57 protein-coding genes (2 of these 57 running past the window's edge) are annotated in these 55,300 nt (G+C 70.7%); 24 read left to right on the top strand and 33 right to left on the bottom strand.

The window, feature by feature from the left end; genetic code table 11:
• The 3 genes in view from AC4D12_RS03725 to AC4D12_RS03715 are tightly spaced (at most 58 nt apart) and all read right to left on the bottom strand, a layout consistent with a single transcriptional unit that may run on beyond the window.
• Window positions 1–26: the 5' portion of a mannitol-1-phosphate 5-dehydrogenase gene (locus AC4D12_RS03725; RefSeq protein ID WP_490948506.1), read on the bottom strand. The gene continues 1,120 nt to the left of window position 1, outside the view; the window shows 26 of its 1,146 coding nt (coding positions 1–26); it begins with the start codon at window positions 24–26; the stop codon falls past the left edge of the window.
• Complete coding sequence (locus AC4D12_RS03720; protein ID WP_490948504.1) at window positions 26–2,020, bottom strand: PTS mannitol transporter subunit IICBA; 1,995 nt, start codon at window positions 2,018–2,020, stop codon at window positions 26–28. Before AC4D12_RS03720 ends, AC4D12_RS03725 begins: the two co-directional genes overlap by 1 nt.
• 58 nt (window positions 2,021–2,078) lie before the next feature.
• Window positions 2,079–2,807, bottom strand: coding sequence for a TetR/AcrR family transcriptional regulator (locus AC4D12_RS03715; RefSeq protein ID WP_490948502.1), 729 nt, complete (start codon window positions 2,805–2,807; stop codon window positions 2,079–2,081).
• 119 nt (window positions 2,808–2,926) lie between these two features.
• Here AC4D12_RS03715 and ptsP point away from each other — a divergent pair, with 119 nt between their 5' ends.
• Window positions 2,927–4,612 carry a phosphoenolpyruvate--protein phosphotransferase gene (gene ptsP, locus AC4D12_RS03710; RefSeq protein ID WP_490948500.1) on the top strand — a complete coding sequence of 562 codons (1,686 nt, stop codon included), beginning with the start codon at window positions 2,927–2,929 and terminating at the stop codon, window positions 4,610–4,612.
• Between the two features lie 58 nt (window positions 4,613–4,670).
• Here ptsP and AC4D12_RS03705 read toward each other — a convergent pair whose 3' ends face one another.
• Window positions 4,671–5,072 (bottom strand): nuclear transport factor 2 family protein, encoded by a 402-nt coding sequence (locus AC4D12_RS03705; RefSeq protein ID WP_490948498.1) that lies wholly within the window; start codon window positions 5,070–5,072, stop codon window positions 4,671–4,673.
• Between the two features lie 230 nt (window positions 5,073–5,302).
• Here AC4D12_RS03705 and AC4D12_RS03700 point away from each other — a divergent pair, with 230 nt between their 5' ends.
• From AC4D12_RS03700 to AC4D12_RS03690, 3 genes are all read left to right on the top strand, one after another.
• Complete coding sequence (locus tag AC4D12_RS03700) at window positions 5,303–6,514, top strand: MFS transporter (RefSeq protein ID WP_490948496.1); 1,212 nt, start codon at window positions 5,303–5,305, stop codon at window positions 6,512–6,514.
• 113 nt (window positions 6,515–6,627) lie between these two features.
• Entirely contained in the window at window positions 6,628–7,584 is a 957-nt protein-coding gene (locus tag AC4D12_RS03695; protein WP_490948494.1) for a LysR family transcriptional regulator, read from the top strand.
• Window positions 7,585–7,655: 71 nt separating this feature from the next.
• Window positions 7,656–8,432, top strand: a complete 777-nt coding sequence (locus AC4D12_RS03690; RefSeq protein ID WP_490948492.1) for an SDR family NAD(P)-dependent oxidoreductase — start codon at window positions 7,656–7,658, stop codon at window positions 8,430–8,432.
• Between the two features lie 2 nt (window positions 8,433–8,434).
• On the opposite strand, the gene AC4D12_RS03685 is transcribed toward AC4D12_RS03690, so the two are convergent.
• The 7 genes from AC4D12_RS03685 to AC4D12_RS03655 form a co-directional block, all read right to left on the bottom strand.
• Window positions 8,435–9,424, bottom strand: a complete 990-nt coding sequence (locus AC4D12_RS03685; protein WP_490948490.1) for a fumarylacetoacetate hydrolase family protein — start codon at window positions 9,422–9,424, stop codon at window positions 8,435–8,437.
• A 5-nt stretch (window positions 9,425–9,429) separates the two neighbouring features.
• Window positions 9,430–10,494, bottom strand: coding sequence for an amidohydrolase family protein (locus tag AC4D12_RS03680; protein ID WP_490948488.1), 1,065 nt, complete (start codon window positions 10,492–10,494; stop codon window positions 9,430–9,432).
• On the bottom strand, window positions 10,491–11,612 hold the full coding sequence (locus tag AC4D12_RS03675; RefSeq protein WP_490948486.1) for an FAD-dependent monooxygenase: 1,122 nt from the start codon (window positions 11,610–11,612) through the stop codon (window positions 10,491–10,493). Before AC4D12_RS03675 ends, AC4D12_RS03680 begins: the two co-directional genes overlap by 4 nt.
• Window positions 11,613–11,694: 82 nt before the next feature.
• On the bottom strand, window positions 11,695–12,690 hold the full coding sequence (locus tag AC4D12_RS03670; RefSeq protein WP_490948484.1) for a cyclase family protein: 996 nt from the start codon (window positions 12,688–12,690) through the stop codon (window positions 11,695–11,697).
• Window positions 12,687–13,688 carry a fumarylacetoacetate hydrolase family protein gene (locus tag AC4D12_RS03665; RefSeq protein WP_490948482.1) on the bottom strand — a complete coding sequence of 334 codons (1,002 nt, stop codon included), beginning with the start codon at window positions 13,686–13,688 and terminating at the stop codon, window positions 12,687–12,689. Before AC4D12_RS03665 ends, AC4D12_RS03670 begins: the two co-directional genes overlap by 4 nt.
• A gap of 1 nt (window position 13,689) precedes the next feature.
• The gene (locus AC4D12_RS03660) at window positions 13,690–14,709 is read right to left on the bottom strand and encodes a VOC family protein (protein WP_490948480.1); all 1,020 of its coding nucleotides are present in this window, start codon (window positions 14,707–14,709) and stop codon (window positions 13,690–13,692) included.
• Window positions 14,710–14,895: 186 nt separating this feature from the next.
• A complete protein-coding gene (locus AC4D12_RS03655; RefSeq protein ID WP_490948478.1) occupies window positions 14,896–15,117 on the bottom strand; it encodes a hypothetical protein in 222 nt (73 codons plus the stop codon).
• Window positions 15,118–15,409: 292 nt separating this feature from the next.
• Here AC4D12_RS03655 and AC4D12_RS03650 point away from each other — a divergent pair, with 292 nt between their 5' ends.
• Together AC4D12_RS03650 and AC4D12_RS03645 are read left to right on the top strand one after the other, a co-directional pair.
• Complete coding sequence (locus tag AC4D12_RS03650; RefSeq protein WP_490948476.1) at window positions 15,410–15,706, top strand: hypothetical protein; 297 nt, start codon at window positions 15,410–15,412, stop codon at window positions 15,704–15,706.
• Window positions 15,707–15,782: 76 nt separating this feature from the next.
• Window positions 15,783–16,067 carry a hypothetical protein gene (locus AC4D12_RS03645; RefSeq protein WP_490948474.1) on the top strand — a complete coding sequence of 95 codons (285 nt, stop codon included), beginning with the start codon at window positions 15,783–15,785 and terminating at the stop codon, window positions 16,065–16,067.
• Window positions 16,068–16,069: 2 nt separating this feature from the next.
• Here the strand turns inward: AC4D12_RS03645 and AC4D12_RS03640 are convergent, their stop codons facing one another.
• A complete protein-coding gene (locus tag AC4D12_RS03640) occupies window positions 16,070–16,222 on the bottom strand; it encodes a hypothetical protein (RefSeq protein ID WP_490948472.1) in 153 nt (50 codons plus the stop codon).
• Here AC4D12_RS03640 and AC4D12_RS03635 point away from each other — a divergent pair.
• The 4 genes from AC4D12_RS03635 (at window position 16,215) to AC4D12_RS03620 (ending at window position 18,751) form a co-directional block, all read left to right on the top strand.
• Entirely contained in the window at window positions 16,215–17,069 is an 855-nt protein-coding gene (locus AC4D12_RS03635; RefSeq protein ID WP_490948470.1) for a sugar phosphate isomerase/epimerase family protein, read from the top strand. The two genes, AC4D12_RS03640 and AC4D12_RS03635, sit on opposite strands and share 8 nt — an antisense overlap.
• Window positions 17,070–17,078: 9 nt before the next feature.
• Window positions 17,079–17,468: a nuclear transport factor 2 family protein gene (locus AC4D12_RS03630; RefSeq protein WP_490948468.1), complete on the top strand. Its 390-nt coding sequence runs from the start codon at window positions 17,079–17,081 to the stop codon at window positions 17,466–17,468.
• A gap of 10 nt (window positions 17,469–17,478) precedes the next feature.
• The gene (locus AC4D12_RS03625) at window positions 17,479–17,805 is read left to right on the top strand and encodes a hypothetical protein (RefSeq protein ID WP_490948466.1); all 327 of its coding nucleotides are present in this window, start codon (window positions 17,479–17,481) and stop codon (window positions 17,803–17,805) included.
• 91 nt (window positions 17,806–17,896) lie between these two features.
• On the top strand, window positions 17,897–18,751 hold the full coding sequence (locus AC4D12_RS03620; protein WP_490948464.1) for an SRPBCC family protein: 855 nt from the start codon (window positions 17,897–17,899) through the stop codon (window positions 18,749–18,751).
• Window positions 18,752–18,867: 116 nt separating this feature from the next.
• Here AC4D12_RS03620 and tsaD read toward each other — a convergent pair whose 3' ends face one another.
• From tsaD to alr, 5 genes are read right to left on the bottom strand one after another with little or no spacing between them, the layout of a single operon-like run.
• On the bottom strand, window positions 18,868–19,953 hold the full coding sequence (tsaD, locus tag AC4D12_RS03615) for a tRNA (adenosine(37)-N6)-threonylcarbamoyltransferase complex transferase subunit TsaD (RefSeq protein ID WP_490948462.1): 1,086 nt from the start codon (window positions 19,951–19,953) through the stop codon (window positions 18,868–18,870).
• On the bottom strand, window positions 19,950–20,420 hold the full coding sequence (rimI, locus tag AC4D12_RS03610) for a ribosomal protein S18-alanine N-acetyltransferase (RefSeq protein ID WP_490948460.1): 471 nt from the start codon (window positions 20,418–20,420) through the stop codon (window positions 19,950–19,952). The genes tsaD and rimI overlap by 4 nt, the downstream gene beginning before the upstream one ends.
• Window positions 20,417–21,130: a tRNA (adenosine(37)-N6)-threonylcarbamoyltransferase complex dimerization subunit type 1 TsaB gene (gene tsaB / locus AC4D12_RS03605; RefSeq protein WP_490948458.1), complete on the bottom strand. Its 714-nt coding sequence runs from the start codon at window positions 21,128–21,130 to the stop codon at window positions 20,417–20,419. Before tsaB ends, rimI begins: the two co-directional genes overlap by 4 nt.
• A gap of 9 nt (window positions 21,131–21,139) precedes the next feature.
• A complete protein-coding gene (gene tsaE / locus AC4D12_RS03600) occupies window positions 21,140–21,691 on the bottom strand; it encodes a tRNA (adenosine(37)-N6)-threonylcarbamoyltransferase complex ATPase subunit type 1 TsaE (protein ID WP_490948456.1) in 552 nt (183 codons plus the stop codon).
• Window positions 21,675–22,841, bottom strand: a complete 1,167-nt coding sequence (alr, locus tag AC4D12_RS03595; RefSeq protein WP_490948454.1) for an alanine racemase — start codon at window positions 22,839–22,841, stop codon at window positions 21,675–21,677. Before alr ends, tsaE begins: the two co-directional genes overlap by 17 nt.
• Before the next feature lie 70 nt (window positions 22,842–22,911).
• On the opposite strand from alr, the gene AC4D12_RS03590 reads away from it, so the two are divergent.
• The 5 genes from AC4D12_RS03590 (at window position 22,912) to AC4D12_RS03570 (ending at window position 25,862) form a co-directional block, all read left to right on the top strand.
• A complete protein-coding gene (locus AC4D12_RS03590; RefSeq protein ID WP_490948453.1) occupies window positions 22,912–23,493 on the top strand; it encodes a GIY-YIG nuclease family protein in 582 nt (193 codons plus the stop codon).
• A gap of 61 nt (window positions 23,494–23,554) precedes the next feature.
• On the top strand, window positions 23,555–24,202 hold the full coding sequence (locus AC4D12_RS03585) for a sigma-70 family RNA polymerase sigma factor (RefSeq protein WP_490948451.1): 648 nt from the start codon (window positions 23,555–23,557) through the stop codon (window positions 24,200–24,202).
• Between the two features lie 56 nt (window positions 24,203–24,258).
• The gene (locus AC4D12_RS03580) at window positions 24,259–24,516 is read left to right on the top strand and encodes a hypothetical protein (RefSeq protein ID WP_490948449.1); all 258 of its coding nucleotides are present in this window, start codon (window positions 24,259–24,261) and stop codon (window positions 24,514–24,516) included.
• Between the two features lie 24 nt (window positions 24,517–24,540).
• Complete coding sequence (locus tag AC4D12_RS03575) at window positions 24,541–25,245, top strand: class I SAM-dependent DNA methyltransferase (RefSeq protein ID WP_490948447.1); 705 nt, start codon at window positions 24,541–24,543, stop codon at window positions 25,243–25,245.
• Window positions 25,242–25,862, top strand: coding sequence for a hypothetical protein (locus AC4D12_RS03570; RefSeq protein WP_490948445.1), 621 nt, complete (start codon window positions 25,242–25,244; stop codon window positions 25,860–25,862). Before AC4D12_RS03575 ends, AC4D12_RS03570 begins: the two co-directional genes overlap by 4 nt.
• A 34-nt stretch (window positions 25,863–25,896) precedes the next feature.
• Here the strand turns inward: AC4D12_RS03570 and AC4D12_RS03565 are convergent, their stop codons facing one another.
• Window positions 25,897–26,496, bottom strand: a complete 600-nt coding sequence (locus AC4D12_RS03565; protein ID WP_490948443.1) for a DUF1349 domain-containing protein — start codon at window positions 26,494–26,496, stop codon at window positions 25,897–25,899.
• The gene (locus AC4D12_RS03560) at window positions 26,493–27,647 is read right to left on the bottom strand and encodes a PfkB family carbohydrate kinase (RefSeq protein ID WP_490948441.1); all 1,155 of its coding nucleotides are present in this window, start codon (window positions 27,645–27,647) and stop codon (window positions 26,493–26,495) included. The genes AC4D12_RS03565 and AC4D12_RS03560 overlap by 4 nt, the downstream gene beginning before the upstream one ends.
• Before the next feature lie 84 nt (window positions 27,648–27,731).
• Here AC4D12_RS03560 and AC4D12_RS03555 point away from each other — a divergent pair, with 84 nt between their 5' ends.
• Entirely contained in the window at window positions 27,732–29,126 is a 1,395-nt protein-coding gene (locus AC4D12_RS03555) for a family 4 glycosyl hydrolase (RefSeq protein ID WP_490948439.1), read from the top strand.
• Here AC4D12_RS03555 and AC4D12_RS03550 read toward each other — a convergent pair.
• The 10 genes from AC4D12_RS03550 to glmS all read right to left on the bottom strand — a co-directional run bounded on the left by AC4D12_RS03550 (window position 29,081) and on the right by glmS (window position 43,396).
• Window positions 29,081–29,866 (bottom strand): HpcH/HpaI aldolase family protein, encoded by a 786-nt coding sequence (locus tag AC4D12_RS03550; RefSeq protein WP_490948437.1) that lies wholly within the window; start codon window positions 29,864–29,866, stop codon window positions 29,081–29,083. The two genes, AC4D12_RS03555 and AC4D12_RS03550, sit on opposite strands and share 46 nt — an antisense overlap.
• Window positions 29,863–30,417: a GNAT family N-acetyltransferase gene (locus AC4D12_RS03545; protein ID WP_490948435.1), complete on the bottom strand. Its 555-nt coding sequence runs from the start codon at window positions 30,415–30,417 to the stop codon at window positions 29,863–29,865. The genes AC4D12_RS03550 and AC4D12_RS03545 overlap by 4 nt, the downstream gene beginning before the upstream one ends.
• Window positions 30,417–31,463 (bottom strand): L-glyceraldehyde 3-phosphate reductase, encoded by a 1,047-nt coding sequence (gene mgrA, locus AC4D12_RS03540; RefSeq protein WP_490948433.1) that lies wholly within the window; start codon window positions 31,461–31,463, stop codon window positions 30,417–30,419. Before mgrA ends, AC4D12_RS03545 begins: the two co-directional genes overlap by 1 nt.
• Before the next feature lie 85 nt (window positions 31,464–31,548).
• On the bottom strand, window positions 31,549–32,724 hold the full coding sequence (locus tag AC4D12_RS03535) for a GGDEF domain-containing protein (protein ID WP_490948431.1): 1,176 nt from the start codon (window positions 32,722–32,724) through the stop codon (window positions 31,549–31,551).
• A 173-nt stretch (window positions 32,725–32,897) separates the two neighbouring features.
• The gene (gene treZ, locus AC4D12_RS03530) at window positions 32,898–34,652 is read right to left on the bottom strand and encodes a malto-oligosyltrehalose trehalohydrolase (RefSeq protein WP_490948429.1); all 1,755 of its coding nucleotides are present in this window, start codon (window positions 34,650–34,652) and stop codon (window positions 32,898–32,900) included.
• Window positions 34,649–36,961 carry a malto-oligosyltrehalose synthase gene (treY, locus tag AC4D12_RS03525; protein ID WP_490948427.1) on the bottom strand — a complete coding sequence of 771 codons (2,313 nt, stop codon included), beginning with the start codon at window positions 36,959–36,961 and terminating at the stop codon, window positions 34,649–34,651. The genes treZ and treY overlap by 4 nt, the downstream gene beginning before the upstream one ends.
• Before the next feature lie 141 nt (window positions 36,962–37,102).
• A complete protein-coding gene (glgX, locus tag AC4D12_RS03520; protein WP_490948425.1) occupies window positions 37,103–39,289 on the bottom strand; it encodes a glycogen debranching protein GlgX in 2,187 nt (728 codons plus the stop codon).
• A gap of 160 nt (window positions 39,290–39,449) precedes the next feature.
• Entirely contained in the window at window positions 39,450–41,009 is a 1,560-nt protein-coding gene (locus AC4D12_RS03515) for an NAD(P)H-hydrate epimerase (protein WP_490948423.1), read from the bottom strand.
• A 44-nt stretch (window positions 41,010–41,053) separates the two neighbouring features.
• Window positions 41,054–41,425, bottom strand: coding sequence for a holo-ACP synthase (locus tag AC4D12_RS03510; RefSeq protein ID WP_490948421.1), 372 nt, complete (start codon window positions 41,423–41,425; stop codon window positions 41,054–41,056).
• Window positions 41,426–41,455: 30 nt separating this feature from the next.
• Window positions 41,456–43,396 carry a glutamine--fructose-6-phosphate transaminase (isomerizing) gene (gene glmS, locus AC4D12_RS03505; protein ID WP_490948419.1) on the bottom strand — a complete coding sequence of 647 codons (1,941 nt, stop codon included), beginning with the start codon at window positions 43,394–43,396 and terminating at the stop codon, window positions 41,456–41,458.
• Window positions 43,397–43,457: 61 nt separating this feature from the next.
• On the opposite strand from glmS, the gene coaA reads away from it, so the two are divergent.
• Together coaA and AC4D12_RS03495 are read left to right on the top strand one after the other, a co-directional pair.
• Entirely contained in the window at window positions 43,458–44,435 is a 978-nt protein-coding gene (gene coaA / locus AC4D12_RS03500) for a type I pantothenate kinase (RefSeq protein ID WP_490948417.1), read from the top strand.
• Between the two features lie 2 nt (window positions 44,436–44,437).
• Entirely contained in the window at window positions 44,438–45,367 is a 930-nt protein-coding gene (locus tag AC4D12_RS03495) for a M15 family metallopeptidase (RefSeq protein WP_490948415.1), read from the top strand.
• Between the two features lie 57 nt (window positions 45,368–45,424).
• Here the strand turns inward: AC4D12_RS03495 and AC4D12_RS03490 are convergent, their stop codons facing one another.
• Complete coding sequence (locus tag AC4D12_RS03490) at window positions 45,425–46,051, bottom strand: GNAT family N-acetyltransferase (protein WP_490948413.1); 627 nt, start codon at window positions 46,049–46,051, stop codon at window positions 45,425–45,427.
• A gap of 174 nt (window positions 46,052–46,225) precedes the next feature.
• On the opposite strand from AC4D12_RS03490, the gene AC4D12_RS03485 reads away from it, so the two are divergent.
• Window positions 46,226–47,533: an Nramp family divalent metal transporter gene (locus AC4D12_RS03485; RefSeq protein WP_490948411.1), complete on the top strand. Its 1,308-nt coding sequence runs from the start codon at window positions 46,226–46,228 to the stop codon at window positions 47,531–47,533.
• 44 nt (window positions 47,534–47,577) lie between these two features.
• Here AC4D12_RS03485 and glmM read toward each other — a convergent pair whose 3' ends face one another.
• The 3 genes from glmM to rplM all read right to left on the bottom strand — a co-directional run bounded on the left by glmM (window position 47,578) and on the right by rplM (window position 50,054).
• The gene (glmM, locus tag AC4D12_RS03480) at window positions 47,578–48,936 is read right to left on the bottom strand and encodes a phosphoglucosamine mutase (protein ID WP_490948409.1); all 1,359 of its coding nucleotides are present in this window, start codon (window positions 48,934–48,936) and stop codon (window positions 47,578–47,580) included.
• 136 nt (window positions 48,937–49,072) lie between these two features.
• Entirely contained in the window at window positions 49,073–49,570 is a 498-nt protein-coding gene (gene rpsI, locus AC4D12_RS03475; RefSeq protein WP_490948407.1) for a 30S ribosomal protein S9, read from the bottom strand.
• 40 nt (window positions 49,571–49,610) lie between these two features.
• Window positions 49,611–50,054, bottom strand: a complete 444-nt coding sequence (rplM, locus tag AC4D12_RS03470) for a 50S ribosomal protein L13 (protein WP_490948405.1) — start codon at window positions 50,052–50,054, stop codon at window positions 49,611–49,613.
• A 315-nt stretch (window positions 50,055–50,369) separates the two neighbouring features.
• On the opposite strand from rplM, the gene AC4D12_RS03465 reads away from it, so the two are divergent.
• The 5 genes from AC4D12_RS03465 to AC4D12_RS03445 form a co-directional block, all read left to right on the top strand.
• Window positions 50,370–53,132 (top strand): hypothetical protein, encoded by a 2,763-nt coding sequence (locus AC4D12_RS03465; protein ID WP_490948402.1) that lies wholly within the window; start codon window positions 50,370–50,372, stop codon window positions 53,130–53,132.
• Entirely contained in the window at window positions 53,125–53,817 is a 693-nt protein-coding gene (locus AC4D12_RS03460) for a P-loop NTPase family protein (protein WP_490948400.1), read from the top strand. Before AC4D12_RS03465 ends, AC4D12_RS03460 begins: the two co-directional genes overlap by 8 nt.
• A gap of 158 nt (window positions 53,818–53,975) precedes the next feature.
• On the top strand, window positions 53,976–54,215 hold the full coding sequence (locus tag AC4D12_RS03455; RefSeq protein ID WP_490948397.1) for a Flp family type IVb pilin: 240 nt from the start codon (window positions 53,976–53,978) through the stop codon (window positions 54,213–54,215).
• An 82-nt stretch (window positions 54,216–54,297) separates the two neighbouring features.
• A complete protein-coding gene (locus AC4D12_RS03450; protein ID WP_490948395.1) occupies window positions 54,298–54,684 on the top strand; it encodes a TadE/TadG family type IV pilus assembly protein in 387 nt (128 codons plus the stop codon).
• Window positions 54,672–55,300 carry the 5' portion of a pilus assembly protein TadG-related protein gene (locus tag AC4D12_RS03445; protein ID WP_490948393.1) on the top strand. The gene runs 412 nt beyond the window's last position, so 629 of the gene's 1,041 nt are visible here — the first part of the coding sequence; it begins with the start codon at window positions 54,672–54,674; its stop codon lies beyond the right edge, outside the window. The genes AC4D12_RS03450 and AC4D12_RS03445 overlap by 13 nt, the downstream gene beginning before the upstream one ends.

Raw genomic sequence — 55,300 nt, 5'->3', positions numbered from 1 at the left:
CCCGCACCGAAATGCACTGCTTTCACTAGGCGTTGACCTTCCCGAAGAGCGCCAGGACCTCGTCGACCGTCGTCGCCTCGTCGAGCGTGGCCACCTGGGCCTTGTCCGAGAAGACCCGGGCGATCGCGGACAGGATGGACAGGTGCTCGTTGTTGACGCCTGCGACGCCGACCACGAACTTGACCTGCTTGCCGTTCCAGTCGATTCCCTCGGGGTAGCGGACGATCGAGACGGCGGACCGCTTGATGAGGTCCTTCGCCGCGTTGGTACCGTGCGGGATCGCCAGGAAGTTGCCCATGTACGTGGGGACCGAGCGCTCGCGCTCGTGCATGGCCGCCACGTAGCTGACATCGACGGCGCCGCGGTCCACGAGCAGCCGCCCCGCCTCGTCGATGGCGTCCTGCTGCGTGATCGCCGAACCGTTCAGCACCACGCTCTCGTGAGCGAGGACGTCGTGCCCGCCGGTCGTCGACTCGGTCGAGGCGTTGTCCGCCTCCGCCGCGGCGGCTGCAGGCATCGGGTTCTTCGGGTCCACGCCCGTCTCCGCCGAGGCGCTGGCGCGCACCAGCTCGACGATCTCGTCGTAGCGCGGGCTGTTCATGAAGTTGTCCACGGACACGTGCGTGGCGCTCCGCGTCAGGGGCTCGGCGCGCGCGGCGAGATCCTGGTGCGTCACGACGACGTCGAAGTCGTCCTTCAGGTTGGCGATCGCGGAGTTGGTGACCTTGACGTCACCGAAACCGGCGGCCTTGATCTTGTTGCGGAGCACCGAGGCACCCATAGCGGAGGAGCCCATACCGGCGTCGCAGGCGAAGACGATGGAGCGGATGGGTCCGTCGGTGGCCGACGAGGACGCGAAGTTTCCGGTGACGGAACTCTTCTTGCCCTTCAGACCCTCCATCTTGCTGGCTGCACCCGCGATGTCGTCATCCGTGGACTTCGAGGTCTTCAGGATGACGGACCCGATCAGGAAGGAGACGGCCGCAGCCATGATGACCGAGAGCGTGACGCCGATGAAGCTGTCCGACGCCGTGGCGGCGTAGACCGCGATGATGCTGCCCGGAGCGGCGGGAGAGCGCAAGCCGGCCCCCGTGAGGACGAGCGTGAAGATACCGGCCATGCCGCCACCGATGACCGCGAGGACCATGAGGGGCTTCATGAGCACGTAGGGGAAGTAGATCTCGTGGATGCCGCCGAGGAACTGGATGATGATGGCGCCGGGAGCCGAGGACTTCGCCATACCGCGACCGAAGATCGCGTAGGCGAGGAGCAGTCCGAGGCCCGGGCCGGGGTTCGCCTCGAGCAGGAACAGCAGTGACTTCCCGGTCTCGGTGGCCTCCTGCGTCGCAAGCGGTGTGAGCACGCCGTAGTTGATGGCGTTGTTGAGGAAGAGGATCTTGGCGGGCTCGATCAGGATGCTGGTGAAGGGCAACAGGCCGTTGGAGACGAGGAAGTCGACTCCCCTGCCCGCGGCGTCGCTGAACAGCGTGACCACCGGACCGACGGCGAGAAGACCGAAGACCGCCATGATGGCGGCGAAGATGCCGGCGGAGAAGTTGTTGACGAGCATCTCGAAGCCTGGGCGGATCTTGCCGTCCCAGATCGAATCGATCTTCTTCATGAGGTAGGCGGTCAGCGGGCCCATGATCATGGCGCCGATGAACATGGGGATGCTCGTACCGACGATCACGCCCATGGTGGCTGCTGCTCCCACGACGCCGCCGCGGGTGTCGTAGACCATCTTGCCGCCGGTGTAGCCGATCAGCAGCGGCAGCAGGTAGGTGATCATGGGGCCCACGAGCCCGACGTTCGGGTCACCGGCCGCGTTGGTGCCGAAGCCACCGAGGACTGGATTGGGGAAGTACCCGGCCTCGATGAACAGGGCCGTGATGATGCCCCAGGCGATGAACGCGCCGATGTTGGGCATGATCATGCCGGACAGGAACGTTCCGAACTTCTGCACGCGGACCCGAGCGCTGGAGCTGGGCCTCGCGTCCGTCTGTGCTACGTGTGTTGCCACATTCTTTCCTTACCGTTGTCCCCGCTACATCGCGGGGAGAGATGGACAGCCGGGAGCGTCAGCTCCCGGACCTGCTGGAGATGCGTTGGAGCCATTCGAGGAAGAGTTTGAGTTCCGAACTGGTGAGCTGGTCGGGGTGGGAGGACTGCAGGGCCGCGTTCAGGGCGATCGCGGCGACGACGACGGATGGCGAACCCTCCGTGGCGGTGGTCGGATCACCCTCGGAGTCGGTGGCGATCGCGGAGATCACCGCCTCGCGGGTCATGGAGGACAGCTCGAGGTTCCGCTTCCCGGCGGGCTCCGCGATGAGCATGAGCGTCACCCCGATGTTGGCGGCGAGCATGCTCCGAGCGGCCTCGTGCGGCGTGACCATCAGGCGCGCCGCAGCGGCCGCTCGAGCCAGGACCTCCTCGAGGAAGGCCTCCGCGCTCGCCACCATGGAAGGTCTGCGCTCCGGCCGGATGTTGCCGAACATCACCACGTAGAGGTGCGGGTGGTCGAGCCCGAACTGCACGTGGTTGTCCCAGTGCATCCGCAGGTCCTCGATGGGCTGGCCGGACGCCGGGATGCGCCGCTCCGCCTCGAGGTACTCCGAGAAGCCCTCCGCGACGACGGCGTCGAACAAGCCTTCCTTGTCACCGAAGTGGTGATAGAGGGTGGGGGCGGTGACCCTGGCGGCCTTCGTGATCTGTCGGGTGGAGACGGGCTCGCCGTTGGACTCGGCGAGCAGCGCCGCCGCGGCTCTCAGGAGCCGGATCTTGGGTGCGGACTCGCCACCGGGTGTCATGCCCGCTACGGTAACACCTATAGCACCGTTATATGAAGCACGTCACAGGAGTCTTTTGCACGGCACCGCGAAAGGGTGCTAGACCGGGAGAACCCACAGGCTAGAGATGAGGACATTCAATGGAGAAGTTCGCAGGCGTCGGTGTCAGCCCGGGACGCGTGATCGGCCCCGTTCTCCACATGCCCCACCCTGTCGGTGAGCCCCCGGCCGGCGAGCGCCTCGACCCGGCGGACGCTCCCGAGCAGGCCGTGGCCGCCCTCAAGACCGCGAGCAAGGCCGTGCAGGAGGAACTCAAGCGCCGTGCCGCGGCCGCCAAGGGTGATGCGCAGGCGGTCCTCCAGGCGACGTCGCTCATGGCCGCGGACCCCATGCTCCTGAAATCCGCGACGAAACTCATCAATGGCGGGTCCTCGCCGTCCCGTGCGATCTGGGAGGCCGGTGCGTCCGTGGCCGAGATGCTCCACAACCTCGGCGGGTACATGGCGGAGCGGACCGCGGACGTCCTCGACGTCCGCGCGCGCATCGTCGCCGAACTCCAGGGCCTCCCCGCCCCGGGCATCCCGGCGTCGGACGCGCCCTTCGTCCTGGTGGCCGAGGATCTCGCCCCCGCGGACACCGCGACCCTCGATCCGTCGATGGTCCTCGCGTTGGTGACCTCCGGAGGCGGACCGCAGTCCCACACCGCGATCATCGCGCGCTCGCTCGGCCTCCCCGCCGTCGTCGCGGCCACGGGCGTGGACGACATCCCGGGCGGTACGGCCGTGTTCGTGGACGGCGCGGCCGGCACCGTGTCCCTCGATCCGGGCGCGGACGAGCAGGCCGCTGCCGAGGCGTACGCCGCGGCCGCCGAGGCGCTCACCGTGTTCGACGGCGCCGGCGTCACCGCCGACGGCCACGAGGTGGCCCTGCTGGCCAACGTGGGAGGCGCGAAGGACGCCGTGAAGGCCGCCGCTGCCAACGCCCAGGGCGTGGGCCTGCTCCGCACCGAGTTCTGCTTCCTCGGACGGGACACGGAGCCCAGCACCGAGGACCAGGTGGAGGCCTACAAGGGCGTCTTCGACGCCTTCCCGGGCAAGAAGGTGGTGGTCAGGACGCTCGACGCCGGCGCCGACAAGCCCCTGCCGTTCCTCACCGACACGAGCGAGCCGAACCCGGCGCTCGGTGTCCGTGGGTACCGCACCGATCTCACCTCCCCCGGCGTCCTCACCCGACAGCTCGCCGCGATCGCGACCGCCACCGGGCAGTCCTCGGCCGACGTCTGGGTCATGGCTCCCATGATCTCCACCGCCGAGGAGGCCGCCGACTTCGCGCGGATGTGCTCAGAGGCGGGCCTGCGGACGCCGGGCGTGATGGTCGAGGTGCCTTCCGCCGCCGTGATGGCCGCATCCATCCTCGGAGAGGTGTCCTTCGCGAGCCTCGGAACCAACGACCTCACGCAGTACACGATGGCGGCCGACCGCCAGCTGGGTTCCCTGGCCTCGCTGAACAACTCGTGGCAACCGGCCGTGCTGCGCATGGTGCAGCTCACCGTCGAGGGCTCCGTGGCGGAGGGTTCCGGCAAGCCCGTCGGCGTCTGCGGTGAGGCCGCGGCGGATCCCGCCCTCGCCGTCGTGCTCGTGGGCCTCGGTGTGGCAACGCTCTCGATGACCCCGCGCGCGCTCGCGGGCGTCGGTGCTGTCCTCGCGAGCGTGACGCGCGCCGAGGCGGAACGCATCGCGGCGATCGCGCTCGCTGCGCCCACGGCCCTCGAGGCGAAGGCGCGTGCGCGTGCCGAGCTCCCCGTCCTGGAGTCGCTCGGCCTCTGACAGCAGGCCGTGACCCGGCCCGACGCGGACCGGTGGAGGCGACGCCCGACGAGGGTCGTCAGAACATCGGGTGCGGGTTCTCGGCGTGCTCGGGGACGGGCTGCAGGACGTCCCAGTGTTCGACGATCCGTCGATCCTCGACGCGGTAGAGGTCCACGACCGCGAGGACGGGCCGCCCGGGGAACGTGGCCCTGACGTGCACGGCGGCGAGGTCACCGTCCACCAGCAGGCGCTGCACCGCGAAGGAGACCCCCTCTCCACCGAACCTCGCGACGAGGAACTCGATCGCGGCCTGCCGCCCGTCCGCAATGGACGGGTTGTGCTGGATGTAGTCCTCAGCCACGTGGTCCTCGAAGGCTCGGCGGACCTCCCGTCGGTGGTAGAAGAGGTCGCAGAACCGCTCGAGCATCGCCCGCCTGTCCTCGACCGTCGTCGTGTGGTGTGCCGTTCCAGCTGTCATGTGCCGCCTCCCGTGCGCGGGCCTCCGGCCTCGCTGGGACCTCACCCTACGGCTGCCACGGGCCCGCGGACCCCCTCCATCTCGGCATCCCTGCTATCCACCCCGCGGATACCTTGCATCCTGAGGAGCTTCTTCCTCGATACCTCGCAGGCGGTCACAGTGAGAGGGATCACTGCAGCTGGACGCCCGTCCCGACGTCGCAGGGAGATCCACGAAGGCGAGGTAGTTCAATGAAGAATGTCCGTGCCGGGGAGCAATCCCCTTCCACCGAAGCTCGTGCCGCCACCCGGGAGGGCACCACCGGCCAGGCCGCGCTCCTCATCGCGGGCAGCTGCATGCCCGTCCTCGGCGCCGTGCTCCTGGCGCCCGTCCTCCCCACCCTCACCGCGGAATTCGGTGACGCCGCGTACGTGGCGGTCCTGGTGCCCCTCGTGCTCACGGTGCCCGCGCTGTTCGTGGCCCTCTTCTCACCCGCCGCGGGGTGGGTGGCCGACCGCGTGGGCCGGAAGAAACTGCTCATCGGGGCCATGGTGGTCTATGCGCTCTTCGGCACCGCTCCCCTGTACCTGACCACGCTCGGGAGCATCGTCGCCTCGAGGGTGGGCGTCGGGATCGCCGAGGCGGCGATCATCACGTGCTGCACCACGCTGATCACCGACTACTACTCGGGCGCGCGCCGCAACACGTACCTCGGCCTGCAGACCATGGTCAGCGCGCTCGCCGCCACGGCCTTCTTCGCGATCGGCGGCGCGCTCGGCAGCGTCGGTTGGCGCGCCCCCTTCTGGATGTACTCCGTCAGCCTCCTGATCGTGCTCCCCATGGTCTTCCTGCTGTGGGAACCGGTCCGCTCCACGGCCACGGCCGACCGCACCCCCGTCCCGTGGCGCCAGGTGGCCGTGCCGTCACTGGTCACCCTGTTCGGCGGCATCGTCTTCTATACGCTGATCGTCCACCTCCCCTACGTGGTCACCGGGCTGGGCGTCGCCGACCCCGCCGTGATCGGCATCGCAGCGGCCGTCGCGTCCCTGGCGACGGCGGCGGGCGCCGTCTCCTTCCGCTACCTCGTGCGTCTCGGCACGCCCCGGCAGCTCGTGGTGGCCTTCGGCTTCGCCGGCGCCGGCCTCCTGGTGGTGGCTGCCGCCACCACCATCCCCGTGGTGATCGCCGGCGCGGTGATCGCGAGTGCCGGCACCGGGCTGCTGCTGCCCACGCTCCTGACCTGGGCCGTCTCGGGGCTCGGGCTCGAGCAGCGGGGGCGCGGGACCGGCATCTGGACCAGCACCCTGTTCATCGGCCAGTTCCTGACGCCGATCGTGGTCATCGGCATCTCGGCCCTCGGCGGCCTCGACGTGGCGCTCGGCACCATCGGCGTCCTCAGCCTCGTGGCCCTCGTCGGAGCCCTCGTGGCCGGCACCCGCGCCCGGAAGCCGGCCATCGTCTGACCCCACGTCGCGTGTCCCGGGCGCCGCCGTCGGTGCGAGCCTCGAGCGCCTCCACCCCCGCGCCCCGCCGGAGAGGAGGCGCCAGGCGTGGGGGTGGTGGCTAGGGTGGGCCCATGAGGAACCTCGACCTGAACCTGCTGCCTCACCTGCAGGTGCTGCTGGAACTGCGGAACGTGTCCAGGGCTGCCGAACGGCTGCAGCTGAGCCAACCGGCAACGAGCGCGGCCATGGCGAAACTGCGGCGGCACTTCAACGACGAGCTGCTCACCCGCACAGGCCGCACCTACGAGCTCACGCCCTTCGCGCAGGCACTGCTGCCGCTCGTCAACGAGGCCGTGGCGCACATGCAGCGGGCCACGAGGATTCGCTCGGGCTTCGACCCCGCCACGAGCGAGCGCGAGTTCGTCATCGCGGCCTCGGACTACGCAGCCTCCCTCGTGGTGGGTCCGCTCCGTCGCATCCTCGTCGAGGAGGCCCCCGGCGTCGGCGTGGACATCGTCCCCAACTCGGGCTTCAAGGGCGAGATGTCCGAGCTCTCGCGGACGGACCTGCTGATGGGACCCACGGGGTACCGCATGCAGGGCACCTCGCGCGAACTGTTCCGTGACAGCTTCGTGGCCGTGGTGGACGCCGCCCACCCGCTGCTCGAGGAGGAGTCCGTGACGCTGGAGGACCTCGCGCGGCTCCCCCACGCCGTCGGCTTCTTCGGCGAGACGATCCTGACGCCCGCCGACCGCCTGTTCGCCGACCGCAGTCTCACGCGTCCGGTGGCCGCCGTCGTCGCCGGGTTCCTCGCCCTCCCGCTGCTCATCGAGGGCACGGACCTCGTGGCGATGATGCCCGCGATGCTGGCCGCACGCGCCCAGCGCGGCGCGCCCCTCGCGGCTCTGCGCATGTCACCCGGCCACGAGGTGGCGCTGGTCGAGGCGCTGTACTGGCACCCGACGCAGACCGAGGACCCGGCGCACAGCTGGCTGAGATCCGTGGTGCACCGCGCGTGCACCTCGCTCAACGATCAGATCCCCCTGACGCCGCACCGGCTGACCATCGGAATCGCGGATACCTCGTAGACGCACGTCCGCCTTCCGGTGACCTCGTGCCGGGTGGCAGGGTCGAGGCACGTCCGTTCGAGGGAGAACACATGCATGCGCCGAGGCTCACGGGGAAGACCGCCGTCATCACGGGGATCGGCAGCGGGCTCGGCCGGGCAGCAGCGCTCCGCTTCGCGGAGGAGGGAGCGACGATCCTCGGGTGCGACATCGACGACGTCGGCGCCGCCGACACCGCGCGCGCCGTCCGGGACGCGGGCGGCACCATCGGTCACACGCACGTGGACCTGACCCAGGACCAGGAGGTGGCGGCCTGGGCGGCTGCCGTGCAGCGGGAGCACGACGGCGTCCACATCCTGTACGCGAATGCGGCGGCCACGCGCTTCGCCCCCGTGCACGAGCTGACCGTCGCCGACTGGCAGTGGAACACCGCCCACGAGCTGGACGTGGTGTTCCTGCCGGTCCGGCACTTCTGGGAGCAGCTCACCGCGGCCCCGCGCGCCGCCGTCGTCCTCGTCGGTTCCACCGCCGGCGTGCGGGGGTCGACGACGAACGGCCGCCTCGCGCACAGCGCCACGAAGGGCGCGGTGATCGCGATGACGGCGCAGCTCGCCGCAGAGGGGGCGCCCCGCGGCATCCGCGTCAACGCCGTCAGCCCGGGCATGATCCGCACGCGGGCCACCGAGCAGGACCTCCTGGCGCCCGACCACCCGATGACCGGCATCGCGCGGTCGATCCCCCTCGGGCGGATCGGCACGCCGGAGGACGTGGCGGCGTGTGCCCTGTTCCTCGCCTCGGACGAGGCCGCGTACGTGACCGGCGCGAACCTCATGGTGGACGGCGGCTGGTCGGCGGTGCTCCCGGGCTGAGGTCAGGTCACCGAGCTCCGTCCGCTCCCCGGGCGCGTCCGCGCAGCGACCCGCGTGACCGCTTCCCGCCGCGGGCCCACCACGTTCGTGATGCTTCCGATGCCCTCGACCGTGAGGCGCACCGTGTCACCCGTCACCAGCGGTGGTGGTGTCTTCCCGCCGTTACGCCCCCAGAGTTCGGCCAGGCACCCGCCGGCGCAGGTACCCGATCCGAGCACGTCACCCGGGACCACCACGGAGTCCTGCGAGGCGTACGCCACGAGGTCGGCGAACGGCCAGCCCATGTTGGAGAGCAGGTCCCGGCCCACCTCCTCGCCGTTGACCTCCGCCGTCATGCCGATCGGCAGGAAACCGTCGTCGTCGTGCAGGTGCTCGAACTCGTCCGCCGTGACGATCCACGGCCCGAGGGTGTTGGCGAAGTCCTTGCCCTTGCACGGACCGAGGCTCACTCTCATCTCGCGCCGCTGGAGGTCGCGGGCGGACCAGTCGTTGAGGACGGTGTACCCGAAGATGTGGCGGTGCGCCGTGGCGGCGTCGAGGTTCCTGCCGTCACTTCCCGGGACGGCGCCGATCACGGCGGCCACCTCGGTCTCGAAGTCCATGTCCTCGCAGCCGGCCGGGATGCCGATGACCTCCCCCGTCCCCCCGACGGTGTGCGAGTTCGTGAAGTAGAACGTGGGCGCCTGGTACCACTCGGGAACCACGCCCGCCACCCCGTCGATACTCTTCCGCACGCCCTCCACGTGCTCCTCGAACGCCACGAAATCCCGCATGCTCGCCGGTTCCAGGGGAGCTACGAGCGTGACCTCGCCGAGTGCGACGCCGGGGACGGAGCCACACACGGCGTCCGCCCGCGCGAGGGTCTCCGCGAGGCCGGCGCGGAGGAGATCGGCGACCGTACCGGCGTCGGGCAGCGCATGGCACTGCTCTCCCCGGACGAACCCCGAACGGATGCCGCCGTCAGCCGACCGCCAGCGCGCGATGCGCACCACGGGGCCTACCTCGCCGCTCGGGCGGAGGCTGCCGCCGTGATGCCGAGCCGGTGTGCCGTACCGGAGAGGACGGCGTCCTCGTCCCCGAGACCGGCTGCGCGGACGGCGCCCACGGGGTCCTCGGAGCCCATGTCGAACGGGTAGTCCGAGCCCAGGAGCACCTGGCCCGGACCGGCCGCGGCCACGAGGGCCCGCAGCACCTCCGGACTGTGCACGAGGGAGTCGAAGTGGAGCTTCCGCAGGTACGACGACGGCGGTTCGGCGCAGGTCCGGGCGTCCGGCCGCACCTCCCACGCGTGATCCGACCGGCCGATGCTCGTGGGCAGGTACCCGCCCCCGTGCGCCGCGACGAAGCGCAGGTCCGGGAAGCGGTCGAGCACCCCGCCGAAGATCAGGTGCGAGAGCGCCACGGCGTTCTCGGCCGGCTGGGAGACGGTGTTGGCGAGGTAGAAGCGGTCCAGCCGCTCGTCCAGTGAACAGCCGAAGGGGTGCAGGAACACGAGGGCGCCGAGCTCCTCGGCACGCGCCCAGAAAGGATCGAGCCGCACGTCCGAGAGCTCCACCGTGCCGGCCTGCCCCGCGCCCGTCCGCGGCGGGGCGAAGGAACCGATCTCCACGCCGAGCAGTCCCACCTCCAGGACGGCGTGCTCCAGCGCCTCGACCATGAGGTGCGGGTGCTGCAGCGGCGCCAGGCCCAGGCCGTTGAGGCGGGTGGGCGCCCGGTCCACGAGGTCCCGCACGAGGGCTGCGGCGCGCCGGCTGAGTTCGAGCGCGAGTGACTCGTCCGCGAAGTAGGAGAAGTGCGACGGTGAGGGCGACACGAGCTGCACGTCCACACCGGTGGCGTCCATGTCCGCGAGGCGCCGGTCGAGGTCGGTGAGGCGCGGCCAGCGCTCACTGATCATGGCTCCCGACGCCGCGAGGGACGGGCCGCCGTTGCGGCGCCGCTCGAGGTCCTGCTGCGCTGCCATCCCCTCGGGATCTGCGGCGGACGCCAGCTCCTGGAGCTGCGGCAGGAGGACGTGCGCGTGGACGTCGACGACCGGGAGGGCCTGTCCGGAGGAGCTCATGCGGGCTCCTTCAGCAGGGTCGAGAGGCCGTTCATCAGCCCGGGCACGTCACCGCGGACGCCCTCGAGCATCCACTGCCCCACCTGCACGGACGCGGCGACGACGGCGCTCGCGCGCGGCTGCCGCCGGTCGGCGAACTCCTGCCAGAGCTCCTCGGACAGGGCGTCCTCCCGGATGACGAGTTCCGCCAGCACGGCGGCGTCCTCGAGAGCCATCGAGGCCCCCTGGGCCACGGTGGGCGGGCAGCTGTGGGCGGCGTCACCGATGATGACCACCCGGCCACGGTGCCACGGCCCCTCCACGAGGTGGCTCGTGAAGTGCGTGTAGTTGATGGACGCGGTGTCGTCGAGGTGCTCGCGGATCTCCCGCCACGGCCCGCCGTAGCCCGCCGCGAGCTCCCGCATGACGGCCGGCCCCTCCTCCGGGGTACGGGTCTGTGCCTTCTCCACCAGGTAGGCGTAGATGGAGTCCTCGCCCGTGGGGCAGTACCCCGCGATGTAGCAGGGCCCGCCGTAGATGAGGTCGGTGCGCACCACGTCGGCCGGGCGGCCGACGAAGGCCCGCCAGATCCCCATGCCCGTGCCGACGGGCCGGGCGTCGATGCCGATGGCCCTGCGGACGTCCGAGTGGAGCCCGTCCGCGCCGATCAGCAGGTCGTAGGTGGAGCGACTGCCGTCCGTCGTCGTCACGGTGACGCGCTCGCCGTCGTCCTCGAGGTGCGTCAGCGCACGTCCGTGGCGGATGCGCACCCCCGCCGCCTCGGCGCGCTCCATGAGGATCGCCGTGAGGTCCGGGCGGTACATGCCCATGGTCGCGGGCAGGTCCTCACCGCCCGTGCGGATGTCGTCGAGGACGGCGATCACGGTGGCCTCCGGATCGGGCGCACGAAGGCCCAGGGTACTGAAGGCGAATCCCTTCTCCACGACCTGCGGCCAGACGCCGAGCTGCCGCAGGATGCGCAGGCCGTTCCCCTGCAGGGTGATGCCCGAGCCGTGCGCACGGGGTACCTTGGCCTTCTCGATCAGTTCGACGTCGAGCCCCGCGTCTGCGAGGAGGATGGCCGCGGTCAGTCCGGCGGCTCCCGAGCCTACGATCCCGATGCTCTGTACTGCTGCCATCTCGAACTCCTTCGTGGTCGACGGCTGGTGGTGGGTCGGTCCGACCCCGGTCGTGCGGTGGTGCGGTGGTCCGGTGGTGCTGTCAGCGCAGGGCGATGGGGTTCACGGGGGACCCCACGGCTCCGGTGATGCGCAGCGGTGCGGCGGTGAGCAGGAAGTCGTACCGGCCGTCCGCGGCGCAGGCGTCGGCCAGGCCGTCGAGATCCCACATCTCGCCGAGGAACAGACCGAGGTTGGGTATCGCGATCTGGTGCAGCGGCTGGAAGGCGCCGTCGAACTCGTTCGGCCGCACCTCGAAGCCCCAGGTGTCGGTGGCGATCCCCGCGATCTCCGAGGCGTGCAGCCACGGGGCCGCGTTGAAGGAGAGGCCGGGGGCCGGCCCGCCCGCGTACTCACCCCAGCCGTCCCGGCGGGCCCGCGTGTACTGCCCGGTGCGGACCACCACGATGTCGCCGCGGCGCACCTCGGCGCTGGATCCCTGGGCGGCGATGGTCTCGGCGAGGTGCTCGGGCGTGATCGCGAAGCCGTCGGGAAGCTGCCCGTCGGTGCGGCCCAGCCCGGGCGCCAGCGTCCGTCCGACGTCGAGCAGCACACCCCGCGTGGTCACCGCCGAGGCCGCGGTCTCGATCCCGGTGACGAGATCACCCTCGGAGGTCACGACGTCGCCCGCCCGCCGGCCGTTCCACGCCCGCCCGCGGTCGAAGATGTGGCCGAGGCCGTCCCACTGCGTGGAGCACTGCAGCGGCATGGAGATGACGTCGTCCGCGCCGCCGATGCCGTGCGGGAACCCCTGGTTCCCGCGTTCGGCGTCCACGCCGGTGTCCGTCATGGTGTGCACGGGGTTGGTGCGGCGCCGCCAGCCCTTCTGCGGACCGTTGGTGTCGAAGGACTGCGAGAGCGAGTACGTCTCCCCCGTGACCACCAGGCGCGCCGCTTCCACGCGCTTCGCCGGCGTGATGAAGTTCAACGTCCCGAGGACGTCCTCCTCGCCCCACCGGCCCCAGTTGTTGTGGTTCGTGGCCATCGCCTCGATGGAACCGAGCGGGTCCGCCCACTGGATACCCGACCCGGCGGTCATGCCCTGGCCGCCTGCCGGGCTCCGTGCTGCGCCGCGTCGCTGCTCGCGGACGTGCTCTCCGCCCTGCAGTGCACCACCTGCGTGCCCAGCCCGGTGATGGTCCCCTCCATGACGTCGCCGTCACGCAGCAGTCTGCCCCAGTGGGCGCCGTTGCCGGCGGGGCTGCCCGTGAGCACGAGATCACCCGGCAGCAGCGGTGCGGTCTGCGACGCCTCGCTGACGAGCTTCGCGACGCCGAAGATCATGTCCGCCGTTGATTCGTCCTGCATGGTGTCACCGTTGAGTTTCAGCGTCACCTGGAGGTCCTGCGGATCGGCGAGGAACTTCGACGGCGTGAGCAGCGGGCCCGTGGGCAGGAACCCGGGAGCGTTCTTGGCGCGGTACCAGTCCGAGCCGATGGCCGGCATGTCCTTCCGGAACACGAACTCGCGCGTGGTGATGTCATTGACCATGGTGTACCCGAACACGTGCGCCAGCGCATCCTCGGGCGTCACCCGGAAGGCACGCGTCCCGATCACCGCTGCGAGCTCGAGCTCCCAGTCGTGGCTGTCGCTGTAGGAGGGCAGCACGAGGTCCGCCGTGGCCGACGTGATGACCGTGGGCAGCCCGATGAAGAAGTAGGGCGTGCCCTGGCCCGCCCTGCTGTCCATCATCTCGGCCGTCCGGCGCCGCACCTCCTCCTCGTCCTCGCCCGGCGAGCGGTGCGAGGCGGCGAGGTCGATCACGTGCTTGCGGTAGTTCGCGCCGGCCTGCAGCACCTGTGTCGGCTGGACGGGCGCGACGACGTCGAGGTCGCCGAGCGCATGCCGGTCGTCGGAGGTGTCGGCGGCGAGGGCGTCGAACACCGGTTCGAGGTCGGCCCACTCCGCGATGACCGTGGGGATGTCCTGCGGGATCTCCCGCACGCGGTCCCCCACGACGAGCCCCGTGGCGGTGGCGCCGTCGGCGCGGCGGAAGCGGAGGAAGGCGTAGGAATGTGCAGGCGTGTCGGAGGCCATCTCAGCCACGACCCTGGACGGCGTAGGGGTTGAGCAGCGCTTCCTTCATGGCGTCGGATGCACCCTCCTCCGTGGCCGTCATGCCCTCGGCGGGCGGGAAGGATTCGGTCATGGAGTGGGGCATGATGCCGTTGCGGTAGAAGTTGTTCGAGCCGGCGGACGGCGTCCATGTGTTCGCCTCCCAGTCGGGCACGTAGTTGCGGTAGCCGCCGGAGTTCAGTTCCACACGGAGTCCGCTCGGCTCACGGAAGTAGAGGAAGTTCTGCTCGCCCACGCCGTGGATGGACGGGCCGTACTCCATGGGGGTGCCGTGCTCCATCATGACGTCCGCAGTGCGCATGAGGTCCTCCGTGCTGTCCACCCAGAACGCGATGTGGTTGACGCGGCCGGCCCGGGAGGAGGTGTCGAGGACCACGCCGAGATCGTGCGACTTCTCGTTGGTGGTGAGGACCGAGAACACGGTGACGGGAGCCTCGTCGAGGTCCACGAAGGCCATGACGCGGAAGCCGAGGGTCTCGCTGTACCAGCGGGCGAACCCGCGGACGTCCGAGGCGGCGACCGTCACGTGGTCCAGGAACCTCGGGGCCGCGGCGTGATCGCTGCGGCGCTCGGGGCGGTCAGGGTACGAGGACGCGAACTCGGGCTCGGCCACGAAGCGCTCCACCTCGAAGAAGAGGCGCATGGGGTGGCCGTAGGGGCCGGTGAACTCGTAGGCGCGGCCGTGACCGTGGCCGGAGTCCTTCCAGGTGCCCGTGGTGCCGCTCGCCTCGATCCGCACGACGGCGTCGTGCAGTGCCGCCTCGCTCGAGGTGCGCCACGCCATGCGCATCAGCGCGGCCTCGGGGCCGGGCACCACGACGAGGCTGTAGCGGTAGTAGTCGCCCCAGCAGCGCAGGTAGACGGCGCCGTCGACGCGGTCCACGATCCGCATGCCGAACTTCTCCTCGTAGAAGCGTGCCGAGGCTTCGACGTCGGGGCTGGCGATGTCCAGGTGGGCGAGATGGGAGAGCGGAGTTTCCACGCTGAATCCTTCGGGCTGGGTACGAGGCGGATCCTCTGTGATCCACGTAACAACCTTGTCCCGCCCGAAGTATCAGGGGAAGAGCGTAAAGAACATACGAAGTATCCGCTGAGCGAATACCAGCTCGGTCACTGCCGGTCCGCTCCCGGCCGACGCGCCCGTTCGCGTGGCCGGCGCCGGAGCTCCCTAGAAGGGCAGTGCGGCGTCCGGGCTGACATCCTGTGCGAGCTTCACGACGTCGTCCACCGGGAGCTCCGCCACCTCCGCGATGACCTTGATGTCCTCGCCGTGGTTCAACGCCTCCGTCACGGCCTCCTGGAGCACCAACTCCGCGCGGTCGAGCTCGAACTCGACATCTTCCTTGTCCGCCGCTGCTACGCGGATCTTGTGCAGGTCGTCCTTCGTCATGGCTGTGCTCACTTCACACTCAGGTGGAACCACGGTCAACGGTGGTGGCGACGCACCGCTCGCACAGCACAAAGTGCAGCCCGCCCCAGGTGACGTCGTCGCGTTCATGCTATCCAGTAGGCCGTCCCTGCGCAGGAGGGATTCCCGCCACCCGCCGGGCCCTTGCGCAGTCGGCGCCCCCTGTGCTGCGGGTGCCCCCTGTGCAGCGGGTGCCCACTGCACGGTCGTCGCTCCAGTCGGACCCTCGAAGGCCGGACCTCCGAAGGTCGGACCCGCGACGTACCCTCGTCGCATGGCACAACGACCAGGCTGGCACGGCATCCCACCCAGCGCCGACAGGTACGTCCCACCGCTCCAGCTCGAGGCGCCCACGGCGGACGTCGTCGAGCCGATCCGATCGCCTGCCCTCTGGGTGGACCTCGACTACCCCGACGGCTCCACCCGCACCCTGAAGGGCTTCGCGATGGCGTGGACCGGGACGGAGGTCCTGGCGCAGTGGATCGAGTTCTCCCGCGCCAGGGAGGCGTGGGTCGACGCCGCCCGGTGCCGCCGTCGCGCGCTGCCGGTCCACCCCACGCGCGCCGCCTGATTCCCGGGCGCCGCCCGCCCGGGCTCGTAGAGTGGTGGCGTGACCCTGCCGCCCGCCGCCGCCCGAGCCGTGCGCCGTGGCTAGGGCCGCCGGCTGGCACGGGCTGCCACCCACCACCCACCGGTACACCCCTCCCCTCCAGCTCGAGGCGCCCACCGAGGGCATCACCGAGTCGACGTCACCCGCACCCGCCCTGTGGGTGGACCTCGAGTACGCCGACGGGGCACGTCAGACCGTCCGCGGGTTCGCCATGGCGTGGACGCCGACGGCCGTGCTCGCGCAATGGGTCGAGTTCTCGATCGCCCGCGAGGCCTGGGTCCGGCCGGACCAGTGCACGCGGCGGCAGGTCCCCGAGCGCTAGCATCAGCCCGGCGGGCGCCCGGGTGCCTGGTTGCCCGTCATGACCAGGGCGTACCCGAACGGCCCCGGGCTGACGCCGTCGACCGGGTCCGAGGTCAGGAGATCACTGCCTCGGACGTCGATGTCCACGATGCCGGCGCCGTGGTTGATGACCATCAAGTACGCACCCCTCGACGAGGCCCTGCGGGTGGTCGCCGGCGCGACCATCGGAAGCATCGGGCTGTGGCGCGACTCCGTGCACTCCGCGACGCTCCCACGCGCCGTCCGGCTGCTCGCCGACTCGGGCCTCCGGCTCTCGAGCCTGTGCCGCGGTGGGTTCTTCACGGTTCCCGAGGGCTCCGCACGGCGCGCAGCCATGGAGGACAACCGCAGGGCCATCGACGAGACGGCACAGCTGGCCGCGGCGGGCGCACCGGGCTCGGCCGCCGTCCTCGTGATGGTGGCCGGTGGCATCCCCGAGGGCTCGCAGGACATCGTCGGCGCCCGCGCGCTGGTGGAGGACGCCCTCGCCGAACTGGCGCCGGTAGCGGCCGCCGCGGGCGTGCGCCTGGCGCTCGAGGCACTTCATCCCATGTACGCATCCGACCGCGCGGTGATCTCCACGCTCGGCCAGGCACTCGACCTCGCTGCACCGTTCGACCCCGCGGTGGTAGCGGTCGTGGTCGACACCTTCCACGTCTGGTGGGACCCCGACCTGATGGGACAGATCGCCCGCGCGGGACGTGAGGGCCGTATCGCGAGCTACCAGGTGTGCGATTGGCGGACACCCCTCGAGGCGGACGTGCTGCTCTCCCGGCATCTACCCGCTTCGGGAGTGATCGACTTCGGGTCCATCACGCGGGCCGTGTCGGCCGCGGGATACACGGGCGACGTCGAGGTCGAGATCTTCAACCAGGCCATCTGGGACACATCGGCGGACACGGTGATCGGACGAACCGCCGATGCGTTCTCGACGCAGGTCACCCCGCACCTGGACCGTCCCGCGGACACCGTACACCGGTAGCATCGGGGCATGAAATCCACGGAAGTCGTCCGTCAGTACTGGTCAGCGGTCTGGAGCAGGGACTGGAAGGCCGTCGGCGCAACGCTCGCCGAGGACGTCGAGGTGTTCTGGCCCGTCACGCGCGAGATCATCCGCGGCAGGGACAACATGGTGGCGGTCAATTCCGAGCACCCGAACGGCTGGAGCATCGACGTGCTGAACGTCCACGACGCCGGCGACGTGGTGGTCTCCGAGGTGCAGGTACCGCAGGAGGACGTGGGCATCTTCCGCGTGGTGTCCTTCTGGACCGTCCGCGACGGCCTCATCACGAGCGGCCGCGAGTACTGGACCGAGTACGGCGGCGAGGAGGGCCGCGACTGGCGGCGGAAGTACGCGACCGTCGGCGATCTGCCGAGCTGAGCGTCCCGTCATGAGCCTGCCCACGGCCCCCGAGCCTGACGGCGCAGCCGCCATGCACCACTTCACGATCGCCGTCGAACCCTGGCGGCGGCCCCGTGGGTGGCGCACCCTGGCGTGGGCGGGCAGCTTCCTCGCCGCAATCTCCCTCGACCTGATCGACCGCCCGTCCCTGTACCAGGCGGTCCTGCGCCGCCGATCGGACGGTGTCCACGTGCTCCGCCTGGACGCCTCCGATAACCAGGAAGCCGACAGCCTGATGGAGGAGGTGCAGGTGGATCTCGCGCGGCTCACCGTGGAGGAGTTCTCCCTGGAATGGAACCTGCCGATGCCCGCCTGACACGCGCGGCCCCTTGGCATCGTCCTTGACGACCCCATATGCTAAGCCTGCTGATGGTTTCGTCAGCGCACGTCCCACCATCCAGGGAGGCATGATGAGCACGAAGGTCGAAGAGTCCGTTGTGGTGAATCTTCCAGTGACGACCGTGTACAACCAGTGGACGCAGTTCGCGGAGTTCCCGCACTTCATGGGCGGGGTCAAGCAGATCACCCAGCTCGGCGACGATCGCATGGAATGGGTCGCGGAGATCGGCGGCATCCGCCGACAGTGGGAGGCGAAGGTCCTCGAGCAGGTGCCCGACCGCAGGGTCTCCTGGGCTGCCACCGAAGGCGCCACGAACGCCGGAACCGTGTCCTTCGAGGACCTCGGCGGAACCACGCGCGTGAACCTCTCCCTCGAGTACGAACCCGAGGGCCTCGTGGAGAAGGTCGGCGACAAGCTGAACGTCGTCGAGAACCAGGCGAAGGCCGATCTCCACCGCTTCAAGGAGTTCATCGAGTCCGAGAGCTACGCCACGGGCGCATGGCGCGGCACCGTGCCGGGCACGGGCACCGCGACGATCGACGACGCCGCTGGATCGCGCGGCGACAGCGGCGGCGCAGGGATCTCCGGCAAGCTCGCCGCTGGTGTCGGCGTCGCAGCGGCCGCCGCTGTGGCAGGTGTCGCCGTCGCGGCCTCCAGCTCGAAGAACGACGACGACGTCGACGTGACGGAGACGCCCGTCGACACCGGCCTGGGATCGGACCTGGGCACCGACACGGAAGCCGTCACGGTGATCGACGACGTCCCGGTGCCACCCGTGACCGATGACGCCGGTGTGGTCGACGTCGATCCCGTGCCCGCCGTGGACGGCATCCCGGGCACCGGTGTGCCCTCGGAGATGACGGGGCTCCGCGACAACGATCTCCTCGACGAGGAGACCACGGACCGGCGCGGCACGCTCTGATCGGCGGGCCGGACCGGGCCATCCCGATCAGGTCACGTGAGCGGGGCCGGACTCCTTCGGGGGTCCGGCCCCGCTCCGCGGCCGGCACGGCTCCGGGCTCAGACTTCTAGACCTCGTCAGACCTCGGGGAGCACGATGGTGGTGACGGGCAGCGAGGAATCGGTGCCGAACCCGATGCCGCTCGGGCTGCCACCCGCGAGGACGATCTGCGCGCCGAGCGCCGCGACCATGGCACCGTTGTCCGTGCAGAGCGACGGCGCGGGGACGGTGAGCGCGATCCCGGCGGCGTCGCACCGCTCCCGGGTCAGCTCCCGCAGGCGGCGATTGGCCGCGACTCCTCCGCCGAGCAGCAACGAGCGGATGCCGTGCTCGGTGCAGGCGAGGACGGCCTTCCGGGTGATGACGTCCACCACCGCCTCCTGGAAGGATGCCGCGATGTCCGCCACGGGCACCTCGAGACCCGCCGCCTCGTGCTGTTCCACGGAGCGGGCCACCGCCGTCTTCAGGCCGCTGAAGGACCAGTCGTACCGGTGCGGGCCGGGGGCCTCGGCCGTCCCCATGTACTTCGGCTGCGTCAGGCCCCGGGGGAAGCGGATCGCCGTGGGGTCGCCGTCGCGCGCGAGCCGGTCGATCGCCGGCCCGCCCGGGTACCCGAGCCCGAGGATCCGCGCGGTCTTGTCGTAGGCCTCCCCCGCGGCGTCGTCGATGGTGGACCCGAGCAGCCGGACGTCGTGCGCGAGACTGCCCACGCGGAGGATCTCCGTGTGGCCACCGGAGACGAGGAGGGCGCCGAGGTCCTCGGGCAGCCCGTCGGGGAACGTGCCGCCCAGCAGTCCCACGCCCACGTGCGCCACGAGGTGGTTGATCGCGAACAGCGGCTTGCCCGTGGCGACGGCGAGCGCCTTGGCCGCGGAGACACCCACCATGAGGGCCCCGGAGAGGCCCGGACCCGCCGTCACCGCGATGGCGTCGATCTCCTCGAGGGTGACTCCCGCCTCTTCCAGAGCCGCGCGCAGGGTCGGCACGAAGGCGTCGAGGTGCGCGCGGGAGGCGATCTCCGGGATGACGCCGCCGAACCGCACGTGCTCCGCCATCGAGGAGGACACCGTGTTGGTGAGGAGCCGCGTGCCGCGGACGATCCCCACTCCGGTCTCGTCGCACGAGGACTCGATGCCGAGGACGAGCGGCTCCGCGCGCGTCACGGCGCAGCTCTCTCGGCCGGTGCAGGCAGGAGGAGCCGCATCACCCAGGCGTCCACGCCGTCGCGGTAGTACCGCTTGCGCGTGTGGATGCGCTCGAAGCCGAAGCGGACGTACAGCCGCTGGGCGCGCGGGTTGTCGGCGCGGACCTCGAGCATGACGGTGTCCGCGCCCCGACGCGCAGCTTCCTCGATCAGTTCCGTCAGCATGGCACGGCCTATGCCCCGGCCCTCGACCGCGGGCAGCACGCCGATGGTCTGGATGTCCGCCGTCGTGTCCACCACCATGAGGCCCGCGTACCCCACCATTTCGCCGTCCACCTCGGCCACGATGTAGCGCCGGGTGTCGGGTTGGAAGAACTCGTCGTAGAACATCTCGAGGGGCCAGGCGTCGGCCGGGAACAGTTCCACCTCGAGGCGCGCCAGGGCCTCGATGTCCTCGTAGGCGAGGTCCCGCAGGGTGAAGGTCATGACGTGGCCCGCTTCCGCGGCCCGGGAACCTGCGCGTCGGACTCTCGGAGGTACAGAGGGGCGGTGTCGCTGAGTACCATCCCGGCGAGGAGCCGGAGCCGGGCCACCCGCGCGAGCGCGACGGCGTCGGGGTCAGCGGTCGCGAAGTCGGGCACGCCGTCGAGCTCCTCCGGGTACAGGCCTGCGGCCCGGCCGACGACCGGCAGGCCCGTCGGGAGATCGGCTGCCGCACCCACGTGCGGACCGTCGAGCAGTACCGGACCGTCGAGCAGATCCGGCACGGAGGGTGCGTCGTCGCCCAGGCGAGCGGGTTGGGCGGGCTTCCGGTACTCGGCCCAGTACACCTCCCCGCGCCGCGCGTCCGTCCCGACGAGGAACCGCTCCCCGGCGGGCAGTGCGCCGGAGGCGTCGAACGCCAGGGCGTCCAGGCTCATGACCCCGTGCAGGGGCACGTCCCAGACGAAGGCGAGGGTCCGCGCGGTCACGAGGCCGGCCCGCAGCCCGGTGAAGGGCCCCGGACCCACCCCCGCGACGACGGCGTCCACGTCGGGACCGTCCACCCCCGCCTCGGCGAGGATGCGCTGCACCGCGGGGGCGAGGACCTCGGCGTGCGAGCGGGTGTCGCCACTGCCGAACCGGCCGAGGACGACGTCGTCCTGCAGGAGGGCCACCGTGGCCGCGGCCGAGGTGTCGAGGGCGAGAAGAAGCACCCGACAAGCCTAGTCGAGCGCGAGCGTCGGCTGACGGTCCCGCCAGCGGGGGCCGAACCCGGTGAGGGTGACGGTGCGCACCTCGTCCTCGCCGTCGTCGTCGAAATCGGTGACGATGCCCGGGCCGGCCGGGCCGGGAGCTGGGGAGCCACCGAGCGGTCGCGCGATCCCGATGTGCAGGCGGCTGTCGCTGAGATGGTCCACGCGGCCTGCACCCCACTCGACCACCGTGACGTTTCCGGGCATGGTCGAGTCGAGGTCGAGGTCGTCCACCGCTGCAGGGCTGTCGAGGCGGTAGGCGTCGACGTGCACGAGCCCGGGCCTCCCGCTCGGAGCGGGGTGGTGCCGCACCAGCACGAAGGTGGGCGAGATGATGCGCTGCTCCACGCCGAGGCCCCGGCCGAGGCCCTGCGTGAAGGTGGTCTTGCCCGCCCCCAGTTCACCGGACAGCACCAGCAGGTCACCCTCCCGCAGCACCGGCGCGAGGCGGGCGGCGAGATCCTGGAGCTCCTCCGCGGACCCGACGTCGTGCGTCGACGCCCACTCAGGCGCAGTCGTCATCCGGCCCGTCCCCGTGACGTGTCCCCACGTAGCTGCGCTCCACCCGGCCGCTGATCCGCGTGACCACCTCGTAGTTGATGGTCTGCGCCGCGGCCGCCCAGTCCTCCACCGCGGGCGCGCCCGGACCGCCGAACAGGACGGCGCGGCGGCCCAGCGGACTGTGCGGCGTTCCCAGCAGACCGGTCGCGCCGAAGTCGATGACGAACTGGTCCATGGCGATACGGCCCACCACCGGGTAGATCCTGCCGTCCACCTGCACCGGTGCGCCCGTGGCGATCCGCGGCACGCCGTCCCCGTAGCCCACCGGGATGAGCCCGAGCGTCGTCGGCTTCTGCGTACGGTAGGCGAAACCGTAGGAGACGCCCTGGCCGGCGGGTACCTCCTTGACGTTGGAGACGAGCGCGCTGAACGTCATCGTGGGGTGCAGCCCGAGGTCCGCAGACCCCTGATCGGCGAACGGCGAGAGCCCGTAGATGCCGAGCCCCACCCGCACGAGGTCGAAGTGGCAGTCCGGACGGGAGTAGGTGGCGGGCGTATTGGCCAGGTGCCGCACCTCGACGTCGATCCCGGCGTTCTCGGCCGCCGCGACGGCCTCGCGGAAGGCCCGCACCTGCAGGTCCGTCTCGGGGCGCGAGGGTTCGTCGGCCACGGCAAGGTGGGAGAAGATGCCGACCACGCGGATGAGGCCCTCCTCCTGGTGCTCCACGGCACGGCTGAGCAGCGCGTCCCACTGCTCGGGCGGGCAGCCGTTCCGCCCCAGCCCGGTGTCGATCTTGAGGTGCACGATCGCCGGACGCTCGAGTTCCCGCGCTGCCGCGACCACGTGCTCGAGCTCCCAGCCGGAGATCCCGAGGTCCAGGCCGTGCTCCACACCGGCGGAGAAATCGGTACCCGGGGTGTGCAGCCAAGCGAGGATGGGCGCTTCGATCCCGGCCCTACGAAGCGTCACGCCCTCGCTCACGTGCGCCACCCCGAGCCAGGCGGCGCCCGCCTCGAGCGCCGCCTTCGCGACGGGTACGGCACCGTGGCCGTAGGCGTCCGCCTTCACCACCGCCATGAGGCGCGCCGGGTGCGCGACGCCGCGCAGGTGGCGCACGTTGTGGCGCACGGCATCGAGGTCGATCTCCAGGGCGCGTTCGGGCTGAGTCATCGCCCCCATTCTGCCAGCCGGCCACCCGGCCCCGTCGCGCGGTGTCGGTGGCGGGAGGCAGGATCGACACGTGACCGATTCCGAACCGCCCGCCACGGTCTGCCGCTTCGACGACGCGGGTGGCATGCCCTGCGCGCTGCCGACCGCGGACGCGCCGTTTCCCCTGTGCAGCGCGCATCTCGCGGAGGTCACGGACTGGGTGGAGGGCGAGTTCGGGGTACAGGACGTCCTGCCCGTCGCCTGCCCCGCGTGTGGTTCACGCACGGGTGTCAGGTACCCGTCCGGATGGGTGTGCGCGGCGTGCGAGTGGCGCCTGGGTGAGACCCGCGACCCCGGGCTCCCGCCGCCGCGCGTCGACGTCGTCTATTACATCCGCTTCGGGGACCGCATCAAGATCGGCACGACGGCGAATCCCCGCAGCCGCCTGGCGCGGCTGTGGCACGACGAGCTGCTGGCCCTCGAACAGGGGGACCGCCTGGTGGAGCGTCGCCGGCACGAACAGTTCGCCGACGCGCGGCTGGACCGCTCCGAGTGGTTCCGCGCAACCCCCGCCCTCGAGGACCACGTGCGCCGACTGGCGGCGGGTGTGGAGGACCCCTGGCTGAGATACACACGCTGGCTGGGCGAGGCGACGGCGCGCCAGGGCGCGTAGACCCGCCGACCCGTCGGGTGGCAGACCGGTGGTCCAGGTGGTGGCACCTAGGATGACGAGTGTGGCGACGTCAGCGCAGCGGGTCGACGGTGCGGCGAACGACGACGTCGCCGCCCTCCTGCTCGCCGTCTCCCGTGGCGACGAGCGGGCGTTCACCGTTCTCTACCGGGTGGGTTCGCCCCGGGTCCATGCGATCGCGCGCCGCGTGGTGGTCGACGAGCAGCTGAGCATGGAAGTGAGCCAGGAGGTGTTCCTCGCGCTCTGGCAGGAGACCGCCGCGCGCTACGACCCCGCAAAGGGGTCCGGCATGTCATGGCTGCTGACCCTCGCGCACCGTAAGGCCGTGGACAAGGTGCGCATGGAACACACGCACCGCGCCCGCACGGTGGCCTACGGTGCGCGGAACCTCGACGTCCCCTTCGACTCCGTGACCGAGACCGTCCTGGCGCGGTGGGAGGTCGGCGAGGTACGGCGGGGGCTCAGCGCTCTCTCTCCTGCGCAGCGTGAGGCGATCTGCCTGGCCTACTACGGCGGCCTGACCTACCGGGAGGTCGCCCAGTACCTCGGTATCCCGGTACCCACGGCCAAGACCCGCATCCGGGACGGGCTGAAGAGGTTGTCGGCGGGCCTCGCCCTCGGCACCGACCCCGCCTCGGAGGAGAGCCACCCCGCCGCCCCCACCGTTGGGTCGGCCCGCACCGCCCTGTGACCCGGATGCGGCCCCCGAGGGTTCTCCTCGGCCCACCGATGCTGCAGGATGGCGTGATGGGGATGAACCAGGAATTCCAGAACGAGGTCCGCCGGCTCGCCTTCCGCTCCCGCCTGACACCCCTGCTGGCCACGGTGTGGTTGCTCGGCACGGCGGTGGTGGTCGCGTCCGTCGCCGCGCCCTCACCCTGGGTGTCCGATGCACTCGACGTGATCCCGTGGATCGTCTTCGGCGCCCTTCTGCTCGTGGGAAGCAGGGCCAGGGCACATGTTCGCCGCCGGTCCGTACCGCCGGCGCGCGGCACCCTTCGGTGAGAGCTGGCTCGAGAACACGCGCCCGTGCCTGACGCGATCTTCGACCATCCCCGCCTCGCCGCCGTCTACGACCACCTCGATGGCCACCGCGACGACCTCGAGCCCTACCTCGCCATGGCGGAGGAGTTCGGGGCGGAACGCGTGCTCGATCTCGGGTGCGGTACCGGTGTCCTGGCGCTGGAGCTCGCCGAGCGCGGCTACCGCGTCGTCGGGGTGGACCCCGCCGTCGGCTCGCTCGACGTCGCCCGGTCGAAGCCCGGTGCCGCGGCCGTCCGATGGGTGCATGGAGTGGCCGTCGATGCCGCCCACGAGCGCGCCGACCTCGTCCTGATGACGGGCAACGCCGCGCAGGCGGTCGTCGATCCCGAGGATTGGGACGCCACCCTCGACGCCGTGTTCCGCATGCTGCTGCCGGGCGGCCGGTTCGTGTTCGAGACCCGCGATCCCGCGCGTCGCGGCTGGGAGGCCTGGACGGACCAGCAGTCCCGCAGCACCAGGACGGTCGACGGCGTGGGCGACGTCCACAGCTGGGTGGAGCTGACCGGTGTGGCATTGCCCCTCGTGAGCTTCCGCTGGACGTTCGTGTTCGGCTCCGACGGCGCAGTACTGACGTCCGACTCCACCCTCCGCTTCCGGTCGGAGGAGGAGGTGCGTGAGCAGCTGACGCAGCACGGGTTCGTGGTGGACGACGTCCGCGTCGCGCGGAGACCCGACGGGCCCGAGCTGTGACGGATACCGTCGAGGTCTTCACGATCGGCGCCGTCGTCGCCGGACTGCTCCGCCGCACGGAGCATCCCGACACGCTCCGCACCCGGCTGATGTTCGAGTCCCCGCACGGACAGCTCGTCGAACTGTCGCAGACGACGACGTTCCGGACCGGGAGCGAGGTCTGGGATCGCTTCTCCTCCGCCGAGGACGGCGAGGAGATCAGGTGCGTCAATGCCCGGAGCGGCGTCGACGACGGCTGGGGGTCCGTGATCGACGTCGGTGACGCCGTCCCGAGCTACGCTGCGCACCGCGTCCTGGCGCGGATGCTCGGCACCGGAGCCGATGAGCTCCGCTTCCGCCAGTTCGACGAGTCAGCGGCCCCACGCGTCGAGGATGCGAGATTCGTCCGGGAGGAACTGGGTGTGGTCGCGGTGGACGGCGTCGAGCGACCTGCGCGGCGGATCCGGCTCTACGTCGGTGACCGGCCGGGCAACAGCTTCTGGGTGGACGGCGCATCGATCCTCAGGTCCGACTGGAACGGAGCGGAGTCCTACCCCGTCGAGCACGTCGGCGCGCTCCTGCCCCTGCTGCCGCCGCGGGTGAGGGAGCGCTCCGCGGCCCTGCTCGTCGACGACTGAGGGCCACGGCCGGCTCCGCGACGGATCAGACGGATCAGGGGTGCAGCGAGGCGTCGGCGTCGAGCACGGACCATCCCGTGAAGACCACCGTGAGGCCGCCCCGCGTGGGCGCGCAGCAGTAGGGCCCTGCGAGCACCTCGGCCGCGGGATCGAGCGGTACCACCCGGACGAGGCGGAAGGGCTCGCCGTCGGCCCGCGCGCGGACGGTGACGGCGTCACCTGCGCGGCTGACGCGCATCGTCACCTCGCGGCCCTGCCAATCCGGCACCGGAGCCACCGACCAGTCGGAGAACGGTCGCGTGACCACGGCGCCCACCTGCAGCACGCCGTCGGAGACCTCGACGCCCGCCTTGACCCAGTCCTCGGCCGCGCGGTGCAGGTACAGCCCGGCCTGGTCGAACTGCTGGTCGTAGGTCAGCCGGAAACTGACCTCCATCGCGGTGTCGGCGGGGAACGGCCTCAGCAGAGCGTGGGCGCTGTGGTGCACGAAGCCGTACGAGGTGTGACGCCAGGCATCACTCCCCTGCTCGGCGGTCACATGCAGCGACGCACCCTCCTGGGCCACGGCGGCGGGGCGGTGCAGCCACGTCCCCTCGTCCCAGGACACAGGGCCGCGCTGCGATGTGCGGCTCACGAGAGCTCGCCCCGGGCGTCGCGTCCCGCGGGCCCCCCGGACGCGCCGGACGCACCGGACGACGGCGACGCGTCGGACTGGCGGGCGATGGTCGCCGTCGCGCGCCGTACCGCCTCCGTGGGGACGTCCGACACGAGTTCGTCGAGGAAGGCGTAGCGTCGCAGCCACTGCTTGCGCACGCCGTCGCGCCCCTCGCTCACCCGGTGCCACCAGTCCGCGATGTCACCCCAGCCCGGCGCCGCCAGCGAGCCGCCGACGTGCTGCACCGACAGCGACGCACAGAGGTTCGCGAAGCTCAGGCGGTCGGCCAGCGGGAAGCCCGCGAGGTCCGCCATGACGAACGCGGCACCGAAGCAGTCCCCCGCCCCGGTGGGATCGTAGGCCGCGACCGGCAGCGCCGGGACCCACTCCTCCTCCCCCGTGATCGAGTCGATGGCCATGGCACCCTGCTGTCCCACCGTCACCACGGCCACCGGCACGCGGTCGGCGAGCGCGTAGAGCGCGGCCCAGGGATCGTCCGTGCGCGTGTAGGCCATGGCCTCCACCGCGTTGGGCATGAACGCGTAGAAGTGCTCGAGCGAGCCGAGGGTCTCCGGGGCCCATTCCCCCGCCGGGTCCCAGCCGACGTCCCCGAACAGTCGCGTGCCTCTGGCAGCAGCGGCCCTGGCCCAGGGCTCCACCTCCTGCTCCACGCCCACCACAGCTGCACGGCACGACGGCGGCTGCCCGATCAGCTCCGATGCGGACAGGGGTGCGGGATGCCCGTGGGTGATCATCGAGCGGTCCTGGTGCACGGAGAGCGAGACGGTGACGGGCGAGTGCCACTGACTGAACACCCGCGAATGCGAGAGGTCAACGTGCTCCTGGTCCTGCAGCACGTCCCAGTTGAACTGCCCGTAGCCGTCGTCGCCGAACGCCGCGGAGAGGCTCGTGCGGAGCCCGAGCCTGCTGGCGGCGATGGCCTGGTTGGCGATGCCCCCCGGCCCCGACCCCATGCCGTCCGTCCACACCTCGGTGCCGGGTGAGGGCAGCTGCTCCAGGCCGGTGAAGATGATGTCGAAGAACACCTGCCCGGCGAGCAGCAGGTCGAACTCCGGCCCCCCAGGGGTCCGGGTGGCGGCCAGCGGATCGAACCTGTGCTGTGGGGACATGTACGGCAGACTACGTGCAGGCTGCCCGTCGCGGGCGGTGACCAGTCCGTAAGCGGGGACGACGACGGCGGGAGCGGTACGGGTATGTCGGGTGGCAGGAGCGGCACGGGCGGCGGAGGTGGCACGGGCGGCGGGGCGACGCTCGTGGTCGTGGGTGGCGGCGGGTTCCGCGTGCCGCTCGTGTACCGCGCACTCTCCGACGGCCCGTTCGCCGGGCTCGTGTCCGACGTCGTGCTCGTCGACTCCGAGCCGGACCGGGCGCGCGCCATGGCCCGCGTCCTGGCCGATGCACCGCCCGCGGCGGAAGGCACCTCCGTGCCGTCCGTGCGGGTGGCCGACCGGATGGAGGACGCACTCCCGGGCGCGGACGTGGTCTTCGCGGCCGTGCGGAGCGGTGGTGCGGAGGGTCGTATCCTCGACGAACGCGTGGCCCTTACCGCAGGTCTCCTCGGACAGGAGACCGTGGGAGCCGGCGGCATCTCCTACGCCCTGCGGTCCATCCCCGACATGATGCGTCTCGCCACGGCCATGCAGCAGCTCGCACCCGAGGCCTGGCTCGTCAACTTCACCAACCCGGCCGGCATGGTCACCGAGGCGGTGGCGGCGGTGCTCGGGGACCGGGTGGTCGGGATCTGCGACTCGGCGTCGGGCCTCGTGACCCGCGCCGCACGCGCCGCCGGCGTGGACCTCCGCGGATCACTCAGCGGAGTGGACTACATCGGCCTCAATCACCTCGGCTGGCTGCGCGGCCTCGACGACGACGGCAGCCTGCCGGCCCTGCTCGCCGCCCCGCAGCGCCTCGGCACCTTCGAGGAGGGGCGGCTCTTCGGGCCGGAGCTCCTCCGCACGCTCGGCGCCCTGCCCAACGAGTACCTGTTCTACTACTACTTCCACCGCGAGGCGCTCCTGGCCATCCGCGGCGCCGACCGCACGCGCGGGGAGATCCTCCGGGACCAGCAGCTGGACCTGTACCCGAGGCTCCTCGCCGCCGACCGCCCGTTCGGCGTCTGGGAGGACGCGCGGCGGGAGCGGGAATCCGGCTACCTCGCCGAGGCCCGCTCCGCCGAGGAGGAACGGGACGAGGCGGATCTCGCCGGAGGCGGCTACGAACGCGTGGCCCTGCAGGTCATGCGTGCCCTGCTCACGGGCCGGCGCGCCGAGCTGATCCTCAATGTGCGGAACGGCTCCACGCTGCCCGGCCTACCCGCTGACGGCATCATCGAGATCCCCGCCGTCGTCGATGCTACCGGCGCCCACGCACTGCCCGCCGCTCCGCCCACGCCCCACCAGCTCGGCCTGATGGCCGCCGTCAAGGGCGTCGAACAGGACACCATCCGTGCTGCCGTGCACGGCGATCGGGACGCCGCGCTGCGCGCCTTCGCGCTGCACCCGCTCGTGGACTCGTTCCAGGCGGCCCGGCGCGTCCTCGCGGCCTACGAGGAGGCGTTCCCCGCACTGCGGGCGTCCTGGTCGGGCTGAGACAGCGCCAAGCGGAGCGAGGCGACCCCGAGGTGCAGGAGCGCCGTGTCCGTGGTGGACGCGATCCAGGTGAAGCCGGCCGCGGCCAGCAGTGCGGCGCGCTCCGGCGTCCCGGCGTAGGCACCAGCCCTGATCCCGGCGGCCTTGCAGGCCCGGACGATCCGCGGCAGCGGTGCGTCGTCCGCCCCGGCTCCGAGGAGGTCGTCCACGTCGAGCCCGAGCGCGAGCGAGAGGTCGAAGGGGCCCACGAAGATCATGTCGATCCCGGGGACGGCGGCGATGAGCTCGACGGCGTCCAGCGCCTCCGCGGTCTCGATCATCACCGAGCACAGCGGCACGGGGTGGTCCCCGGCGTCGGTGCCGGGCGCGTGGGCGGCGACGCTGCCGTGGAGGGGACCCCAGCTCCGGGAGCCGAGCGGCGGGTAGTACGCCGCCGCCACCGCCGCCTCGGCGTCGGTCACGCTGCTCACGAGGGGTACGACGACGCCGTCCGCCCCGGCGTCGAGGGCCCTGCCGATCAGGACGGGCGTGTTCGAGGCGACGCGCGCCAGGACGGGCGCGCCGTCTGCGGAGCGGCGGTCGAGGGCATCGCGGAGTGCGCGGTCGTCGACGTGCCCGTGCTGCTGGTCGAGGCACACCCAGCCGAGGCCGGAGGCCATCAGCTCGCGCGTGAGACGGGGTTCGCCGAGTGTCACCCAGGCGCCGAGGAGCGTGCTGCGGTCGGGGTGCTCGGGGGTCATGGCCGGTCCTTGCGCTGTGGGTCCTGATCGGGAGGTTCCGCCGCCGGGAGGAAGCGGTGCATGATGTGCAGGCCCACGGGACCCGCTGTGGGGTGGCGGAAGCCCTCGGGCACGGTGCCGATGATGCTGAAGCCGAGCGAGGTCCACAGCCGCACCGCGCGGGTGTTGGTGGCGACCACGGCGTTGAACTGCATGGCCCGGTAGCCCGCCGCCGCTGCTTCGTCGATGACGTGCTCGGCGAGCGCCCTGCCCACACCGCGGCCCGCGGCCTCCGCGGCGACGAGGAAGGAGGCGTTCGCCACGTGGGATCCGTTGCCGCCGCGGTTCGCGTGGAGCTGGGCGGTCCCGAGGACGGCGCCCTTCGCGTCGTCGACCACGACGAGGACGACGAGCGTCGGGTCGGCGGGAGCCTCCGGGAGCCACTCCCGCCGGGCGGCGGGCTCGTCCATCGCCGGGTCCCAGCAGTAGGTCTCTCCCGCACGGAGCACGGGCTCCATGATGCTCCAGAGGGCGGGCCAGTCCTCAGCGCCCGCCCTCCGGAAGGCGAGCATCAGGCCTCGAGGGCCTTCGCCCAGAGGTTGATGTCCGATTCCGTGGCGAACTCGTCGATGGCGTGCAGTTCCTCGGAGGTGAAGTCCAGGTTCTGCACCGCGGCGAGGCTGTCCTCCAGCTGCCGCACGCTCGAGGCGCCGATCAGGGCCGACGTGATGGGCGTGCCCTTGACCTGCGGGCGGAGGATCCATGCGATCGCCATCTGCGCGAGGCTCTGGCCGCGGCCCTCCGCGATGGCGTTGAGGCCGCGCACGCGCCGCAGGTTGTCCTCCGAGAGGTGGTCCTCGGACAGGGACTTGTGGGCCGCCGCGCGTGAGTCCGCCGGGATGCCGTCGAGGTAGCGGCTCGTCAGCAGCCCCTGTGCGAGCGGGGAGAACGCGATGGACCCCGCGCCGGTCTGCTCGAGCGCCTCGGGCAGGTTCGGCGTGCCGTTCTCCACCCAGCGGTTCAGCATCGAGTACGAGGGCTGGTGGATGAGCAGCGGCGTGCCGAGGTCCCTGAGGATGGCAGCGGCCTCCAGGGTGCGCTCGGGCGAGTAGGAGGAGATCCCCGCATACAGGGCGCGTCCCGAGCGGACCGCCGTGTCGAGAGCACCCATGGTCTCCTCGAGCGGGGTCTCCGGGTCCGGCCGGTGGCTGTAGAAGATGTCCACGTAGTCCAGGCCCATGCGGTCGAGGGACTGGTCGAGGCTTGCGAGCAGGTACTTGCGTGAGCCGAAGTTGCCGTAGGGCCCGGGCCACATGTCGTAGCCGGCCTTGCTGGAGATCACGAGCTCGTCGCGGAACGGGCGGAAGTCGTCCTCCAGATGCCGCCCGAAGTTCGTCTCGGCGCTGCCGTAGGGAGGGCCGTAGTTGTTGGCGAGGTCGAAGTGGGTGACGCCGAGGTCGAATGCCCTGCGCAGGATGGCCCGCTGCGTCTCGAAGGGCTTGTCGTCGCCGAAGTTGTGCCACAGGCCGAGGGACACCGCGGGTAGCCGCAGCCCGCTGCTCCCCACGCGTCGGTACGGCATCTTCTCATAGCGGTCTTCTGCGGGGTGGAAAGTCATCTCCTCATCCTAGGCGAGCTGCAGGGCCGCCGACGGGGTGGCCCCCGGAGCGTCCCTGCGGCTGAGCACCGGCCGCTGCCGGTGCTCAGGCGACGTCGGAGCGGCGATTCGTCGGCGGGCGCAGCGCCCGCACGGAGCGGTTCCGCCCGCTCGCCTTCGCGGCGTACAGCGCAGCATCCGCGGCGGCGATGGCAGCGTCGAGGTCGTATCCGTTGGCCTCGAGGGACGCGACCCCATAGCTCACGGTGGGCATCTCGCGCACCTCCTCGGTACTCCGGCTCCTCATCGCGATGCTCACGTTCCGGGCGATGTCCTCGCTCCGACTCACGGTGGCGCCCGGCAGCAGGAAGATGAACTCCTCACCGCCGTAGCGGCCCACGAGGTCCGTGGCACGCACCGTCTCGAGGCACGCATCCGCGAAGGCACGCAGTACGGCGTCGCCCGCGAGGTGTCCGTGGGTGTCGTTGATGGTCTTGAAGAAGTCGAGGTCCGCCAGGATGAGTGTGCCGGAGCGCTCGGCCCGGGCGAGGCGGTCGGCCTGCACCTGCGCCAGTCCCATGAAACCGTCCCTGTTCAGCAGACCCGTCATCGAGTCGGTGTCCGCGCGGGTCCGAAGGGCGGTGGTGACCTGCTCGGCGCTCAGAGCGGCCGCGCTGAAGGACACCACGACCAGCAGCAGCATGGTCACGAGCGTGGTGATCTCGGAGCCGAAGTAGGTGCGGAAGACGAACCCCTCCGGCCCATCCGCCACGAAGGTGATGCAGCGGGCCAGGTAGAGCACGGAGACGAATCCGGAGGCCACGGCGAGGGGCGCCTGGACGCGGCTGTAGCTGGACGGCAGTCGCCAGAGTTCCCAGGAGGCGAGACCGATGGACAGTGACATCAGACCGAGGAACACCGGACCGCCGGACCAGGTGTTCGTCGCCGGCGAGTCGAGCGCGGAGGCCACCAGCGTCACGGCAGGAGCCGCCGTCAGCTGGAACCACGAGAGCCGCCGCGCACGCAGGCTGCGGGCGCCGGCCCAGACGCTGACCGTCCCCGCGACCAGCAGCATGTTGGAAACGGGGTTGGCCCACACCTGGTGCTCCGTCCCGTCCAGCAGGAAACCGCACGTACCCACCGAGAACAGGGCGATCGCCGCGCTCCACCAGCCGCTGTAGGCGGAGCGGGTCTGACGGTAGGAGACCATCGAGAACAGCACGAAGAGCGTCATGGCGATGGCGCCGAACGCCACGCGCAGCGTCGTGATGTCCAGGCTCATGCTCGTGTCCCCGCTCGGTCGCTGCAGGGTCCCCGCTCCGTCACACGACGGCCGGAGGACCCGCCTCCCCCGCCGGGAAGCCGTTCCGCCCAGTATGGTGCAGCCCTCGGACACTTTCGCCCGAGCCGTCCGAGTCCTGCGGCAATGCTTGCAGTCTTCTGCCCCAGCGGCTCCTAGGAGGCGGCGAGATCGAGCACGAGTGCCGCGTGCGGCGGCAGCTGCGCCGTGTCGGCGAGCAGCCCCACGCCGTCGACCGTGGTGAGCAGGACCTCCGCGTCGGTACCGCGGAGGGGCACCGTCGCCATGGTCTGCCCCAGGTTCAGGACGACGGCGGTGGTGCCGCGGTGGAGGACGATCCACCGGGCGTCCTCGTCGAACTCGACGGAGACGGTGCCGAAGGCGGGGTCGCGCAGCTCAGGGCGGTCCCGCCGCAGCCGGATGAGGTCGCGGTAGGTGGCGAGCAGGGCGGCGTGGTGGCCCCGGCCCACCTCGTCCCAGTCGAGTTTGGCGGACGCGAAGGTCTCCGGGTCCTGGGGGTTCGGTACGTCCTCGGGCCGCCAGCCCATGCGCTCGAACTCACGGAGCCTGCCCTCCGCCGTCGCACTGCCCAGCTCGGGCTCGGGGTGGGAGGTGAAGAACGGCCACGGTGTGGAGGCACCGAACTCCTCACCCATGAACAGCATGGGTGTGAAGGGGCCGAGGATGGTGAGCACCGCCGCCTGGGCGAGCTGCGCCGGGGACAGCGTGGCGCTGGTGCGGTCGCCGGCTGCCCGGTTCCCGATCTGGTCGTGGTTCTGCGCCGCGACCACCAGCTGGAGGGGTGAGACCCGCGCGGGGTCGATCTCGCGGCCGTGGCTGCGCTCCCGGAAGGAGGAGTAGGTGCCGTTGTGGAAGAACCCCTTCTCCAGGACCTTCGCGAGCGCGCCCACGGAGTCGAAGTCCAGGTAGTAGCCCTCCGTCTCTCGCGTGAGGTTGACGTGCACCGCGTGGTGGAAGTCGTCGCTCCACTGGCCCGCGAGGCCGTACCCACCGGCGTCCCTCGACTCGATGAGGCGTGGGTTGTTGAGGTCGGATTCCGCGATGAGGAACAGCGGCTTGCCGAGGTCGGCGGCGCACTCGTCCGTCCGCGCGGCGAACTCCTCCAGGATGTGCACGGCGCGTTCGTCGTGCAGCGCGTGCACGGCGTCCAGCCGGAGACCGTCCACGTGATAATCCCGGAACCACATCAGGATGTTGTCCACCACGTAGCGGCGCACCTCGTCGGACTCCGGGCCGTCGAGGTTGAGGGAGTCGCCCCAGGTGTTGGCCTTCCCCTCCGTGAGGTACGGGCCGAACTGGCCGAGGTAGTTGCCGCTCGGGCCGAGGTGGTTGTGCACCACGTCCTGGATCACGCCGAGGCCCTTCCGGTGCGCGGCGTCGACGAAGCGCTGGTACGCCTCCGGCCCTCCGTAGGTCTCCTGCACCGCGTACCAGAGCACGCCGTCGTACCCCCAGTTGTGTGTGCCGTTGAAGGCGTTGACGGGCAGCAGCTCCACGTACTGCACGCCGAGGTCCACGAGGTGGTCGAGCTTGCCGATCGCCGCGTCGAGCGTGCCCTCGGGGGTGAACGTACCGAGGTGCATCTCGTAGATGACCCCGCCGTCCAGCCCCGGCGACTGCCACCCGGCGTCCTGCCAGGTGTGGGCTCCCGGGTCGAAGGTGCGCGAAAGCGCGTGCACCCCCTCGGGCTGGCGGCGCGAGCGCGGATCCGGCACGGGGGTGTCCGCACCGTTCACGAGATATCCGTAGGAGACGTCGGAGGACGACGGCGGCGCGTCCGCGGGGTGCCACCACCCGCCCTCGCCCTGCTCCATCGGGTAGTGCTCGCCGTCGGCCACGAGGGTCAGGGTCTCGGCGCGGGGGGCCCAGACGTCGAAGATGGATGTCATGCTGCGTCCTCCTGGACGAGTAGTGCTGCCGGGTAGGTGGAGAAGATGTCCGCCACGCGGACGGTGCCGCCGGTGAAGCGCGCGCCGGTGAGCGCGCAGGTGTAGGCGCCGGCGGGAAGCTCGACGGCGGCGTCCCCCCAGCCGTGCTGCGCCACCCCGTGCGGCAGGCGCGTGATCAGCGTGACGGCACCGCCGCGGTCGAACCCGAAGACGTGGTTGGCGTGATCTCCCGACGCCGCGACGGCGGTGTACCCGGTGAAGAGTTCCGGGCGGTCACGCCGGAGGGTCAGCGCCCTGGTGACCACCAGCAGCTTCGCGTGGGCGTCCGCGCCGAGCTGCGGCCGGGCACCGAAGCTGAGGTCCGTCAGCACCTGGCGGCGGGCGTCGTAGTCCACCTCGCGCCGGTTGTCGGGGTCCACGAGGGAGGTGTCCCAGAACTCGGTGCCCTGGTACACGTCCGGCACGCCCGGCATGGTGAGCTGCAGGAGCTTCAGACCGATCGAGTTGGACCAGCCGGCGTCCTGGATGCGCTCCACGAGGGCAGCGATCAGGGAGGCGACCCCGGCGTCGTCGAACGCGGCGTCGACGGCGGCGTGCATCCCGCGCTCGAACTCGTCGTCCGGGGCGGTCCAGTGGGTACTGAGGTCCGCCTCACGGGAGGCCTTCTCCGCATAGGCGTGCGCCCGCTCACGGCTGATGGGCCAAGCGCCGATCAGCGACTGCCAGAGCAGCGGCGCGAAGGTGGGGTCCTTGATGGGTGCGAGTTCCTCGAGCTGCGCGAGGAGCCCGGTCCACTCCTCGGGGATCTCCGAGAGCACCGAGATACGCGATCGCGTGTCCTCGCTGCGCTTGGTGTCGTGCGTGCTGAGGGTCGTCATGGCCAGGGGGGCCTCCGCCTGGCGCTCGAGCAGCCGGCGGTGCAGCTCGAGGGGCTCCACCGAGAAGATGGACGGATCGGCGCCCACCTCGCTGAGGGAGACGAGCCTCGAGTACCGGTAGAACGCGGTGTCCTCCACGCCCTTGGCCATGACCATGCCGGAGGTCTGCTGGAAGCGGCGCGGCAGTTCGGTCAGCTCCCCGGACCCACCGTCGCGGAACGGGTCGAGCAGGGGGTGCAGCGTCGCGATCGTGTCAGCGAGGTCGGGGCGGCGCACCTGTGCGTCCCGCACCGCCTCCTCGAGGTACTCGGCGCCACCGGGCAGGTAGCTCCGGTACACCGGGAAGCACGTGAGCAGTTCGGCGATCGCGTCCGCTGCCGCCTCGGCGTCGAGCCCGGCCTCGGCGGGTACCAGCCGTGCGAGCCGCAGCACCTCGGAGCGGAGGATGCCGTCGGTGATGGCGCGCTTGGTCCCATGGATCATCTCGTGGAACGGCTCGACGGGCACCGAGGCGGTCAGGACGTGCTCACCCGTGGAATCGGTGAACAGGCGGTCGATGTCCGCGAGCGCGTCGTAGCCCGTGGTTCCCGCCGTCGCCCAGTCGGTGGGCAGCTTCTCCCCCGGTTCCACGATCTTCTCCACGAGCACGTACGCGCTGTTCGTCAGCGTGCGGAGATCCTCGAGGTACCCCTTGGGATCGGCGAGGCCGTCCGGGTGGTCGATGCGCAGGCCGTCCACCAGCCCTTCGTCGAACCACCGCTTCACCTCGGCGTGGCTCTCCTCGAACACCCAGGGCACCTCGACGCGCAGCCCTGCGAGGGTGTTGACGCCGAAGAAACGTCGGTAGTTCAGCTCGGCGTCCGCGCGGCGCCAGTTGACCAGCTCGTAGTGCTGGCGGTCGTGCACCTCCGCTCCGGTGTCGCCGGGATGAGCGGTGCCCTCGGCGATCGGGAAGCGGTTGTCGTAGTAGCGCAGTTCGCCGTCAACGACGGCGAGCTGGTCGAGTTCGTCGTCGCCGTCACCGAGGACGGGCACGCGGATCCGGCCGCCGTTGGCGTCCCAGTCGACGTCGAACGCCTCCGCCATCCGTGAGGAGCGCCCCTCCGCGAGGAGCTGCCACCACCAGGCGTTGTCGGCCGGCGTCTCGATCCCCATGTGGTTCGGGACGATGTCCACGAGCACGCCCATCCCCACCGCCCGCGCGGCCTCGCTGAGTGCGGCGAGCCCCTCGGGCCCTCCGCGGTCGGGGTCGACCGTGGTGGGGTCGGTGACGTCGTAGCCGTGCCCGGAGCCCTTCTCCGCCGTGAGGATCGGGGACAGGTACACCCAGTCCACCCCGAGATCGTGCAGGTACGGCACCAGGGCCGCGGCCCTGTGCAGATCGAACTCGCTCCGGATCTGCAGCCGGTAGGTGGATGTGGGTGTCAGCACGGTGGGTCCTCCTGGACGGGCAGGTCGGGTGATGGGGCGGATCGGGCAGGTCGGGCGGGTTCATCGGGATAAACGCGTCGGGCGGGTTCGCCCGGGGTGCACCGTCCGGGGCCGCAGGGGCCCCGGACGATGCAGGTGCGGCTAGGCCGTCCCGGTCTTGCTGGTGACCTCGTTGGCGAGGATCGCCAGGGACGCCGCGACCGAGTGGTCGAGGTCCTCGACCTCGGAGTGCGCCCGGAGTACCACCATCGACTTCGCCTCGACCTTCACCACGGCACCGGCGGGGATCGCCTCACTGTCGGCGTACTTGCCGGCGGTGTCGATCACCTCGTCCCACGACGGCCCGTACTCGTCGGACGGCACCGTGAAGTCGACCGCCTCGTCATGCGCGTTGAAGTACATGAGGAAGTTGGCGTCGACGATCCGCTGGCCGCGGGCGTCGCGTCCCTGGATGCCCTGGCCGTTGAGGAACACGCCGATCGAGCGGCCGAATCCGCTGTCCCAGTCCTCGGGGGCCATGAGTTCGCCGGAGGTGTCCAGCCACACGATGTCCGGCAGCGCCTCGCCCTCGCCGCGCCGCACGGGGCGGCCGTCGAAGAACCGACGACGGCGGAAGGTGGGGTGCTCGGAGCGCAGCCGGTTCACGGCGGACGTGAACTCGAGCAGCGGCTGGTCCATCTTGTCCCAGTGCACCCAGCTGATCTCGGAGTCCTGGCAGTAGGTGTTGTTGTTGCCGTCCTGCGTGCGGCCCAGCTCGTCGCCGTGCAGCAGCATCGGCACGCCCTGCGAGAGCAGGAGGGTGGCGATGAAGTTGCGTTGCTGCCGGACACGGATCGCGAGCACCTCGGGATCGTCCGTGGGACCTTCGACCCCGCCGTTCCAGGAGCGGTTGTGTGACTCGCCGTCGTTGTTGTCCTCGCCGTTGGCTTCGTTGTGCTTCTCGTTGTAGGACACGAGGTCGCGCAGCGTGAAGCCGTCGTGGGCGGTGACGAAGTTGATCGACGCGACGGGGCGGCGTGCGGAGTGCTCGTAGAGGTCCGCCGAGCCGGTGAGGCGTGAGGCGAACTCGCCGATGCTGGAGTGCTCCCCGCGCCAGAAGTCGCGGACGGTGTCGCGGTACTTGCCGTTCCACTCCGTCCACTGCGGCGGGAAGTTGCCCACCTGGTAGCCGCCGGGTCCCACGTCCCACGGCTCGGCGATGAGCTTCACCTGCGAGACGATCGGGTCCTGCTGCACGAGTTCGAAGAACGCCGAGAGGCGGTCCACCTCGTAGAACTCGCGGGCCAGGGCCGAGGCGAGGTCGAAGCGGAAACCGTCCACGTGCATCTCGGTGACCCAGTAGCGCAGCGAGTCCATGAGCAGCTGCAGGGAGTGCGGGTTGCCGACGTTCAGCGAGTTGCCCGTGCCCGTGGTGTCCATGTAGTACTGCTTGTCGTCCTCCACGAGCCGGTAGTAGGACGCGTTGTCGATCCCGCGCATCGAGAGCGTGGGGCCCATGTGGTTGCCCTCGGCCGTGTGGTTGTACACGACGTCGAGGATGACCTCGATGCCCGCGAGGTGCAGCTCGCGGACCATCGCCTTGAACTCCTGGACCTGCTCGCCCTGGTCACCGGAGGAGTTGTACTTGTTGTGCGGCGCGAAGAAGCCGATGGTGTTGTAGCCCCAGTAGTTCGAGAGGCCTTTCTCCTGCAGCGTGCTGTCGTTGACGAACTGGTGCACGGGCATGAGCTCGATCGCGGTGACACCGAGCTTCTGCAGGTGCGCGATCACGGACGGGTGCGCCACGCCGGCGTAGGTGCCGCGCTGCTCCTCGGGGATGTCCGGGTGCAGCTGCGTGAGTCCCTTGACGTGGGCCTCGTAGATGACCGACTGGTGGTAGGGCGTCCGCGGCATGCGGTCGCCGTCCCAGTTGAAGAACGGATTGACCACGACGCCGAGCATCATGTGGGGCGCGGAGTCCTCGTTGTTGACCAAGTGCTCGTCGCCGAAGGTGTAGCCGAACAGCGCCTGGTCCCAGTCGAGGTCACCTGAGATGGCCTTCGCGTACGGGTCCAGGAGGAGCTTGTTCGGGTTGCACCGGTGACCTTCGGCCGGGTTGTTCGGGCCGTGCACGCGGAAGCCGTACTTCTGGCCCGGGCTCACGTGCGGCAGGTAGCCGTGCCACACGTAGCCGTCCACTTCCCTGAGCTCCACGCACGTCTCGACGCCGTCCTCGTCGAAGAGGCAGAGGACAACGGAGTCGGCTATCTCGCTGTAGAGGGCGAAATTGGTTCCTGTGCCGTCATAGGTGGCTCCCAGGGGGTAAGCATCGCCGGGCCATAGTTCCATCAGTTCTCCTTGGTGTCTTCTCCCGTGACCGCTCGGCGGTCGCGGGTCGTGCTCGCGGATCGTGCTCGCGGGTGCGGCGGTCCTGCTGACCGCTCTCCTGCTCCATACATAGCGCATCGAAGCGTCCGCCGTGTAGACGGGTGTCGGGCGCCGGTAGAGCTCACATGACGGCTGCCAGTCGCCGCTCCTCGATCAGCTCGCCGAGCACGGCCCCGATGTCCCCCGGCAGGTCGGAGCTCACCAGGGGTCCACGCGCCGCCGCCCGGCGCCCCGCGCTCCCGTGGATCAGCGCGCCCGCTGCCGCGACGGCTGCCCACAGGTCCTCCTGGGCGACGCCGAGGCGTCCGGCGGCGTCGCCGTCCTCCGCGAGGGTGGCGGCGAGCGCGCCGAGCACTCCGGCGAGGCTGTCGCCCGAGCCTGCCGTCGAGAGCCACGGCGTGCCGTCCGCCTGCACGAAGAGCGCGCCGGAGGGCGAGGCGACGGTGGTCGTGAAGCCCTTGAGCAGCACCGTGGCGCCGGTCAGGTCCGCGGCACGGAGCGCGAAGCGGGCGGGTTCGGCCTCGATCTGCGCGCGTTCGACGGCGACACCGTAGGCGGCCAGCACCTCGCGCAGCTCACCGGCGTGCGGCGTGAGGACGACGTGCGGTTCCAGGCGGCCGCTCAGGTCCGCGAGCGCGCCGGCATCGACGACGACGGGCAGCCCCGAGACGAGGGCGTCCTTGGCGCGGTCGCGCTGGTCGCCGTCGTCCACCGCGCCGGGGCCCACGAGCCATGCCTGCACCCGGGCGTCGGCGACGTTCCCTGTGGACGCCACCACTTCCGGGCAGCGCTGGTGGACGAGGGCGGCCACGGCCTCGGGTCCGAGGTACCGCACCATGCCGACGCCGGTGGCCAGGGCCGCGGAGACCGCGAGGGCGGCGGCTCCCGGGTAGCGGGCGGACCCGGCGGCGATCCCGAGGACACCGCGGGAGTACTTGTGGTCGTGCGTGCCGGGCAGGCGCAGCAGGCGCGCGACGTCGGCCGGGAGCAGACTCCTGACCGCGGCCGTGAAGGCACCGAGGTCGAGCCCGATGTCGACGACGTTCAGCTCGCCCGCCGCCACGGCACCGTCGCCGAGGAGGAGCCCGGGCTTCGCCGCGCCGAACGTGACCGTGGCATCCGCGGCGAGCACGGGGCCCTCGACGAAGCCGCTGTCCACGTCGATACCGCTGGGTACGTCGCAGGCGACCACGAGGGTGCTCCGGCGACCTCGGGGCCCTGCGGCGGTGGTGATGGCCTCGACGAGCGCAGCCGCGGCGCCCCGGAGTCCGCCGCTCGCGCCGGTGCCGAGGATGCCGTCGATCACGACGTCGGAGGTGGCCGCGTGTGCTGCGAGGAGCGCCACGCCGGCGTCCTCGAGGCGGACCGTTCTGCCGCCGGCCCTCGTGAAGACGGCGAGGGCGTCGGTGTGCACGCGGTCGGACGTGAGGATCGCCGTGGCCGCGGCTCCCCGGCCGAGCAGCCGCGCGCCGGCGTAGAGAGCGTCGGCACCGTTGTTCCCGCTGCCCACCAGCACCACGGCGGTGGCGCCGTAGGTGCCGTGACCGGCGTCACGCAGGAGTCCGAGGACCACGCCGAACAGCCCGTGGGCCGCGGCCTGCATGAGGGCATCGCCTCGGCCGGCGGCGATGAGGGGTGCCTCCGCAGCGCGGACGTCACCCCCGGAATAAGCGTGGAGCATAGGTCCGAGCTTAGCGGCACGCCGGACGATGATCAGTACGGTTACTATTCTTGACCGTCGCCGAGCCCGCCCTCGGCCACCACCATGGCCGTGGCGAGTCCGCCGTCATGGCTGATGGAGAGGTGCCACCGCTCCACGCCGCGCGCCGCCGCCGCGTCCGCGACCGTTCCCGTGACGACCACGGAGGGCGCGCCGGCGTCGTCGACCTCGATGGTGCAGTGCTGCCAGTTCATGCCCGCCGGCGCTCCGAGGGCCTTCGCCACGGCCTCCTTCGCCGCGAAACGCGCGGCGAGGGAACGGGTGGCGAGCGGCCGCTCGACCGGCACGAACAGCCGTTCGAGGAGCGCCGGTGTCCGTTCCAACTGCTGGCGGAAGCGGGCGATGTCCACCACGTCCACGCCGATCCCCACGATCACGGGCGTAGCCGCTCCCGCCGGACGGGCGTCCTACTCAACCGTGACCGACTTCGCGAGGTTGCGCGGCTGGTCCACGTCGTAGCCCTTGGCGCTGGCGAGGGCCAGGGCGAAGATCTGCAGCGGAACCGTGGTGAGCAGCGGCGCGAGGAGCGTCGGGGACGCCGGGACGTAGAACACGTGCTCGGAGTAGGCCTCGACGGAGGTATCGCCCTCCTCCGCGATGACGATCGTGACGGCCCCGCGCGCGCGGATCTCCTGCACGTTGGAGACCACCTTCGCGTGCAGGGAGTCCCGCGCCTTCGGGGACGGCATGACGACGACCACCGGCTGGCCCTCCTCGATCAGGGCGATGGGACCGTGCTTGAGCTCTCCCGCCGCGAAACCCTCGGCGTGGATGTAGGCCAGCTCCTTGAGCTTGAGCGCGCCCTCCATGGCCACGGGGAACCCCACGTGGCGGCCCAGGAACAGCACGGACTTCGCGTTCGACATGTCGGCGCCGAGCTGCTTGATCGTGTCGGCGTCGTCGAGGATCGCCTGGATCTTCGCGGGGATCTCGGAGAGGTCGGCGAGCACGTCGGCGATCTCGTCGCGGTACTTGTTGCCGCGGAGCTGCGCGAGGTACAGGCCCAGCAGGTAGGCGGCGGTGATCTGCGCGAGGAACGCCTTGGTCGAGGCCACGGCGATCTCGGGCCCTGCATGCGTGTAGAGGACGGCGTCGGACTCGCGCGGGATGGTGGAGCCGTTGGTGTTGCAGATCGCCACGACCTTCGCGCCCTGCTCGCGGGCGTAGCGCACGGCCATGAGGGTGTCCATCGTCTCGCCCGACTGCGAGATGGCGACCACGAGGGTCTTCTCGTTCACGATCGGGTCGCGGTAGCGGAACTCGTGCGAGAGCTCGATCTCCGTGGGGATGCGGCACCAGTGCTCGATCGCGTACTTGGCGACCTGCCCGGCGTAGGCCGACGTACCGCAGGCGAGCACCACGATCTTGTCCACCGAGCGCAGGATCGACTCGTCGATGCGCAGCTCGTCGAGCACGAGGTTCCCCGAGACGTCGGAACGGCCCAGGAGGGTCTGGCCCACGGCGTCGGGCTGGTCGTGGATCTCCTTCTCCATGAAGGAGTCGAAGCCGCCCTTCTCGGCGGCCGCGGCGTCCCAGCTCACGTGGAACTCGGTGCCCTGGGCCGGTGCGCCGAAGAAGTCGGTGATGACGACCTCCTCGGGCGTGATGGTGACGATCTGGTCCTGACCGAGCTCCACAGCGCGGCGGGTGAAGTCGATGAAGCCGGAGACGTCCGAACCGAGGAAGTTCTCGCCGTCGCCCAGGCCCACGACGAGAGGCGAGTTGCGGCGGCCCGCGACGACGACGCCCGGCTGGTCCTGGTGGATGGCGAGGAGGGTGAACGCACCCTCGAGGCGCTGGCAGGCCTGCTGAAGGGCCAGCGTCAGGAGGTCTCCCTCGGCGCCGCTGTCCACGAGCCCGCGGTAGATGTAGCCGACGAGGCCGGCGGCCACCTCGGTGTCGGTGTCGGAGACGAAGGTGAGCCCCTCACCCGTGAGTTCGGCCTTCAGCTCGGCGTAGTTCTCGATGATGCCGTTGTGGATCAGCGCGAGGCGACCGTCGTCGGCGAGGTGCGGGTGCGCGTTCTGGTCCGTCGGCCCGCCGTGGGTGGCCCACCGCGTGTGACCGATGCCCGTCAGCGAGCGCGGCAGCGGCGAGGCCGCAAGTTCGCCCACCAGGTTGGTGAGCTTCCCGGCCTTCTTCCGCGACTCGATGCCCGCGGGGGTGATCACCGCGACGCCCGCGGAGTCGTACCCGCGGTACTCGAGGCGCCGGAGTCCCTCCATCACGACGTCGAGCGCACCGTGCTGCGCGTCCTGGGGCTCCTGCTCGTAGGCGGGGCCCACGGCGTCGAGCGTTGATGTTCCCTGGCCGCGATCCCGGCCCACATATCCGACGATTCCACACATGGGCCCAAGCGTACCGGCGGCCACGTTTGTTAATGCGCAGGCCACCGGGCAGAATCAACGGGTGAGAGAACGCAGCACCGGGCCGCACCACGCCACCGGTGCCGAGTCGATCACCCCGTTCGTCGAGCTCGACCGCCACATGTGGTCCCGGCTCGCCGACGAGATGGAGAGTCCGCTCACCTCCGAGGACGTCATGCGGCTCCGTGGTCTCGGCGACGCCCTCAACCTCGACGAGGTCCGCGAGGTCTACCTCCCGCTCTCCCGGCTGCTGAGCCTCTACATCGCCGCCGCCGGTCAGCTGCACGCGGCCACCAACACCTTCCTCGGCGAGAGCACCGCCCGCACCCCCTACGTGATCGGCGTGGCCGGGTCCGTGGCCGTCGGGAAGTCCACCACCGCGCGCGTGCTCCGCGAACTGCTGCGGCGCTGGCCCGGGTCGCCCAACGTGGAACTGGTCACCACCGACGGCTTCCTCTACCCCAACGCGGAACTTGAGCGGCGCGGGCTCATGCAGCGGAAGGGCTTCCCGGAGTCCTACGACCGCCGTCGGCTCCTGCGTTTCGTCAGCGAGGTCAAGAGCGGAGCCGCCGAGGTCCGCGCGCCCTCGTACTCGCACCTCACCTACGACATCGTCCCCGGGCGGGAGGTCGTGGTGCAGCGCCCCGACGTGCTGATCGTCGAGGGTCTGAACGTGCTCGCACCGGCGCGCCCCCGGGCGGACGGCATCACGGGTCTGGCCCTCAGCGACTTCTTCGACTTCTCCATCTACGTGGACGCCAAGACGGCACACATCGAGCAGTGGTACGTCCGGCGGTTCCGGTCCCTCCGATCCAGTACGTTCGCGAACCCGGACTCCTACTTCCACCGCTACGCGAACCTCACCGACGACGAGGCCGAGTCCACCGCGATGGGCATCTGGGAGCGCATCAACGAACCGAACCTCGTCACCAACGTGCTGCCCACCCGCGGTCGGGCGCAGCTGGTCCTGACGAAGGACGCCGACCACTCCGTCCGTCGCATGCTGCTGCGGAAGACCTGAGGATGCGACCTCTCGCGGGTGCGGCGGCGGTTGTGCTCGTGGTGGGCCTCTCGGCGTGCTCGCCCGGTCCCGCAGGGGACGTCACATCCTCGACGGCGCCCGCGACGTCGTCCCCCGCCACAGGTTCCCCTGACTCCCCTGACTCGCCCACCTCCCCTGCCGACCCGCCCACGGGCGCGCCATCCGGCGCGTCGTCGGATGCTGCCGCGCCCACAGAGTCCTCGAACGTGCAGGGGGCAGCGGATCTCCCGGCCCCGGCAGGGGTGCTGCCCGCACCCGCCCAGCGTGAGCCGGTGCCGAGCGGGTCGGGCGGAGCGGCAGCGGCCCCACCCGCGGACGGCGCGCACGCGGATCCCGCTGCGATCGACGTCGTCGTCAACAAACGGCGGCCCCTCACGCCCCTGGACCACGCGCCGGCGGACCTCCGGCAGCCCGCCGTCGCCACGGCCACCGACAACGGCCTGCTGCGGCCCGACACCGCGTCCGCCGTCGAGGAGATGTTCGCCGCTGCCTCTGCCGACGGCGTGGGGCTCGTGCTGATCAGCGGGTACCGGTCCTTCGCCAACCAGGACTCCACCTACGCCTACTGGGTGGGCCAGTACGGCGGACAGGCGGGAGCGGACACCGTGTCGGCGCGCCCCGGCTACTCCGAGCACCAGACCGGCCTGGCCTTCGACATCGGGCAGGACGACGGCGCCTGCACCCTCGTCTCCTGCTTCGGGGACACCGCCGCGGCCCGGTGGGCGGCGGAGAACGCCGCCGAGTACGGCATCATCCTGCGCTACCCCCTCGGATCCGACGCCGTCACGGGATTCTCCGCCGAGCCGTGGCACTTCCGGTTCGTGGGCAAGGACGTCTCGCTGGCCATGAGGGCCGCGGGGACGGCGACGCTCGAGGAGCACTTCGGGCTGCCGCCCGCGCCGTCGTACTGACCCTCCGACCGGTGCGGACCCAGGCGCCTCAGGCCGGTCCAGACCGCCCCCGGCGCCTCACGCCGTCTCAGGCGTGCCGGCTGATGCGGGCCGGCTCAGGCGGTGCAGCAGGTTGTCCCGGACCATGGGCCACTCGTGCAGGAGGATCGAGTACACCACCGTGTCACGCAGCTCGCCGTTCCTCGCCCGCGTGTGGCTCCGCAGCACGCCGTCCTGGTGTGCGCCCAGCCGGGTGATCGCGTCGCGGGACTGGTGGTTGAGCCAGTGCGTGCGGAACTCCACCGCGGGGCACCCGAACTCCTCGAACGCATGCCTGAGGAGGAGGTACTTCGACTCGGTGTTCGTCCCTGAACGCTGGGCGGACGCCGCGTTCCAGGTGGAGCCGATCTCCACGCGCGGAGTGTCCCGGTCGATGTTCATGTACGTCGTCATCCCGATGACTCGCCCGGGTCCACCGGTCGCGGGGTCGGCCAGCCGCGTGGCGAACGGGAGCATGGTCCCTTGCCGCTGGAGCTCGAGGCGCCGATCGATCTCCCGCCGCATGTCCTGCGGTTCGGGCACCGAGGTGTACCAGAGCGTCCACAGCTCGCCGTCGCGTGCAGCGTCGACGAGTCCGTCGTGGTGGTCAGCACGGAGGGGCTCGAGCACCACGTGCCGACCGCTGAGTGCCACCGGCGTGATCATGGTGCCACTGTAGCGGCGGCGCCGGGCGAGCCCGCGCGAGCGAGCCGCCCCCACCGCCGTCGTCCCCCCCCCCCCCCCCCCCGGTCCGCGTATGCGAAGGGCTGCCGTGGAATGATGAGGCGGTCCGGCGGCCTCGTACCCGCCGGAAGCAGCCCACTCGACGAGGAGGACCCGATGTCCAGCGACAGCACCGTGCCGTTCCGGAAACCCGACCATGCGGATCGGATCGACGACGACGGCGGCAAGCCCGCGAAGTGGAAGATCGTCGGGCCGGGCCTCGTGGTCGCGGCGACCGGCGTGGGGGCCGCGGACATGGTGGCCACCCTCGTGGCCGGTTCGCGCTACGGGTACGGCCTGCTGTGGGCGGTGGTCCTCGGCGTCGTCATGAAGATCGTCCTCGTGGAGGGCGCCGGCCGGTTCACGCTCGCCACCGGTAACACCATCTTCGAGGGCTGGCGCTCCCTCGGCCGCTGGACCACCTGGTACTTCGCGCCCTACGTCATGATCTGGGGCTTCGTCTACGGAGCGACGGCGATGTCCTCGGCGGCGCTCCCGCTCGCGGCCCTGTTCCCCGTGCTGCCTCTCTGGGCCTGGGCGATCGTGATGGGCCTGCTCGGCTTCGTCATGGTGTGGTTCGGCCGGTACGCGACGTTCGAGAAGATCACCGCCGTGCTCGTGGGCATCATGTTCGTCACCGTCGTCGGCCTCGCGATCGTGGCAGCACCGAACATCCCCGAGATCTTCACCGGACTCGTCCCACTCATCCCCGAAGGTGGCGTCCTCTACACACTGGCGCTCGCCGGAGGCGTCGGTGGCACCATCACGCTGGCGGCCTACGGCTACTGGCTGAGGGAGAAGGGCTGGTACACACCCAAGTGGATGCGAGTCATGCGCATCGACAACTCCATGGCCTACGTGATGACCGGCATCTTCGTCATCGCCATGCTGATCGTCGGCGCCGAAGTGGTGCGCGCGGCAGGCGTGACCCTGAGTGCGGGCGACGCGGGGCTGCTCGACCTCTCGACCGTGCTGCGCGACGAGTACGGCGACGTGATCGGCATCAGCTTCCTCGTCGGCTTCTGGGCTGCCTCGTTCTCGTCGATCATCGGCGTCTGGAACGGCGTGTCCCTCATGTTCGCCGACTTCTGGGGCCACATGCGGGGCAAGGAGTCCGGCCACCCGGACACACGCGTGGGCGGCAAGTACTTCAAGTTCTACGTGCTCTGGCTGACGTTCCCGCCCATGATCCTCTTCGCGCTGGGCCAGCCGATCGGGCTCATCCTCGCCTACGGCGTTCTGGGCTCGCTCTTCATGCCCTTCCTCGCGATCACCCTGCTGGGCCTGCTCAACGGCAGGCGCATCCCGAAGGGCTTCGCCAACAAGCCGCTCGGCAATGCGGCGCTCGCGGTCATCGCCCTGCTGTTCCTGGTGCTCGGCGCGAACCAGCTCTACACGGCGCTCCGGCCGGTCCTCGGCGGCTAACCGACCGCTGCGGGGCCGCAGCAGCGGCCCCGCGGGCGCGGCGCCTAGACCGCGGTCGTGAGCGCCAGGCGCTCCTGCACGACGGCGGCGAGGTCGTCAGCGATCCGCTGGGCCGTCGCGATGTCGGCGGCCTCGACCATCACGCGCACCACGGGCTCGGTACCGGAGGGCCGGAGCAGCACACGGCCGGTCTCGCCGAGTTCGGCGCTGGCCGCACGCACGGCGTCCTGGACGCCGTCGTCGGTGGTGGCCGCCGAGCGGTCCACGCCCCGCACGTTGATGAGAACCTGCGGCAGCTTCGTCATCACCGCGGCCAGCTCCTTGAGGCTCTTACCCGTCGCAGCCATCCGCGCCGCGAGCTGCAGGCCCGTGAGGACGCCGTCGCCGGTGGTCGCGTACTCGGCGAAGATCACGTGCCCGGACTGCTCGCCGCCGAGGGTGTAATCGCCGTCCCGCATCCCCTCGAGGACGTAGCGGTCCCCCACCCCGGTCTCGAGGACCGTCACGCCGGCGCTGCGCAGCGCGATCTTCAGCCCCAGGTTGCTCATGACCGTGGCCACCAGCGTGTCGTCCTTCAGCTTCCCGGCGTCCTTCATGGCGAGCGCCATGACCGCCATGATCTGGTCGCCGTCCACCACGGTGCCCTCGTGGTCCACCGCGAGGCAGCGGTCGGCGTCGCCGTCGTGCGCGATCCCGAGGTCAGCGCCGTGCTCGAGCACCGCGGCCTGCAGCTGCTCCAGGTGGGTGGACCCGTAGCCGTCGTTGATGTTCACGCCGTCCGGGTCGGCGCCGATGACCACGATCTCCGCGCCGGCGTTCCGGAACACCTCGGGTGAGCAGCCACTGGCTGCGCCGTGCGCACAGTCGAGCACCACGGTGAGGCCCTCGAGGCGGTGCGGGAGGGTCTGCAGGAGGTGGACCACGTAGCGGTCCTCGGCGTCGGCGAAACGCTGGATGCGGCCCACGTCGCCGGCGACGGGCCGGAGCCGCTCACGGGCCATCTCCTCCTCGATCGCATCCTCGAGCGCGTCGCTCAGCTTCTTCCCGCCACGGGCGAGGAACTTGATGCCGTTGTCGGGGGCGGGGTTGTGCGAGGCGGAGATCATGACGCCGAAGTCGGCGTCGAGGTCCGCCACCAGGAAGGCGGCTGCGGGGGTCGGCAGGACCCCGGCGTCGTACACGTCCACGCCGGAGGACGCGAGGCCTGCCTCGACGGCGGCCGCGATGAACTCGCCGCTGATGCGGGGGTCACGAGCGATCACCGCGGTGGGGCGGCGTCCGCCGTCTACGGCGTTGTGGCCGAGCACGACGGCGGCGGCCTGTGCCAGGTGCAGGGAGAGTTCGGCGGTGATCAGGCCGTTGGCCAGACCGCGCACACCATCGGTACCGAATAGCTTGCTCATCGTTGATCATCCTAGGTGAGGAGTGTGAGACCCCACGGATGGGTCTCCAACAGGTTAAAGCACGATGCCCGTCCGGGAAGCCCGGACGGGCATCGTGCTTCGACATTCCTTCGGCCCGGATGGGGCCGAGCGGTACTTACCGCTTGGAGTACTGGGGTGCCTTGCGGGCCTTCTTGAGACCAGCCTTCTTACGCTCGATGACGCGGGCGTCACGAGTCAGGAAGCCGGCCTTCTTGAGGGCGGGGCGATTGTTCTCGCGGTCGATCTCGTTCAGGGTGCGGGCAACTCCGAGACGGAGTGCACCGGCCTGGCCGGAGGGGCCACCGCCGTGGATGCGGGCGATGACGTCGTAGGCGCCGTCGAGCTCGAGGAGCTTGAACGGGTCGTTGACCTCCTGCTGGTGCAACTTGTTCGGGAAGTAGTCGGCGAGCTCGCGCCCGTTGACGATCCACTTGCCGGTGCCGGGGACGAGGCGCACGCGGGCGACTGCTTCCTTGCGGCGTCCGACGGCGCCGCCGCCGACGGTCAGCGCAGGGCGCTCCTTGACGGCGGACTCGCTGCCCTCGGTGGACTCCGAGGTGTAGCTCGTGAGCTCCTCGGTCGGTTCGTTCAGCTCTTCAGTGTTCTCAGCCACGGTTCTCCTTGGAAATGATTACTGGTGTTGGTGGCCAGGACTACTGGGCGACCTGGGTGATTTCGTACGTCTTGGGCTGCTGCGCCGCGTGGGGGTGCTCAGCTCCGCGGTAGACCTTGAGCTTGCCGATCTGCTGTGCAGCGAGCGAATTCTTCGGGAGCATGCCACGGATGGCCTTCTCCACGGCGCGCTCGGGGTTCTTGTCGAGCAGCTCGACATAGCTCGTCGACTTCAGGCCGCCCGGGTAACCCGAGTGGCGGTAGGCGCGCTTCTGCTCGAGCTTGGAGCCGGTGAGGGCGACCTTCTCGGCGTTGATGATGACGACGAAGTCACCCATGTCCATGTGGGGAGCGAAAGTGGCCTTGTGCTTCCCGCGGAGCAGGATAGCGGTCTGGCTGGCAAGGCGACCCAGGACGACGTCGGTTGCATCGATTACGTGCCACTGACGGTTGATGTCGCCTGGCTTCGGGGAGTACGTACGCACGGTTATGGCCTTCGTTTCTATTTCGGTGTCGCCTGCGTCCGAGGGAAAGCCCTGGACGCCGGCTCAGCTTATTCATGCGTTACCGGAACTTCAGGTGAGGGCTGAAATACGACCAGTGATCCCATGACCTCGGCTCCGCCCCCGGGCCAGGTGGTTCTGCAACTGAACCGCTCCGGAGGGCGCAGACGTATCGAGCAGGGATACGCACAACGACTCCCAAGATTAGCCTGCCGCCGCGCGTGAGGTCAAAATGAGCGGGTGACGGCTCCACTGCTGGATAGTATGGCCCCCACGGACGCGAGGGGAAGGCTGCACGTGGGTTGGCGCTTGTACGACGCACCACGGCACCGAGCCTCCCTCTTCACCCTGCTGGTCGCCTTCCTGACCGCCGGCGTCGTCCTCGCGATCCTCCTCTACCCGCCTCTGGCGTCGACCGCTCCCCTGCACGATTCCCCGCGCCTCAATGCGGCCTCCTTCACCGTCACGACGCCGGTGCGTCCCGGCGTCGACCAGCGCGGCCTCGCGACGACGGTGGTTCCCGAATCCGGCGGCGGTCTGACCTTCCGGGAGTGGACGGCGAGCGCGCCGGTGGAGATCGTCCCCTCGGGAGGCACTGCGGTGAACCTGCCCGCGGGGCTGCGCGTCACCGCCGTCGCCGTCACCGGAGGTGACCGCGGCCCCGAGGTCGACGGCGACGGCCTGCTCCGCGTGTCGGTCACCGCCGCGGACGCCGAGCGCCTCGGACTCGCGGAGGGCCAGACCTTCGCCGTGACCGGTACGACCGGCACACTCCGGCTCCGGATCGACGACGCCGCCGCGACGACGGGCGTGACACTCCCACCACCCACCGACGGCGCACCCCTGACGGTCGCTGTGTCCCCCGCCGACCTCGCCCTCTTCTCCGCGCCGGCGATCCTCGGCTGGGACGTCTCCACCACGGATGCGCTGAGCGGGCGATCGGTCGGCGAGGCAGCCGCGCAACTCTCAAGCTTCCCCGGCCGCCTGGAGGACGCCGGCGCGGCACCCGAGGGTGCGACGGCGTCGGGCGATCTACCCGTACTCCTCACCGAGGCAGCCGCGGCGTACCGCGTCGCCCTGAATCTCTCGCTCAACGGCGCCGTCCTGGTGGCTCTCGCCGGACTGTCCGTCATTGTGCTGCCACGGACGCTGCGGAGGACCTCCGTGGCCGGGCGGCGTCGCCCCGCACACCTGACGGCCCTCACGGTGCTCGCCGCCGTCGCCCTCGGGCTGCTCCTGCCGGTCCTCGTGGGAACGCGGGATGGCGTCCCTCCCTTCTCGCTCGCACCCGCCGTCGTCCTCGGCGTCGGGGCGCTCCTCGCCGCGGCGCTCATGAGCCGCTCCGCGTCCCTCGCGGGGCGCCGAGGCCAACGGGCCCTGAGGCCGCACGCCCTCCTCGCCTCGCGGGATCTCGCCCGCCGGCCGCTCGGTTGGCAGGTGCCGGTGGTTGCCGTGGTAGTCGCCATCGGCGCGGGGCTGTCCGTCGCGGCCGTGGTGGGTAGTACGGGGGCCGCCGCCCGCTCCGCCGCCACGCTCGCCGTCGGGGGCGACGTGCGGATGGTGCTGCCGCCGGGGGCAGATGACGACGCCACCGCAGGGGTACCCGACGACGTGCCCGCCACGCGCGTCCTCCGCGTTCCCGCCGAGGGTGCGGGATCACCCGTCGACCTCGTGGCCGTGGACACCGCAGCCCTGCCCGCCGTCCTGGCCGAGGGCAGCCGGCTCGACGGCGAGCGCCTGGCGGGGCTGCTCTCGCCGACCGTCGCAGCGCCCGAGCCCGCGCTCGACATCCAGCCCACCGCACGGCAGATACGTCTCCAGCTGATCACCCAACCCGGCGGAACCGGGGCCACGGAGCCGTCCGCGGCCCTCACCGTCCGGCTCGCGGCGTGGCTGGAGGGGGAGGACGGCACACTGCAGCGAGTGCCGGCGGGGACGCTCTCCATCACGCCGGCGCAGGTGCAGCAGCACTCGCTTTCCTTCACGGTCCCGGAAGGGCTCCGCGCCGAGGCGATCGCCGCCGTCGACGCCGAGGTACCCGCAGCGGCGTCCGGATTCACCGTGGAGCTGGTGAGCATCTCCACCGACGCCTCGATCGGTACGGGCGAGAGCCGATTCACGCCGACGTCGTCGTTCGGCGTCCTTGATTCGCTGCCCAGCGCTCGGGAGGCAGGGGTCGCGGACCTCGAGGGCGGCGTCGGCTTCTCCCTGCCCGCAGTGACCCCTGAGGCGACCACCGTGCGGCTGGCCGACGACCGCGCCTCCGCTGCAGTGAGCGTGGCCACGGTCCCGTCCGTGTCCTGTTCGGTCGGAGCCCTGGATCTGGCGTTCGGCGGGGAGGTACTGCCCGTGGAGGTCGCAGCCGTCGAGGCAGCCCTGCCCGGGGCCGCAGACGGTCCTGTGCTGCTGGCCGATCTCCGCGCGGCGTCCTACGCTCTGCTCCGCACACCGGACGGCCCACCTCCCGCTCTGGAGGTGTGGCTGGCCGCCGATGATCCCGCCGCTGTCGCGGATGCACTTCAGTCGGAGGCGCCGGCGGGAGCAGTCGTGACGACCGCCGTCGTCGATCCCGTGGGTGCGCCGCTCGCGCCGCTCGCCTGGCTGATCGCGGCCGCGTGCACTGTCGGCGCCCTGACCGTCCTCGGAGTGCGATCCGCCCGCCCGGCGTTGTCCGGTCGTGACGCGGACGTCCTGGAGACGCTCGGACTGCCGGGAACGACGGCGGCCCGTGCGCAACGGTGGTCCCTCGGCGTGACGCTCGCACTCGGCGTGGGTGCGGGCTGCGTCATCGGTGCGGTCGCGGTGTTGGTGACCGGGGGGCCGGCAACGGGCCTGGCGCCTCAGGAGCTGCTCATCGGCGCTCTGGTCCTGGACGGGCCGCTGGTGATCGCGACCGTCGCCGCGATCCTGCTGCTCGTCGTCGTGCCGTTCCTCGTGGCCGGGCGCCTAGGGGTTGAGACCCTCGGGACCGGGAGCACCGGAGATGGGCGCGCCGGAGCCGCAGCCGGTAGCACGACGGCAAGACGCACCAGAGGCGGGACGGAGGCCGGTCGTGGCTGAGAAGCTCCTCACCCTGCAGGGTGTGCCTCTTCCCGATGGCAGACCGGTCGAGCTGGTGCTGCGCGCCGGCGAGACGCGCCGCGTGACGGGCAGCCGGGCACGCCTGGACGCATTCGCCGCCGTCGCGTCGGGTCTTCACGTACCCGAGGCCGGCCGCGTGCTGCTGCTCGGGCGGCCGTTCTCGTCCATGCGCGCGGAGGATCGCCGGGTGCTGCGAGCGGAGTCGATCGGAGTGTCCGCTGCCGCCTGGCCCTTCCTCGAGTGGCTGACCATCGGCGAGAACGTGCAGCTGGCCCTGCCTCCGGACAGTGACGGGCCCGACGACGTCCTCGCCGCCTTCGCCCTCGATGCTGTCCGGGACGCCTTCGCTACGGACTCTTCCGCGGAAGGCGACGCCACCCTGCTGGCGCGTGCTCTTGCCCGAAAGCCCCGTGTGCTGGTCTGGCAGCCTGATGTCGCGCTGGCCGAGGAAGATCTGCTCGCTCTGCTGAGGCGCGTGCGCGCCTTTGCGGGGCCCCGGCTGAGCGTGCTGATCCTCCTCGAGGACGGAGCGGCGCCGGCTGCGAGCGCTGCGGCCTCCTTGGAATCCGACGTGGCGTCGTCGAGCGGTGCGCACTCGGCCGAGGAGCTGATCAAGGTGCCCGCAGAACTGCGCTCCCGGACGCCGCACGGGCCTCAAACCTAGCGTTGGGGCACTGTCCGCGCAGGGCCGGCGCATGTCCCGCGCAGGATCCGTAGCCTTCGCTCAGGATCGGTCGAACTTAGGTTGCGTGGTATTCCGCAGCCTTACTTTTGTTCCAGACGCGGCGCTGGGCCGGTCCAACAGAACTACAGGAGTTCATCATGTTCCTCGTCTCAAACACTCAGAAGCCCCTCCTCCCCCGTCTCGTCCGCAAGGAGGACGGCGCCACTGCCGTCGAGTACGGCATCATGGTTGCCCTCATCGCCGTCGTGATCATCGTCGCCGTCACACTCCTCGGTGGAGGTCTCCAGACCCAGTTCGCCGAAGCGAACTGCGCGATCAAGGGCGGCACCTTCACCGCTGCCAACGTCAACAGCGCCACGGCGGGCTGCTCAGTTTGATCCATGCACCATCCGCGTGAATCGCCGGTCAACTCCGGCTGACGGCCTTGGTCGTCAGCCGGAGTGGCCTGAAGGGCTAAACATGAGTCGAGAAAAGGGCGCGGTAGCGGTCGAGATGGCTCTTCTCCTGCCTGTCCTCATCCTCATTCTGCTCTGCATCATGGAGTTCGGTCGCGCCTTCAACGCTCAGGTCATGGTCACGAACGCCGCGCGTGAAAGTGTTCGCGTGATGGCCATCGGTAGAAACGACGGAAGCGCGATATCCGCTGCTACTGCGGCAGCGACATCTCTCAATCCCGATATCAGCGCCTCGAATGTGACTATCAGCAGGAACCCGACGGGCGCTGCGAATACCTGTCCCTCCGGTACAACGGTGACGGTGGACATCACCTACAGCCTGTCCACGCTGACCGGCATCGCCGGCCCGTTCGCTCTCAAGGGCAAAGGGGTCATGCTGTGCGGTGGGTGAAGCCTTTGAAGCGAGATCAGGCAAACAACGAGCGGGGAGCAGTAAGCGTCCTCGTAGCGCTCCTCATGGTTGTTCTTCTCGGTTTCGCAGCCCTCGCTGTTGATGTGGGCGTATTGGCTGCGGAACGTGCACAGTTGAGAAACGGTGCTGACGCCGCAGCTTATGCAGTTGCGCAAAAGTGCGCCGCAAATCCGCTCGACTCGTCCTGTTCCACGACCTCAAGCCTTGCCTCGAGCCTCGCGAATGAGAACGCTTTGGACAGTCGGTCCAACATCAAGCAGATCGTCCTCGACGGACCGGGCCGCAAAGTGACCGTCACCGCCGGCGCGATGGCTACGGGCCAGGCGCCCAACAGGGTATCCCTGATCTTCGCCAATGCCCTGGGTATCAGCTCCACTGAAGTGACGGCTACCTCCAGCGCTGTCTGGGGTAGCCCGGAGAAGGGAACAGCGCCCTTCCCTCTCACCTTCTCGATCTGCCAGGTGCAAGGGCAGGTAGGGGGAAGTCTGCAACTCCTCCAGGCGCACGGCGACAACGCAAACCCTGACTGCAACTACGGACCTTCGGGTGCAACAGTGCCCGGCGGGTTCGGGTGGCTGGCGCAGAGCGCAGGGCA

Source organism: Arthrobacter sp. TJ-266 (assembly GCF_058269115.1).
This window is presented reverse-complemented; position numbering and strand designations above follow the sequence as displayed.

Coding starts and splice junctions, on each gene's coding strand:
- AC4D12_RS03715 (WP_490948502.1), bottom strand. CDS start 2,807: ATGACACCCGGTGGCGAGTCCGCACCCAAGATCCGGCTCCTGAGAGCC.
- ptsP (WP_490948500.1), top strand. CDS start 2,927: ATGGAGAAGTTCGCAGGCGTCGGTGTCAGCCCGGGACGCGTGATCGGC.
- AC4D12_RS03705 (WP_490948498.1), bottom strand. CDS start 5,072: ATGACAGCTGGAACGGCACACCACACGACGACGGTCGAGGACAGGCGG.
- AC4D12_RS03700 (WP_490948496.1), top strand. CDS start 5,303: ATGAAGAATGTCCGTGCCGGGGAGCAATCCCCTTCCACCGAAGCTCGT.
- AC4D12_RS03695 (WP_490948494.1), top strand. CDS start 6,628: ATGAGGAACCTCGACCTGAACCTGCTGCCTCACCTGCAGGTGCTGCTG.
- AC4D12_RS03690 (WP_490948492.1), top strand. CDS start 7,656: ATGCATGCGCCGAGGCTCACGGGGAAGACCGCCGTCATCACGGGGATC.
- AC4D12_RS03680 (WP_490948488.1), bottom strand. CDS start 10,494: ATGAGCTCCTCCGGACAGGCCCTCCCGGTCGTCGACGTCCACGCGCAC.
- AC4D12_RS03675 (WP_490948486.1), bottom strand. CDS start 11,612: ATGGCAGCAGTACAGAGCATCGGGATCGTAGGCTCGGGAGCCGCCGGA.
- AC4D12_RS03670 (WP_490948484.1), bottom strand. CDS start 12,690: ATGACCGCCGGGTCGGGTATCCAGTGGGCGGACCCGCTCGGTTCCATC.
- AC4D12_RS03665 (WP_490948482.1), bottom strand. CDS start 13,688: ATGGCCTCCGACACGCCTGCACATTCCTACGCCTTCCTCCGCTTCCGC.
- AC4D12_RS03655 (WP_490948478.1), bottom strand. CDS start 15,117: ATGACGAAGGACGACCTGCACAAGATCCGCGTAGCAGCGGCGGACAAG.
- AC4D12_RS03650 (WP_490948476.1), top strand. CDS start 15,410: ATGGCACAACGACCAGGCTGGCACGGCATCCCACCCAGCGCCGACAGG.
- AC4D12_RS03635 (WP_490948470.1), top strand. CDS start 16,215: ATGACCATCAAGTACGCACCCCTCGACGAGGCCCTGCGGGTGGTCGCC.
- AC4D12_RS03640 (WP_490948472.1), bottom strand. CDS start 16,222: ATGGTCATCAACCACGGCGCCGGCATCGTGGACATCGACGTCCGAGGC.
- AC4D12_RS03630 (WP_490948468.1), top strand. CDS start 17,079: ATGAAATCCACGGAAGTCGTCCGTCAGTACTGGTCAGCGGTCTGGAGC.
- AC4D12_RS03625 (WP_490948466.1), top strand. CDS start 17,479: ATGAGCCTGCCCACGGCCCCCGAGCCTGACGGCGCAGCCGCCATGCAC.
- AC4D12_RS03620 (WP_490948464.1), top strand. CDS start 17,897: ATGATGAGCACGAAGGTCGAAGAGTCCGTTGTGGTGAATCTTCCAGTG.
- rimI (WP_490948460.1), bottom strand. CDS start 20,420: ATGACCTTCACCCTGCGGGACCTCGCCTACGAGGACATCGAGGCCCTG.
- tsaE (WP_490948456.1), bottom strand. CDS start 21,691: ATGACGACTGCGCCTGAGTGGGCGTCGACGCACGACGTCGGGTCCGCG.
- alr (WP_490948454.1), bottom strand. CDS start 22,841: ATGACTCAGCCCGAACGCGCCCTGGAGATCGACCTCGATGCCGTGCGC.
- AC4D12_RS03580 (WP_490948449.1), top strand. CDS start 24,259: ATGGGGATGAACCAGGAATTCCAGAACGAGGTCCGCCGGCTCGCCTTC.
- AC4D12_RS03560 (WP_490948441.1), bottom strand. CDS start 27,647: ATGTCCCCACAGCACAGGTTCGATCCGCTGGCCGCCACCCGGACCCCT.
- AC4D12_RS03555 (WP_490948439.1), top strand. CDS start 27,732: ATGTCGGGTGGCAGGAGCGGCACGGGCGGCGGAGGTGGCACGGGCGGC.
- AC4D12_RS03550 (WP_490948437.1), bottom strand. CDS start 29,866: ATGACCCCCGAGCACCCCGACCGCAGCACGCTCCTCGGCGCCTGGGTG.
- AC4D12_RS03545 (WP_490948435.1), bottom strand. CDS start 30,417: ATGCTCGCCTTCCGGAGGGCGGGCGCTGAGGACTGGCCCGCCCTCTGG.
- mgrA (WP_490948433.1), bottom strand. CDS start 31,463: ATGACTTTCCACCCCGCAGAAGACCGCTATGAGAAGATGCCGTACCGA.
- AC4D12_RS03535 (WP_490948431.1), bottom strand. CDS start 32,724: ATGAGCCTGGACATCACGACGCTGCGCGTGGCGTTCGGCGCCATCGCC.
- treZ (WP_490948429.1), bottom strand. CDS start 34,652: ATGACATCCATCTTCGACGTCTGGGCCCCCCGCGCCGAGACCCTGACC.
- glgX (WP_490948425.1), bottom strand. CDS start 39,289: ATGGAACTATGGCCCGGCGATGCTTACCCCCTGGGAGCCACCTATGAC.
- AC4D12_RS03515 (WP_490948423.1), bottom strand. CDS start 41,009: ATGCTCCACGCTTATTCCGGGGGTGACGTCCGCGCTGCGGAGGCACCC.
- glmS (WP_490948419.1), bottom strand. CDS start 43,396: ATGTGTGGAATCGTCGGATATGTGGGCCGGGATCGCGGCCAGGGAACA.
- AC4D12_RS03495 (WP_490948415.1), top strand. CDS start 44,438: ATGCGACCTCTCGCGGGTGCGGCGGCGGTTGTGCTCGTGGTGGGCCTC.
- AC4D12_RS03490 (WP_490948413.1), bottom strand. CDS start 46,051: ATGATCACGCCGGTGGCACTCAGCGGTCGGCACGTGGTGCTCGAGCCC.
- AC4D12_RS03485 (WP_490948411.1), top strand. CDS start 46,226: ATGTCCAGCGACAGCACCGTGCCGTTCCGGAAACCCGACCATGCGGAT.
- glmM (WP_490948409.1), bottom strand. CDS start 48,936: ATGAGCAAGCTATTCGGTACCGATGGTGTGCGCGGTCTGGCCAACGGC.
- AC4D12_RS03455 (WP_490948397.1), top strand. CDS start 53,976: ATGTTCCTCGTCTCAAACACTCAGAAGCCCCTCCTCCCCCGTCTCGTC.
- AC4D12_RS03450 (WP_490948395.1), top strand. CDS start 54,298: ATGAGTCGAGAAAAGGGCGCGGTAGCGGTCGAGATGGCTCTTCTCCTG.